This is a genomic window from Citrobacter sp. RHBSTW-00859 (assembly GCF_013729795.1).
GTDB classification, from domain to species: domain Bacteria; phylum Pseudomonadota; class Gammaproteobacteria; order Enterobacterales; family Enterobacteriaceae; genus Citrobacter; species Citrobacter braakii.
Genome location: NZ_CP056284.1, coordinates 3,377,462 through 3,434,557, shown reverse-complemented (window position 1 = coordinate 3,434,557; position 57,096 = coordinate 3,377,462). Strand labels below are relative to the sequence as shown.

General features: G+C 52.5%; 56 protein-coding genes, 5 tRNA genes and 1 pseudogene (2 of these 62 only partly in view). 38 read left to right on the top strand and 24 right to left on the bottom strand.

Annotated features, from left to right (window positions below):
* Together phrB and HV302_RS17185 are read left to right on the top strand one after the other, a co-directional pair.
* A protein-coding gene (phrB, locus tag HV302_RS17190) for a deoxyribodipyrimidine photo-lyase (protein ID WP_181626336.1) crosses the window boundary here: on the top strand, positions 1–350 show its final stretch. The gene continues 1,069 nt to the left of window position 1, outside the view; only the last 350 of its 1,419 coding nucleotides appear in the window; its start codon lies beyond the left edge, outside the window; the stop codon is at positions 348–350.
* A gap of 159 nt (positions 351–509) precedes the next feature.
* Positions 510–1,436 (top strand): Rpn family recombination-promoting nuclease/putative transposase, encoded by a 927-nt coding sequence (locus tag HV302_RS17185; protein ID WP_181626335.1) that lies wholly within the window; start codon positions 510–512, stop codon positions 1,434–1,436.
* A gap of 49 nt (positions 1,437–1,485) precedes the next feature.
* Here HV302_RS17185 and dtpD read toward each other — a convergent pair whose 3' ends face one another.
* Positions 1,486–2,967, bottom strand: a complete 1,482-nt coding sequence (gene dtpD / locus HV302_RS17180; RefSeq protein WP_181626334.1) for a dipeptide permease DtpD — start codon at positions 2,965–2,967, stop codon at positions 1,486–1,488.
* Positions 2,968–3,256: 289 nt separating this feature from the next.
* Here dtpD and ybgI point away from each other — a divergent pair, with 289 nt between their 5' ends.
* Genes ybgI through nei form a run of 8 tightly spaced genes read left to right on the top strand, consistent with a single transcriptional unit; the run spans position 3,257 to position 9,552 of the window.
* Positions 3,257–4,000, top strand: a complete 744-nt coding sequence (gene ybgI, locus HV302_RS17175) for a radiation resistance protein YbgI (RefSeq protein WP_016152273.1) — start codon at positions 3,257–3,259, stop codon at positions 3,998–4,000.
* Positions 4,001–4,015: 15 nt separating this feature from the next.
* On the top strand, positions 4,016–4,672 hold the full coding sequence (gene pxpB / locus HV302_RS17170; RefSeq protein ID WP_046274709.1) for a 5-oxoprolinase subunit PxpB: 657 nt from the start codon (positions 4,016–4,018) through the stop codon (positions 4,670–4,672).
* Positions 4,666–5,598: a 5-oxoprolinase subunit PxpC gene (gene pxpC, locus HV302_RS17165; protein ID WP_109017814.1), complete on the top strand. Its 933-nt coding sequence runs from the start codon at positions 4,666–4,668 to the stop codon at positions 5,596–5,598. The genes pxpB and pxpC overlap by 7 nt, the downstream gene beginning before the upstream one ends.
* Positions 5,588–6,322: a 5-oxoprolinase subunit PxpA gene (pxpA, locus tag HV302_RS17160; protein WP_181626333.1), complete on the top strand. Its 735-nt coding sequence runs from the start codon at positions 5,588–5,590 to the stop codon at positions 6,320–6,322. Before pxpC ends, pxpA begins: the two co-directional genes overlap by 11 nt.
* A 55-nt stretch (positions 6,323–6,377) precedes the next feature.
* On the top strand, positions 6,378–7,100 hold the full coding sequence (locus tag HV302_RS17155; RefSeq protein ID WP_049269259.1) for a DUF969 domain-containing protein: 723 nt from the start codon (positions 6,378–6,380) through the stop codon (positions 7,098–7,100).
* Positions 7,097–8,092: a DUF979 domain-containing protein gene (locus tag HV302_RS17150; protein ID WP_181626332.1), complete on the top strand. Its 996-nt coding sequence runs from the start codon at positions 7,097–7,099 to the stop codon at positions 8,090–8,092. Before HV302_RS17155 ends, HV302_RS17150 begins: the two co-directional genes overlap by 4 nt.
* A 9-nt stretch (positions 8,093–8,101) precedes the next feature.
* Complete coding sequence (gene pcp, locus HV302_RS17145) at positions 8,102–8,746, top strand: pyroglutamyl-peptidase I (protein WP_016155998.1); 645 nt, start codon at positions 8,102–8,104, stop codon at positions 8,744–8,746.
* Positions 8,747–8,760: 14 nt separating this feature from the next.
* Positions 8,761–9,552 (top strand): endonuclease VIII, encoded by a 792-nt coding sequence (nei, locus tag HV302_RS17140; protein ID WP_104651689.1) that lies wholly within the window; start codon positions 8,761–8,763, stop codon positions 9,550–9,552.
* On the opposite strand, the gene HV302_RS17135 is transcribed toward nei, so the two are convergent.
* From HV302_RS17135 to HV302_RS28625, 3 genes are all read right to left on the bottom strand, one after another.
* A complete protein-coding gene (locus tag HV302_RS17135; RefSeq protein ID WP_047359477.1) occupies positions 9,549–10,595 on the bottom strand; it encodes an AbrB family transcriptional regulator in 1,047 nt (348 codons plus the stop codon). The genes nei and HV302_RS17135 overlap by 4 nt on opposite strands.
* Before the next feature lie 173 nt (positions 10,596–10,768).
* Positions 10,769–12,052 carry a citrate synthase gene (locus tag HV302_RS17130; RefSeq protein WP_181626331.1) on the bottom strand — a complete coding sequence of 428 codons (1,284 nt, stop codon included), beginning with the start codon at positions 12,050–12,052 and terminating at the stop codon, positions 10,769–10,771.
* Between the two features lie 206 nt (positions 12,053–12,258).
* Complete coding sequence (locus HV302_RS28625) at positions 12,259–12,312, bottom strand: hypothetical protein (RefSeq protein ID WP_418135082.1); 54 nt, start codon at positions 12,310–12,312, stop codon at positions 12,259–12,261.
* A 437-nt stretch (positions 12,313–12,749) separates the two neighbouring features.
* Here HV302_RS28625 and sdhC point away from each other — a divergent pair, with 437 nt between their 5' ends.
* The 8 genes from sdhC to sucD all read left to right on the top strand — a co-directional run bounded on the left by sdhC (position 12,750) and on the right by sucD (position 22,394).
* Positions 12,750–13,154, top strand: a complete 405-nt coding sequence (gene sdhC, locus HV302_RS17125) for a succinate dehydrogenase cytochrome b556 subunit (protein WP_016152282.1) — start codon at positions 12,750–12,752, stop codon at positions 13,152–13,154.
* A complete protein-coding gene (gene sdhD, locus HV302_RS17120; protein ID WP_005122550.1) occupies positions 13,148–13,495 on the top strand; it encodes a succinate dehydrogenase membrane anchor subunit in 348 nt (115 codons plus the stop codon). The genes sdhC and sdhD overlap by 7 nt, the downstream gene beginning before the upstream one ends.
* Positions 13,495–15,261, top strand: coding sequence for a succinate dehydrogenase flavoprotein subunit (gene sdhA / locus HV302_RS17115; RefSeq protein ID WP_003022919.1), 1,767 nt, complete (start codon positions 13,495–13,497; stop codon positions 15,259–15,261). The genes sdhD and sdhA overlap by 1 nt, the downstream gene beginning before the upstream one ends.
* 15 nt (positions 15,262–15,276) lie before the next feature.
* Complete coding sequence (gene sdhB, locus HV302_RS17110) at positions 15,277–15,993, top strand: succinate dehydrogenase iron-sulfur subunit SdhB (protein ID WP_003022921.1); 717 nt, start codon at positions 15,277–15,279, stop codon at positions 15,991–15,993.
* A 235-nt stretch (positions 15,994–16,228) separates the two neighbouring features.
* The gene (gene sucA / locus HV302_RS17105) at positions 16,229–19,030 is read left to right on the top strand and encodes a 2-oxoglutarate dehydrogenase E1 component (protein WP_181626330.1); all 2,802 of its coding nucleotides are present in this window, start codon (positions 16,229–16,231) and stop codon (positions 19,028–19,030) included.
* Positions 19,031–19,044: 14 nt separating this feature from the next.
* A complete protein-coding gene (gene odhB / locus HV302_RS17100; RefSeq protein WP_016156001.1) occupies positions 19,045–20,268 on the top strand; it encodes a 2-oxoglutarate dehydrogenase complex dihydrolipoyllysine-residue succinyltransferase in 1,224 nt (407 codons plus the stop codon).
* Between the two features lie 90 nt (positions 20,269–20,358).
* Positions 20,359–21,525: an ADP-forming succinate--CoA ligase subunit beta gene (gene sucC, locus HV302_RS17095; RefSeq protein WP_003022927.1), complete on the top strand. Its 1,167-nt coding sequence runs from the start codon at positions 20,359–20,361 to the stop codon at positions 21,523–21,525.
* Positions 21,525–22,394: a succinate--CoA ligase subunit alpha gene (sucD, locus tag HV302_RS17090; RefSeq protein ID WP_003022929.1), complete on the top strand. Its 870-nt coding sequence runs from the start codon at positions 21,525–21,527 to the stop codon at positions 22,392–22,394. Before sucC ends, sucD begins: the two co-directional genes overlap by 1 nt.
* Before the next feature lie 94 nt (positions 22,395–22,488).
* On the opposite strand, the gene HV302_RS17085 is transcribed toward sucD, so the two are convergent.
* From HV302_RS17085 to otnK, 8 genes are read right to left on the bottom strand one after another with little or no spacing between them, the layout of a single operon-like run.
* Positions 22,489–23,142, bottom strand: coding sequence for an aspartate/glutamate racemase family protein (locus tag HV302_RS17085; RefSeq protein ID WP_046274716.1), 654 nt, complete (start codon positions 23,140–23,142; stop codon positions 22,489–22,491).
* Complete coding sequence (locus HV302_RS17080; protein ID WP_016152289.1) at positions 23,139–23,558, bottom strand: GlcG/HbpS family heme-binding protein; 420 nt, start codon at positions 23,556–23,558, stop codon at positions 23,139–23,141. The genes HV302_RS17085 and HV302_RS17080 overlap by 4 nt, the downstream gene beginning before the upstream one ends.
* A gap of 5 nt (positions 23,559–23,563) precedes the next feature.
* Positions 23,564–24,910: a bile acid:sodium symporter family protein gene (locus HV302_RS17075; protein WP_053388609.1), complete on the bottom strand. Its 1,347-nt coding sequence runs from the start codon at positions 24,908–24,910 to the stop codon at positions 23,564–23,566.
* A gap of 21 nt (positions 24,911–24,931) precedes the next feature.
* Entirely contained in the window at positions 24,932–25,744 is an 813-nt protein-coding gene (locus HV302_RS17070; protein ID WP_049269273.1) for a 3-keto-5-aminohexanoate cleavage protein, read from the bottom strand.
* Positions 25,745–25,772: 28 nt separating this feature from the next.
* The gene (locus HV302_RS17065) at positions 25,773–26,549 is read right to left on the bottom strand and encodes a hydroxypyruvate isomerase family protein (protein WP_016156007.1); all 777 of its coding nucleotides are present in this window, start codon (positions 26,547–26,549) and stop codon (positions 25,773–25,775) included.
* Positions 26,530–27,336 carry a DeoR/GlpR family DNA-binding transcription regulator gene (locus HV302_RS17060; RefSeq protein WP_046274719.1) on the bottom strand — a complete coding sequence of 269 codons (807 nt, stop codon included), beginning with the start codon at positions 27,334–27,336 and terminating at the stop codon, positions 26,530–26,532. The genes HV302_RS17065 and HV302_RS17060 overlap by 20 nt, the downstream gene beginning before the upstream one ends.
* A gap of 9 nt (positions 27,337–27,345) precedes the next feature.
* A complete protein-coding gene (gene otnC, locus HV302_RS17055) occupies positions 27,346–27,990 on the bottom strand; it encodes a 3-oxo-tetronate 4-phosphate decarboxylase (RefSeq protein ID WP_016152294.1) in 645 nt (214 codons plus the stop codon).
* Positions 27,987–29,243 carry a 3-oxo-tetronate kinase gene (otnK, locus tag HV302_RS17050; protein ID WP_181626329.1) on the bottom strand — a complete coding sequence of 419 codons (1,257 nt, stop codon included), beginning with the start codon at positions 29,241–29,243 and terminating at the stop codon, positions 27,987–27,989. Before otnK ends, otnC begins: the two co-directional genes overlap by 4 nt.
* A 371-nt stretch (positions 29,244–29,614) precedes the next feature.
* Between otnK and HV302_RS17045 the strand changes: the two genes are divergently transcribed.
* Positions 29,615–30,508, top strand: coding sequence for a PocR ligand-binding domain-containing protein (locus HV302_RS17045; protein ID WP_181626328.1), 894 nt, complete (start codon positions 29,615–29,617; stop codon positions 30,506–30,508).
* On the opposite strand, the gene cobA is transcribed toward HV302_RS17045, so the two are convergent.
* On the bottom strand, positions 30,487–31,275 hold the full coding sequence (cobA, locus tag HV302_RS17040; RefSeq protein ID WP_181626327.1) for a uroporphyrinogen-III C-methyltransferase: 789 nt from the start codon (positions 31,273–31,275) through the stop codon (positions 30,487–30,489). The two genes, HV302_RS17045 and cobA, sit on opposite strands and share 22 nt — an antisense overlap.
* 405 nt (positions 31,276–31,680) lie before the next feature.
* Here cobA and HV302_RS17035 point away from each other — a divergent pair, with 405 nt between their 5' ends.
* Positions 31,681–32,583: a LysR substrate-binding domain-containing protein gene (locus HV302_RS17035; RefSeq protein WP_047359471.1), complete on the top strand. Its 903-nt coding sequence runs from the start codon at positions 31,681–31,683 to the stop codon at positions 32,581–32,583.
* 82 nt (positions 32,584–32,665) lie between these two features.
* Here the strand turns inward: HV302_RS17035 and cobO are convergent, their stop codons facing one another.
* From cobO to glmS, 10 genes and pseudogenes are all read right to left on the bottom strand, one after another.
* Positions 32,666–33,268: a cob(I)yrinic acid a,c-diamide adenosyltransferase gene (gene cobO / locus HV302_RS17030; protein WP_181626326.1), complete on the bottom strand. Its 603-nt coding sequence runs from the start codon at positions 33,266–33,268 to the stop codon at positions 32,666–32,668.
* Positions 33,269–33,277: 9 nt separating this feature from the next.
* The gene (locus tag HV302_RS17025; protein WP_181626325.1) at positions 33,278–34,930 is read right to left on the bottom strand and encodes a class I fumarate hydratase; all 1,653 of its coding nucleotides are present in this window, start codon (positions 34,928–34,930) and stop codon (positions 33,278–33,280) included.
* A 58-nt stretch (positions 34,931–34,988) separates the two neighbouring features.
* Entirely contained in the window at positions 34,989–35,990 is a 1,002-nt protein-coding gene (gene glsA, locus HV302_RS17020; protein WP_181626324.1) for a glutaminase A, read from the bottom strand.
* Positions 35,991–36,138: 148 nt separating this feature from the next.
* Positions 36,139–37,420 (bottom strand): annotated as a pseudogene (locus HV302_RS17015) (dicarboxylate/amino acid:cation symporter); the annotation flags it as partial.
* A gap of 168 nt (positions 37,421–37,588) precedes the next feature.
* The gene (locus tag HV302_RS17010; protein WP_016152303.1) at positions 37,589–37,906 is read right to left on the bottom strand and encodes a DUF4387 domain-containing protein; all 318 of its coding nucleotides are present in this window, start codon (positions 37,904–37,906) and stop codon (positions 37,589–37,591) included.
* Positions 37,903–39,273 carry an acyclic terpene utilization AtuA family protein gene (locus HV302_RS17005; protein WP_016156013.1) on the bottom strand — a complete coding sequence of 457 codons (1,371 nt, stop codon included), beginning with the start codon at positions 39,271–39,273 and terminating at the stop codon, positions 37,903–37,905. The genes HV302_RS17010 and HV302_RS17005 overlap by 4 nt, the downstream gene beginning before the upstream one ends.
* 3 nt (positions 39,274–39,276) lie before the next feature.
* Positions 39,277–40,518 (bottom strand): methylaspartate ammonia-lyase, encoded by a 1,242-nt coding sequence (locus HV302_RS17000; RefSeq protein WP_016152305.1) that lies wholly within the window; start codon positions 40,516–40,518, stop codon positions 39,277–39,279.
* Positions 40,518–41,963: a methylaspartate mutase subunit E gene (locus HV302_RS16995; RefSeq protein WP_016152306.1), complete on the bottom strand. Its 1,446-nt coding sequence runs from the start codon at positions 41,961–41,963 to the stop codon at positions 40,518–40,520. Before HV302_RS16995 ends, HV302_RS17000 begins: the two co-directional genes overlap by 1 nt.
* Before the next feature lie 18 nt (positions 41,964–41,981).
* A complete protein-coding gene (gene glmL, locus HV302_RS16990) occupies positions 41,982–43,370 on the bottom strand; it encodes a methylaspartate mutase accessory protein GlmL (protein ID WP_047497777.1) in 1,389 nt (462 codons plus the stop codon).
* The gene (gene glmS / locus HV302_RS16985) at positions 43,370–43,819 is read right to left on the bottom strand and encodes a methylaspartate mutase subunit S (protein WP_016152308.1); all 450 of its coding nucleotides are present in this window, start codon (positions 43,817–43,819) and stop codon (positions 43,370–43,372) included. The genes glmL and glmS overlap by 1 nt, the downstream gene beginning before the upstream one ends.
* A 1,218-nt stretch (positions 43,820–45,037) precedes the next feature.
* On the opposite strand from glmS, the gene cydA reads away from it, so the two are divergent.
* The 18 genes from cydA to pnuC all read left to right on the top strand — a co-directional run bounded on the left by cydA (position 45,038) and on the right by pnuC (position 56,948).
* Positions 45,038–46,606: a cytochrome ubiquinol oxidase subunit I gene (cydA, locus tag HV302_RS16980; RefSeq protein WP_016152309.1), complete on the top strand. Its 1,569-nt coding sequence runs from the start codon at positions 45,038–45,040 to the stop codon at positions 46,604–46,606.
* Positions 46,607–46,621: 15 nt separating this feature from the next.
* Positions 46,622–47,761: a cytochrome d ubiquinol oxidase subunit II gene (gene cydB, locus HV302_RS16975; RefSeq protein WP_181626323.1), complete on the top strand. Its 1,140-nt coding sequence runs from the start codon at positions 46,622–46,624 to the stop codon at positions 47,759–47,761.
* 14 nt (positions 47,762–47,775) lie between these two features.
* Entirely contained in the window at positions 47,776–47,889 is a 114-nt protein-coding gene (gene cydX, locus HV302_RS16970) for a cytochrome bd-I oxidase subunit CydX (RefSeq protein WP_003022970.1), read from the top strand.
* Entirely contained in the window at positions 47,889–48,182 is a 294-nt protein-coding gene (gene ybgE, locus HV302_RS16965; protein WP_016152311.1) for a cyd operon protein YbgE, read from the top strand. The genes cydX and ybgE overlap by 1 nt, the downstream gene beginning before the upstream one ends.
* 330 nt (positions 48,183–48,512) lie before the next feature.
* Positions 48,513–48,917 (top strand): tol-pal system-associated acyl-CoA thioesterase, encoded by a 405-nt coding sequence (ybgC, locus tag HV302_RS16960; protein WP_003831439.1) that lies wholly within the window; start codon positions 48,513–48,515, stop codon positions 48,915–48,917.
* Entirely contained in the window at positions 48,914–49,606 is a 693-nt protein-coding gene (gene tolQ, locus HV302_RS16955) for a Tol-Pal system protein TolQ (protein WP_016152312.1), read from the top strand. The genes ybgC and tolQ overlap by 4 nt, the downstream gene beginning before the upstream one ends.
* Positions 49,607–49,609: 3 nt before the next feature.
* The gene (gene tolR, locus HV302_RS16950; RefSeq protein ID WP_003022978.1) at positions 49,610–50,038 is read left to right on the top strand and encodes a colicin uptake protein TolR; all 429 of its coding nucleotides are present in this window, start codon (positions 49,610–49,612) and stop codon (positions 50,036–50,038) included.
* 64 nt (positions 50,039–50,102) lie between these two features.
* A complete protein-coding gene (tolA, locus tag HV302_RS16945) occupies positions 50,103–51,359 on the top strand; it encodes a cell envelope integrity protein TolA (RefSeq protein WP_016152313.1) in 1,257 nt (418 codons plus the stop codon).
* A gap of 127 nt (positions 51,360–51,486) precedes the next feature.
* On the top strand, positions 51,487–52,779 hold the full coding sequence (tolB, locus tag HV302_RS16940; protein WP_003022981.1) for a Tol-Pal system beta propeller repeat protein TolB: 1,293 nt from the start codon (positions 51,487–51,489) through the stop codon (positions 52,777–52,779).
* A 34-nt stretch (positions 52,780–52,813) separates the two neighbouring features.
* A complete protein-coding gene (pal, locus tag HV302_RS16935; protein WP_003022983.1) occupies positions 52,814–53,332 on the top strand; it encodes a peptidoglycan-associated lipoprotein Pal in 519 nt (172 codons plus the stop codon).
* A 9-nt stretch (positions 53,333–53,341) separates the two neighbouring features.
* On the top strand, positions 53,342–54,130 hold the full coding sequence (gene cpoB, locus HV302_RS16930; protein WP_181626322.1) for a cell division protein CpoB: 789 nt from the start codon (positions 53,342–53,344) through the stop codon (positions 54,128–54,130).
* Between the two features lie 165 nt (positions 54,131–54,295).
* A tRNA-Lys gene (locus HV302_RS16925) sits at positions 54,296–54,371 on the top strand.
* 26 nt (positions 54,372–54,397) lie between these two features.
* Positions 54,398–54,473 (top strand) — tRNA-Val (locus HV302_RS16920).
* Positions 54,474–54,476: 3 nt separating this feature from the next.
* A tRNA-Lys gene (locus tag HV302_RS16915) sits at positions 54,477–54,552 on the top strand.
* Positions 54,553–54,704: 152 nt separating this feature from the next.
* A tRNA-Lys gene (locus HV302_RS16910) sits at positions 54,705–54,780 on the top strand.
* Positions 54,781–54,812: 32 nt separating this feature from the next.
* A tRNA-Lys gene (locus tag HV302_RS16905) sits at positions 54,813–54,888 on the top strand.
* Positions 54,889–55,157: 269 nt separating this feature from the next.
* A complete protein-coding gene (gene nadA, locus HV302_RS16900) occupies positions 55,158–56,201 on the top strand; it encodes a quinolinate synthase NadA (RefSeq protein WP_181626321.1) in 1,044 nt (347 codons plus the stop codon).
* 27 nt (positions 56,202–56,228) lie between these two features.
* Positions 56,229–56,948, top strand: coding sequence for a nicotinamide riboside transporter PnuC (gene pnuC / locus HV302_RS16895; RefSeq protein WP_016152316.1), 720 nt, complete (start codon positions 56,229–56,231; stop codon positions 56,946–56,948).
* Here pnuC and zitB read toward each other — a convergent pair.
* A protein-coding gene (zitB, locus tag HV302_RS16890) for a CDF family zinc transporter ZitB (protein ID WP_103766042.1) crosses the window boundary here: on the bottom strand, positions 56,945–57,096 show its end. 790 nt of this gene lie beyond the right edge of the window; only the last 152 of its 942 coding nucleotides appear in the window; the start codon falls outside the window, past its right edge; it ends in the stop codon at positions 56,945–56,947. The two genes, pnuC and zitB, sit on opposite strands and share 4 nt — an antisense overlap.

The window sequence follows — 57,096 nt, the reverse complement described above, 5'->3', positions numbered from 1 at the left end:
TGCTGATCGACTGGCGTAAAGGCGAGCAATATTTTATGTCGCAACTGATCGATGGCGATCTGGCGGCCAATAACGGCGGCTGGCAGTGGGCGGCCTCAACCGGGACCGACGCTGCACCGTATTTCCGTATCTTTAACCCCACGACTCAGGGCGAAAAATTTGATCGCGACGGCGAGTTTATCCGCCAGTGGCTGCCGGAACTGCGCGATGTGCCGGGTAAAGCCATTCATGATCCGTGGACGTGGGCTGAAAAAGCGCAGGTTACGCTTAACTATCCTCGTCCGATTGTCGATCATAAACAGGCAAGACTGGCGACGCTGGCGGCCTATGAGGCGGCGCGTAAAGAGTAGGCATGGTGGATTTCAGCGTAATGCTTTCCAGCAGAATGAACATGTTGCAGTCGGGAGCTTTTAGCGCTGAAGCGTGCTCTCAGTACAGTGAATACCCTGCTGCATAAGTTTTCCCTCAGCAGTAAATTTCCGTCATCTTCATTCAGATGACGGAAATTAATGACAACGCCAACGACATCAACACCGCACGATGCGGTGTTTAAAACGTTTTTACATCATCCCGAAACTGCGCGGGATTTTCTCGACATTCACCTGCCAACTGAACTGCGGACGCTTTGCGATTTGAATTCGCTGAAGCTGGAGTCAGAAAGCTTTATTGAAGCGGATTTACGTTCGCGCTACTCAGACGTGCTCTGGTCTTTGCACACTCGCGACGGCGACGGTTATGTCTATGTGGTTTTAGAGCATCAAAGTTCAGCCGAGCCGCATATGGCTTTTCGTCTGTTGCGTTATGCGATGGCGGCGATGCAGCGCCATCTGGACGCAGGGCATAAGGAACTGCCGCTGGTGATACCGATGCTGTTTTATCATGGCTGCCGAAGCCCTTACCCGTACTCATTGTGCTGGCTGGATGCCTTTGCCGACTCCGTGGCGGCAAGACAACTTTATTCCAGCGCATTTCCGTTGGTGGACATAACGGTGGTACCCGATGATGAGATCATGGCTCACAGGCGAATGGCGCTGCTGGAATTAATGCAAAAACATATCCGTCGGCGGAATTTGATGGGACTGGTAGAGCAACTGACCACGCTGCTACTTACTGGATGCGCTAATGACACGCAATTACAAGCGATGTTTAATTACATTCTACAATCTGGCGATGAATCTCGCTTTAATGAGTTTATGCAAGAGATGGCACAACGGATCCCCCAACACAAGGAGAGGCTAATGACTATTGCAGAGCGGTTACGGTTAGATGGATTACAGGAAGGACTACAACAAGGACTACAACAAGGACTACAACAAGGAAAACAAGAAGCGGCATTGCGTATAGCGCAAACCATGTTGGAGCAGGGAATAGAACGCGAAATGGTAAAACTGGTGACCGGTGTTTCAGAAGCGGATTTGGCTGTAAACCATGCATAATCTCCAGAAAAACAGGCCCGAATCTTATTACATCTTCGGGCCTGTAAACTCAGGACTCTACCGCCAGCGGACGATTTCTGAACTTCAGCGACTGGTACAGCCAAATCAGCAGCACCAGCACCACACAGGCCAGCGCGCCCCAGGTTATTTCGCTAAAGACATCAATATATGCATTGATGGAATAGTTGATAGCGCCCGCTGAGTCAAACGAACCTTGTGAGGTCTGATCGGCGATAACGCCGGCCAGGTAGTTGGCGATGGCTCCGGAAAGCAGCATGTAAATACCCGTTAATACGCCGGTCACTCCTGGGATCTCGATACGTGTAATCTGAGACATAGCCACCGGATCGATAAACAGCTCGGCAAAGCCCATGACCGCCAGCCCCAATACCATCAGCGGCATGGAAGAGTGACCGTAAGCCGCAGACCAGCGGGCGCTCAAGGTCAGAATACAGAATCCGGCGCTCATTAAACCGAGGCCAAGGGCAAATTTACCCCAGATACGGACGGTACGATTACCGCTAACGCTTTCTTTGACCACCCAGGCCAGCACGATACCGCACAGCATAACGGCAAAGGCGTTAACCGACTGGAACATCGCGGTAGGGACGGAATATCCCAGAATATCGCGGTTAACGAAGCGGTCGATATACAGGCTAATCGAACTGCCGCCCTGTTGAGCAAAGGCCCAGAACAACAGACTGAAGAAGGTCAACGTAACGATAAGCCCCAGCTCTTTGCGCTGTTTCTGGGTCTGCGCCTGGCGGTAAATCTTCGCCAGAACCGCCAGACCAATAACAGTAGCAACGATCAGTCCGTAAACGGACCACTCTTTCCAGAACAGAACGGTAATCAGCAGCGGTGCTGCAACCAGCAGAACTAATAACCAGGCCCAGTTTGGCAGCATATATTTTTTCGCACACAAGACGGCCTTGTTGACGCCGGTGGTATGGGCGAAATGGCGATTACCGCATACGAAAATCACCAGCCCCGCCAGCATGCCAATCGCCGCCAGCGCAAAGCCCATCGCCCAACTGTACTCTTCCTGCACGTAGCCGCAGGCAATAGGCGCGATGATTGAACCAATATTACCGGCAGCGTAGAGCAGAGAGAATCCACCGTCACGGCGAGGGTCTTCAGGCTGATACAACTCGCCCAACAGGCAACTGATGTTGGATTTAAACAGACCGTAGCCACAGACAATAATCGCCAGCGACAAATAAAGGAACGTCGGGGCCATTTCGCTGGCGCCCAATACCAGATGCCCCACTGCCATTAAAAATGCGCCGATCATCACCGCCATTCGATTGCCGAGCACTTTATCGGCCAGGTATCCCCCAAGAATGGGCGTGACGTAGACCAGCGAGCAGTAGGCGCTGAACAGTTCATATGCGTGATTATCGTCGTACTTAAGCTGGTTAGTGAGATACAGGATCAGCAATGCACGCATGCCGTAAAAACTGAAGTATTCCCAAATTTGTAGCGCAACGACGTAATAAATCGCCCGTGGTTGAGATGCTTGTTTATTCATTCTTTTCTCGAAGTAAATGCCTCGCGACAGGCTGAACGTGCTGCGCGAGTGTGTTTCCTTAAAGTTTTAACTTTGATACAGATCTGATTATTTTTGCAATATGCTGTCTGATTGCATAAATATACATGAATTAGATTGCGTGGGGGTAAGCAAATTGCGTTCAAATCGGGTGTGATTGTTTCTTGATGTGTCAGTGAAATGTCTATCGACGAACGCAAGCGGGAACGCTATTTTAACCTAAGCTGTGTTGCTGATTGGGCAGGCAGAATTTATGACTACGAGGACGATGATGAAAAACACCGAACTGGAACAACTGATCAACGACAAACTGAACAGCGCCGCCATTAGCGACTATGCGCCGAATGGTTTGCAGGTTGAGGGCAAAGAGACGGTGCATAAGATCGTGACCGGCGTGACCGCAAGTCAGGCGTTACTGGACGAGGCGGTACGTCTGCAGGCGGATGCGGTCATCGTTCATCACGGTTATTTCTGGAAAGGCGAATCTCCGGTTATTCGCGGTATGAAGCGCCATCGTCTGAAAACGCTGTTGGAAAATGATATCAACCTGTATGGCTGGCACCTGCCGCTGGATGCTCACCCGGAACTGGGTAATAACGCGCAGCTGGCAGCGCTGTTGGGGATCACCGTCATGGGTGAAATCGAGCCGCTGGTGCCATGGGGAGAACTCTCCATGCCGGTTCCGGGGCTGGAGCTGGCATCGTGGATTGAAGCGCGTTTAGGCCGTAAACCGTTATGGTGCGGTGATACCGGGCCGGAAAAAGTTCAGCGCGTCGCCTGGTGTACAGGGGGCGGTCAGAGTTTCATTGATAGCGCAGCCCGGTTTGGTGTCGATGCCTTTATCACCGGTGAAGTTTCAGAGCAAACCATTCACTCAGCCCGCGAGCAGGGGTTGCATTTTTATGCTGCTGGTCACCATGCGACCGAACGCGGCGGCATTCGCGCATTGAGCGAATGGCTGAATGAAAATACCGATCTGGACGTAACCTTTATCGATATTCCTAATCCAGCGTAATAAAGAGGGACGAAAGTGCAGCGAGCGCGTTGTTATCTGTTAGGTGAGAGTGCGGTGGTTCTTGAGCTGGAACCTCCCATTACGCTGGCGACTCAGAAACGCATCTGGCGTCTGGCCCAGCGTTTGGTTGATGCCCCGAATGTGCTGGAAGCTATTCCGGGAATGAACAATATCACGGTTACCCTGCGCGACCCGAAAACGCTGGCGCTGGATGCGATTGAACGCCTGCAGCGCTGGTGGGAAGAAAGTGAGGCGCTGGAGCCGGACTCGCGCTTTATTGAAATTCCCGTGACCTATGGCGGTGAGTTCGGCCCCGATCTGGCAGAGGTCGCCCGGCACAGTGGATTAAGCGACAAGCAGGTCGTCGAACTTCATGCGTCGGTTGATTATGTGGTGTGGTTTATCGGTTTTCAGCCGGGATTTCCCTATCTCGGGAGCTTACCTGAACCGCTCCATACTCCGAGGCGTGCGGAACCGCGTCTGCTTGTTCCGGCAGGTTCTGTGGGTATTGGCGGATCCCAAACGGGGGTCTATCCGCTTTCCACGCCAGGCGGATGGCAATTGATTGGCCGTACCTCCGTTGCGTTATTTGATCCAAAACGGCAGGAGCCGATTCTGTTAAGGGCTGGCGATACCGTGCGTTTTGTCCCGCAGAAGGAGGGGATATGTTAAACATCATTCGCGCTGGCATGTACACCTCAGTACAGGACGGGGGACGCCATAGTTTTCGTCAATCCGGAATCAGTCACTGTGGCGCGCTGGATAAACCGGCGCTGAACGTTGCTAACCTGCTGGTGGGTAATGATGCGAATGCCGCTGCGCTGGAAATCACACTGGGGCAACTGGTGGTGGAATTTGAAAACGATGGCTGGTTTGCCCTGACCGGTGCGGGATGTGAAGCGCACCTGGATCGTACTCCCGTATGGAGCGGATGGCGGCTGCCGGTGAAAGCCGGCCAGCGTCTGACGCTAAAACGTCCACACCACGGCATGCGCAGCTATCTGGCGGTAGCGGGCGGTTTTGATGTACCCGAAGTAATGGGCTCGCGCAGTACCGATCTCAAAGTCGGAATTGGCGGGTTGGAAGGGCGTCTGCTGCGTGATGGCGATCGGCTGGCAATTGGCGCATCGACCCGGCAATTCAGCGGGCCGCAGGGCGTAAAACAGCTGATGTGGGGCAACCACATTCGTGCGCTGCCCGGGCCTGAATACCAGGAGTTTGACGAAGTATCGCAGGCTTCTTTCTGGCGCTCCCCGTGGCAACTGAGTCCGCAAAGCAACCGTATGGGGTATCGTCTGCAGGGGCAGTCGCTGACGCGCACGACCGATCGCGAGCTATTGTCGCATGGTTTGCTCCCTGGCGTAGTGCAGGTTCCGCATAATGGTCAGCCCATCGTGCTGATGAACGATGCTCAGACGACGGGCGGCTATCCGCGTATCGCCTGTATCATCGAAGCGGATATGTATCATCTGGCGCAGATCCCGCTCGGCCAGCCGATTCATTTTGTGCAGTGTTCGCTGGAGGAAGCGCTTAAGGCGCGCCAGGATCGGCAGCGTTATCTGGAACAGTTAACATGGCGACTTAACAATGAAAATTGATCTCAACGCAGACCTCGGTGAGGGATGCCCTAACGATGCAGCGCTGCTGCAACTGGTGTCATCAGCCAACATCGCCTGTGGGTTTCACGCCGGTGATGCGCAGACGATGCTTTTAAGCGTGCGCGAAGCGCTAAAAAATGGCGTAGCGATAGGCGCGCATCCGAGTTTTCCGGATCGGGAAAATTTTGGCCGTAGCGCCATGACCCTGCCTGTGGAAACGGTGTATGCGCAGACGCTGTATCAAATTGGTGCGCTGGCTGCCATCACGCGTGCGCAGGGCGGCGTAATGCGTCATGTTAAACCGCACGGTATGCTTTATAACCAGGCGGCGAAAGATCCTCAGTTGGCGGATGCTATTGCTAAAGCGGTTTATGCCTGCGATTCGTCGCTGGTTCTGGTAGGACTGGCGGGAAGCGAACTGATTCGTGCCGGAGAACGCTATGGTCTGGTAACACGTCAGGAGTTTTTTGCCGATCGGGGTTATCAGGCGGATGGCAGTCTGGTGCCGCGCAGCCAGCCGGACGCATTGATTGAGGATGAAGAGCAGGCGCTGGCGCAAACGCTAGAAATGGTGCAATCCGGCAGAGTAAAAAGCCAGAGTGGAACGTGGGCGAGCGTGACAGCCCAGACGGTATGCATTCACGGGGATGGTGAGCACGCACTCGCTTTTGCCCGTCGCTTGCGAGCCGCATTCAATGCATGCAATATTCAAATTAGCGCATAAATTTATTCATACAAAACAATAATATATTACACAATAACATATACAGGACTGAATTATGGGAGAGGTAATTTCTCTCTGGCCATTGACGGGGATCGCCGTCATCGTGGTCGGATTTCTTTTACGTTTTAACCCGGTATTGGTGGTCATTATTGCCGGGATCGTCACGGGGCTGGCGGCGCATATGCCGGTAGCCACTATCCTTGAGAAGCTGGGTGAAGGTTTTCTTAACACCCGCAACCTGCCATTTATCCTGCTGATCCCGCTGGCGGTTATTGGCCTGCTGGAACGCCACGGACTCAAAGAGCGTGCTCAGGCGTGGATTGCAAAAATCCGCAGCGCCACCAGTGGTCGTCTGCTTATTGTCTATCTGTTCATTCGCGAAGCGACCGCTGCGTTAGGGTTGACCAGTCTGGGGGGGCATCCGCAGATGGTGCGTCCGCTGCTGGCGCCGATGGCGGAAGGAGCCGCAGAGAAAAATCACGGCGAGATACCTGGGGTGGTACGTTATCGTCTGCGCGCCATGTCAGCTGCGACCGATAACGTCGGACTGTTCTTCGGTGAAGATATCTTTGTTGCCTTCGGCGCCATCATTTTTATGCACAACTTTATGCTGGAGTCTGGTGGGATCCAGACCGAACCGCTGCATATTGCCTTGTGGGGGATCCCAACGGCAATTTGTGCATTCCTGATCCACGGTACGCGTCTGTGGCGTCTGGATAGCTATTTGCAACGTGAGGTGGCGAAAGCGAATGCCGCAGCGAAAGGGGGAGCGAAATGAATTTTCAACAAAGCTATCTCTACTGGCTGGCGGGAGCGGTATTACTGATTGTGGCGCTGATGTCCTGGCAGGACAAAGCGAACCCGCGTCGCTTCACCACCGGCCTGTTTTGGGGCATATACGGCGTACTGTTTCTGCTTGGCGACTGGACATATTCGCTGTTTGGCGACAAACGCACGGTGCATATTGCCGTTGGCGTTGCGGTGGTCGTGCTGGCCCTGATCGCCGGTTTTGGCGGCGTGAAGCTGGGAAGCTACCATCAACGAACGCAGCAACAGCGCGAAGTAAGCGCCAGTCGTCTGGGTAACCGCCTTTTTTTCCCGGCGCTGGCAATTCCGGTGGTAACGGTTATTGGCGTGCTGATGTTCAACCATATTCCGGGCTTACAGAATGCGCTGTTTGGGCCGGGTAATCACGCCACGCTGGTGACGCTCTTTTCTATGACCGCAGGCTCGTTGATTGGTCTGGCGATGGCAATAAAAATGACCCATGAGCGGGTTCATCAACCGATTCAGGAGGCGCGCCGTCTGCTGGACTCCATCGGCTGGGCGTTCATCCTGCCGCAGATTTTGGCCACGCTCGGGCTGTTGTTTACGGCAGCGGGCGTAGGCAGCGGTATTTCCTGGCTAACGCAAGAATACCTGGCGGTGGATAGCCGCTTTATCGCAGTGGCGGTGTACACCCTCGGCATGGCATTGCTGACGATGGTCATGGGCAATGCGTTTGCCGCTTTCCCGATCGTGACCGCTGGAATTGGGATTCCGATCCTCGTGCTGCAGCACGGCGGCAATCCGGCAGTAATGGCGGCAATTGGTATGTTCTCTGGCTATTGCGGGACGTTAATGACGCCGATGGCGGCAAACTTTAACATTGTTCCTGCAGCGCTGCTGGAGCTGCCGGATAAAAACGCGGTGATTAAAGCGCAGGTGCCAACCGGCATACTGCTGTTGCTGGTCAACGTGTTCCTGATGTATTTCCTGATGTTCTTGTAAGGAGACAGGATGAAAACAGTACTCATCACGGGATTTGAACCCTTTGGCGGCGAGTCAGTTAACCCTTCCTGGGAAGTGGTCTCGGGCCTCGACAATGCTATCATCGGCGGATGCCGCGTCGTTGCCCGCCAACTGCCGTGCGTCTTTGGCGAGTCTCTTGCCGTACTCAATGGTGCGATTGACGCGCTGTCGCCATCACTGGTGCTGGCGGTGGGGCAGGCGGGTGGGCGCACGGATGTCACCGTGGAGCGCGTGGCGATCAACGTTGACGATGCGCGTATTGCGGATAATCAGGGTCAACAGCCGGTAGATGTGCCGATTGTGGCCGATGGTCCGGCGGCGTGGTTTAGTTCGTTGCCGATCAAAGCGATGGTTGTTGCCATGCGCAACGCGGGAATTCCGGCTTCGGTTTCCCAGACCGCGGGCACTTTCGTGTGTAACCACGTGATGTATGGCCTGCTGCATAAACTACGTGATGTTCCGGCGGTAAAGGGAGGATTTATTCATATCCCTTATTTGCCGCAACAGGCTGCACAGCACCCCGGGGCGCCAAGTATGGCAGCGGACACGGTGCGCCGGGCGCTGGAAGTTGCGATTGCCACCGCGTTGCAGGTGGAGAGTGATATCGCAGTGACGGGCGGTGCAACACATTAAAAAAGGACAGTATTATGCCTGAAGGCCCGGAGATCCGCCGCGCGGCGGATAACCTGGAGGCGGCAGTCAAAGGCAAACCCCTGACCGATGTCTGGTTTGCCTTTGAGCAGCTAAAACCGTATCAATCTCAACTGATTGGGCAGAGTGTTACCCAGCTTGAAACGCGGGGTAAAGCATTGCTGACCCATTTTTCTAATGGATTGACGCTGTACAGTCACAATCAGCTCTATGGCGTGTGGCGAGTGGTGGATACCGGCAAAATACCGCAGACTTCGCGGGTTCTGCGTGTCAGGTTGCAAACACACGACAAAACTATTCTGCTCTATAGCGCCTCTGATATCGACATGCTGACGCCGGAACAGCTCGCTACCCATCCGTTCCTGCAACGGGTTGGGCCGGACGTTCTGGATTTACGTTTAACGCCCGATGACGTGAAAGCGCGTCTGTTATCCCCGCGTTTTCGCAATCGCCAGTTTTCTGGCCTGCTGTTGGACCAGACGTTTCTGGCGGGATTAGGTAACTACCTGCGAGTAGAGATTCTCTGGCAGGTAGGGCTGACCGGGCAGCATAAAGCGTCGATGCTCGGAGATGAGCAGTTGGATGCGCTGGCGCATGCGCTGCTTGATATTCCTCGTTTGTCCTATAACACCCGCGGGCTGGTGGATGAGAATAAACATCACGGCGCGCTGTTTCGCTTTAAGGTCTTTCACCGGGATGGTGAAGCCTGTGAGCGCTGTGGCGGAACCATCGAAAAAACGACGCTCTCTTCACGACCCTTTTACTGGTGTCCAGGATGTCAGCACTAAGCGGGATGCTTTGGCGCGTGTAGCGAAATAAACCGCGCCACCGCCGGGCCAGTCAATAAAATACTGAATAGCCGCAGGGTTTGCATCGCCATGATCAGCGCCATATCGGCGTGACTCCCCGCGGCAATCACCGCAACAGAATCCACGCCGCCTGGACTGGTCGCCAGATAGGCGGTAAGAAAATCTATCTGCATGTAATGCGCCAGTCCCCAGGCCATAGCGGCGCAGATCGCCATCAGGGAAAAAATGGACAAGAGGATTTGCGGTAAGGGGCGCAACGCCATTAAAAAGATCTGCTTGTCAAAGCCCAGGCCAATTTGCCAGCCGATGGCCATATAGGCAATCGCGAGCAACCATTCCGGTAGTTCGATCACCATCACGCCACCAGCATTCAGCAATGCGCCTGCCAACATCGGTAGCAACATGACGCCAGAGGGGATACGCAATACACGTCCGGCCGTACCGGCAACGGCGGCCAGCGCCAGGGTACTGAACAGATTGCTGCTCAGCGGCGGAAACCAGACAATTTGCTCACTGACCGTTTGGGCCTGGTCGCCCATCATCACTCGGGTGACCAGTGCCGCCGCACCAACCACCAACAGTACGCGCAGATACTGCATAAACGCCACCAGCCGGATGTCGGCACCATATTCCTGCGCCATCGCCACCATTGCCGCCGCACCGCCAGGTGATGAGCCCCATGCACCGGTGTTTCCCGGTAGGTTACTGTAGCGAACCAGCAGCCAGCCGATTACCGCGCTGCTGATAAGGGTCGCCAGCAGGATGATAATCACCATCGGCCAGTGGGCCGTAAGGGTCGTTAAGATTGAGCCCGTCAGGTTTTGGGCAATCATGCAGCCGAGAATCGCCTGTGCGCCAAGAAATGTGCAGCGGGGAGGGTGCAGTGAGATGCCGCGCATACTGAATATGATGCCGACGATCATCGAACCGAGCAGCAGCGGTCCTGGAAGGTGTATAAACAAAAAGAACAGGGAAAGAAGGAGCGATAGCAGAAACAACAGGCTCCACTGCAAAACAGGCATCCCATGCTCCTGAGTGAAATGACGGAAATCTCAGTAAATCATAGAGAAAGCATGATGAGAATAAAATAATATGCATCAAAAAAACAGGTCGGATTCTGGCTTCAATGCCTTGTCCGACCCGGGAGAATTAATGGCTGTAAGCCGGACAGGCGCCGGCGCCATCCGGCAGACAATTAACGCTTAATATCAGACTTAAAATCGCGCTTGTCGTAGCCGGTGTACAGCTGACGCGGACGAGCGATTTTCATGCCGTCGGTGTGCATTTCGTTCCAGTGTGCAATCCAGCCCACGGTACGCGCCATGGCGAAGATAACGGTGAACATGGAGGACGGAATACCCATCGCTTTCAGGATGATGCCGGAGTAGAAATCTACGTTCGGGTAGAGTTTCTTCTCGATGAAGTACGGGTCGTTGAGCGCAATGTGTTCAAGTTCCATCGCCACTTCCAGCAGATCATCTTTGGTGCCCAGTTCTTTCAGTACTTCATGGCAGGTTTCACGCATGACGGTGGCGCGCGGGTCATAGTTTTTATAAACACGGTGACCAAAGCCCATCAGGCGGAAGGAATCATTCTTGTCTTTCGCGCGGCGAACAAATTCCGGAATGTGTTTAACAGAGCTGATTTCTTCCAGCATTTTCAGCGCAGCTTCGTTTGCGCCGCCGTGTGCTGGTCCCCACAGGGAAGCAATACCGGCCGCGATGCAGGCAAACGGGTTAGCGCCAGAAGAACCGGCGGTACGAACGGTAGAGGTTGAGGCGTTCTGTTCGTGGTCAGCGTGCAGGATCAAGATACGGTCCATTGCACGTTCCAGAATCGGACTCACTTCGTATTTTTCGCACGGCGTGGAGAACATCATGTTCAGGAAGTTACCGGCGTAGGAGAGGTCATTACGCGGGTACACGAACGGCTGTCCGATGGAATATTTGTAGCACATCGCTGCCATGGTCGGCATTTTGGACAGCAGACGGAAGGCGGCGATTTCACGGTGACGCGGATTATTCACATCCAGCGAGTCGTGGTAGAACGCAGCCAGCGCCCCGGTAACACCACACATAACGGCCATCGGGTGAGAGTCGCGGCGGAAACCGTGGAACAGGCGGGTGATCTGTTCGTGGATCATGGTATGGCGAGTGACTGTGGTTTTGAACTCGTCGTACTCCTCCTGCGTCGGTTTTTCGCCGTACAGCAGGATATAACACACTTCCAGATAGTTCGACTCGGTCGCCAACTGATCAATCGGGAAGCCGCGATGCAGCAAAATACCTTCGTCACCGTCGATGAAAGTAATTTTGGATTCGCAGGATGCGGTAGAGGTGAAACCTGGGTCAAAAGTAAACATCCCTTTTGAGCCAAGACTACGAATATCAATAACATCTTGACCGAGCGTACCTTTCAGCACATCCAGTTCAATAGCAGAGTCACCATTTAGAGTGATTTTTGCTTTAGTATCAGCCATTTACGGTCTCCTTAGCGCCTTATTGCTTAAGACTGCTGGAACTCACATTTGCCTTCGTACATCAATGAACCGTTACCAGTTTGTTATTTGGCTCGCCGCTCTGCGAAAGAGGGGATAACCTGGGTACAGAGCTATGGGCGCTTGCAGGTAAAACGGTCTTTTCATGGCGAATAAACTGCAAATCAAGAACTTAGCAATCCGAATTATTAAACCTGTCTATCACTAATAACTGTCCTGACTGTATTGGTCAATACTTCCACACTGTTACATAACTAAATGTCCGGTGAAAGAGTGACCCCATAACTTTTACGCATTATATGCTTTTTCTGGTGTCGTTTGTAACAACTTTGTTTAATGATTGTCAAATTAGATGGTTAAAAATTAAAATAATGTTGTTATCGTGACCTATGTCACTGTTCGGGATAAAACCCGACAAACTATATGTAGGTTAATTGTAATGATTTTGTGAACGTCCTATACTGCCGCCAGGTCTCCGGAATACCCTGCAATCCCGAGCCAACCAGCGTTGTAACGTGTCGTTTTAGCATCTGGAAGCAGTGTTTTATATGACGCGTAGTTATAGTAAGGACGCTGTCTGACCCGCACGCAGACCGGAGGAAGGAAATCCCGTCGTCTTTCAGGCTACAGGTGTCTTCATCTTCTGTACCCGAAGTCCAAAGGGAATAATAAGAACAGCATGTGGGCGTTATTCATGATAAGAAATGTGAAAAAACAAAGACCTGTCAATCTGGATCTACAAACGATCCGGTTCCCAATCACGGCGATAGCGTCCATTCTCCATCGCGTATCCGGAGTGATCACCTTCGTGGCGGTCGGGATTCTGTTGTGGTTATTGGGTACCAGCCTTTCCTCCCCTGAAGGTTTCCTCGCGGCGTCATCCATTATGAATAACTTCTTTGTGGAGTTAATTCTGTGGGGGATCCTGATTGCGCTGGCATATCACGCCGTAATGGGCATTCGCCATCTGTTGATGGATTTTGGCTATATCGAAGAAACCCTCGAAGCAGGGACACGTTCCGCCAAAATTTGTTTCGTTATCATTGTCGTGCTTTCACTTCTCGCAGGAGTCCTCGTATGGTAAGCAACGCCTCCGCATTAGGACGCAACGGCGTACATGACTTCATTCTGGTCCGTGCTACCGCTATCGTTCTGACGTTATACATCATCTATATGGTCGGCTTCTTCGCCACCAGCGGCGAACTGACGTTTGAAGTCTGGACCGGTTTCTTCTCATCGGCATTCACCAAAGTCTTCACCCTGCTGGCTCTTTTCTCCATCTTGATTCATGCCTGGATCGGCATGTGGCAGGTGTTGACCGACTACGTTAAACCGCTGGCCGTGCGCCTGATTCTGCAACTGGCTATCGTCGTTGCGCTGGTGGTTTACGTCATTTATGGATTTGTTGTGGTGTGGGGTGTGTAATGAAACTGCCAGTCAGAGAATTTGATGCTGTTGTGATTGGTGCCGGCGGCGCAGGTATGCGCGCGGCGCTGCAAATTTCCCAGAGCGGTCAGACCTGTGCGCTGCTCTCCAAAGTGTTCCCAACCCGTTCCCATACCGTATCTGCGCAAGGTGGCATCACCGTTGCGCTCGGTAATACCCATGAAGATAACTGGGAATGGCACATGTACGACACCGTCAAAGGGTCGGACTACATTGGTGACCAGGACGCTATTGAATATATGTGTAAAACCGGTCCGGAAGCGATTCTGGAGCTGGACCACATGGGGCTGCCGTTCTCTCGCCTCGATAATGGCACAATTTATCAACGTCCGTTTGGCGGCCAGTCGAAGAATTTCGGCGGCGAGCAGGCGGCACGTACCGCGGCAGCGGCAGACCGTACCGGCCATGCGCTGTTGCACACGCTGTATCAGCAGAACCTGAAAAACCATACCACCATCTTCTCCGAATGGTATGCGCTGGATCTGGTGAAAAATGCCGATGGCGCGATTGTTGGTTGTACCGCGCTGTGTATCGAAACCGGTGAAGTCGTTTACTTCAAAGCTCGCGCAACCGTGCTGGCGACCGGCGGTGCTGGCCGTATTTATCAGTCCACCACCAACGCCCACATCAACACCGGTGACGGCGTCGGTATGGCTATCCGCGCTGGCGTGCCGGTGCAGGATATGGAGATGTGGCAGTTCCACCCAACCGGTATCGCTGGCGCGGGTGTTTTGGTAACAGAAGGCTGTCGTGGTGAAGGTGGCTACCTGCTGAACAAACACGGTGAGCGCTTCATGGAGCGTTATGCCCCGAATGCGAAAGACCTGGCGGGTCGTGACGTGGTGGCGCGTTCCATCATGATCGAAATCCGCGAAGGTCGCGGCTGCGACGGTCCGTGGGGGCCGCACGCCAAACTGAAACTCGACCACCTGGGTAAAGAAGTTCTGGAGTCCCGTCTGCCGGGTATTCTCGAACTGTCCCGTACCTTTGCTCACGTTGACCCGGTGAAAGAGCCGATCCCGGTTATTCCAACCTGCCACTATATGATGGGCGGTATTCCGACCAAAGTCACCGGCCAGGCGCTGACCGTGAATGAGCAGGGCGAAGATGTGGTGATCCCAGGGCTGTTTGCCGTCGGTGAAATCGCCTGCGTATCGGTTCACGGTGCTAACCGTTTGGGCGGCAACTCACTGCTTGACCTGGTGGTATTTGGTCGTGCTGTGGGTCTGCATCTGCAGGAATCTATCGCAGAGCAGGGTGACCTGCTGGATGCAACCGAAGATGAAATCGACGCTTCTCTGGCGCGTCTGAATCGCTGGAACGGTAACCGTAACGGTGAAGATCCGGTGGCAATTCGTAAAGCGCTGCAGGAATGTATGCAGCATAACTTCTCGGTATTCCGCGAAGGCGATGCGATGGCGAAGGGCCTGGAAGAGCTGAAAGCGATTCGCGAACGCCTGAAAAATGCCCGTCTGGACGATACCTCCAGCGAGTTCAACACCCAGCGCGTTGAGTGTCTGGAGCTGGATAACCTGATGGAGACCGCGTACGCCACTGCAGTATCTGCAAACTTCCGTACCGAAAGCCGTGGCGCGCATAGCCGCTTCGACTTCCCGGAACGTGATGACGAAAACTGGCTGTGCCATTCCCTGTACCTGCCAGAGTCGGAATCCATGACACGACGTCAAGTCAATATGGAACCGAAGCTGCGCCCGGCATTCCCGCCGAAGATTCGTACTTATTAATGCGGAGACAGGACAATGAAACTCGAGTTTTCAGTTTATCGCTATAACCCGGATGTTGATGACGCTCCGCGCATGCAGGATTACACCCTGGAGGCGGAAGAAGGGCGCGACATGATGCTGCTGGATGCGTTGATGCAGCTGAAAGAAAAAGATCCGTCGCTGTCGTTTCGTCGCTCCTGCCGCGAAGGGGTCTGCGGCTCCGACGGTCTGAACATGAACGGCAAAAATGGACTGGCCTGTATCACACCTATTTCTGCGCTGAATCAGCCGGGCAAGAAAATTGTCATTCGCCCGCTGCCAGGTTTACCGGTTGTGCGCGATTTGGTGGTAGACATGGGACAATTCTACGCACAGTATGAGAAGATTAAGCCTTACTTGTTGAATAATGGGAAAAATCCTCCGGCTCGTGAGCATTTACAAATGCCAGAGCAGCGTGAGAAGCTCGATGGGCTGTATGAATGTATTTTGTGTGCATGCTGCTCAACGTCCTGCCCATCATTCTGGTGGAACCCGGACAAGTTTATTGGCCCGGCAGGCCTGTTAGCCGCGTATCGCTTCTTAATTGATAGCCGCGATACCGAGACCGACAGCCGTCTGGAAGGTTTAAGTGACGCTTTCAGCGTTTTCCGCTGTCATAGCATCATGAACTGCGTCAGCGTATGTCCTAAAGGGCTGAACCCGACGCGCGCCATCGGTCATATTAAGTCGATGCTGCTCAAACGTAGTGCATAAGTAGTTGTAGTTGCCGGGGAAGAGATTCCCCGGCCGTGCAGGGAAACCTCTAAAAACTGCCACATTGATAGCAATAATCGCAGCCTGAACGACGACGATTATTAGACAGTTTTTAAAGGTTCCTTAGCGGACGCAGATGACACGACAGTCCGCAACAAGTGAACCCCGGCACGCACATCGGTGTGCGTGGTAGTATCCACGGCGAAATAAGCATACAAATGCTTAAGGGATCACGATGCAGAACAGCGCTTTGAAAGCCTGGTTGGACTCTTCTTACCTCTCTGGTTCTAACCAGAGCTGGATAGAACAGCTCTATGAAGACTTCTTAACCGACCCTGACTCGGTAGATGCTAACTGGCGTTCGACGTTCCAGCAGTTACCTGGTACCGGAGTCAAACCGGATCAACTCCACTCAAAAACACGTGATTATTTCCGTCGACAGGCGTTGATTACCCCACGTTACTCTTCTTCTATTTCCGACCCTGATGCCAATGTGAAGCAGGTTAAAGTCCTGCAGCTCATTAACGCCTATCGTTTCCGCGGTCATCAGCATGCGAATCTCGATCCGCTGGGACTGTGGCAGCAAGAAAATGTGGCCGATCTGGATCCCTCCTTCCACGATCTGACCGATGCGGATTTCCAGGAAAGCTTTAACGTGGGTTCTTTTGCCGGTGGCAAAGACACGATGAAGCTGAGCGACCTGGTTGTCGCGCTGAAACAAACCTACTGCGGCCCGATTGGCGCCGAGTATATGCACATCACCAGCACCGAAGAAAAACGCTGGCTTCAGCAGCGTATCGAGTCTGGTCGTACTGCGTTCAGTAGTGAAGAGAAGAAACGCTTCCTCAGCGAACTGACCGCAGCGGAAGGTCTGGAACGCTACCTGGGTGCAAAATTCCCGGGCGCGAAACGCTTCTCGCTGGAAGGCGGTGATGCGTTAATCCCAATGCTCAAAGAGATGATCCGCCACGCCGGTAACAGCGGTACCCGTGAAGTGGTACTGGGTATGGCGCACCGTGGTCGTCTGAACGTCCTGGTTAACGTGCTGGGTAAAAAGCCGCAGGATCTATTCGACGAATTTGCGGGCAAACATAAAGAACACCTCGGCACCGGTGACGTGAAGTACCACATGGGCTTCTCATCGGATATCGAAACCGAAGGCGGTCTGGTGCATCTGGCGCTGGCGTTTAACCCGTCGCACCTGGAAATCGTTAGCCCGGTGGTTATCGGTTCCGTACGTGCACGCTTGGATCGTCTGGACGAGCCGAGCAGCAATAAAGTGCTGCCAATCACCATTCATGGTGATGCGGCAGTAACCGGGCAAGGCGTGGTTCAGGAAACCCTGAACATGTCGAAAGCGCGTGGTTACGAAGTGGGCGGTACCGTTCGCATCGTTATCAACAACCAGGTGGGCTTCACCACCTCTAACCCGCTAGATGCACGTTCTACACCGTACTGCACCGACATCGGTAAGATGGTTCAGGCGCCGATTTTCCACGTGAACGCGGATGACCCGGAAGCGGTCGCTTTCGTAACGCGTCTGGCACTGGATTTCCGTAATACCTTTAAACGCGATGTCTTCATCGATCTGGTGTGCTACCGCCGTCACGGCCACAACGAAGCCGACGAGCCAAGCGCAACCCAGCCGCTGATGTATCAGAAAATCAAAAAGCATCCAACTCCGCGCAAAATCTACGCTGACAAGCTGGAAGCGGACAACGTCGCTACGCTGGAAGATGCGACCGAAATGGTCAATCTGTATCGTGACGCGCTGGACGCAGGCGAATGCGTGGTGAAAGAGTGGCGTCCAATGAATATGCACTCCTTCACCTGGTCTCCGTACCTCAACCACGAATGGGATGAAAACTACCCGAACAAAGTTGAGATGAAGCGTTTGCAGGAGCTGGCAAAACGCATCAGCACCGTGCCTGAAGCGGTGGAAATGCAGTCGCGTGTTGCCAAAATTTACGGCGACCGTCAGGCCATGGCCGCAGGCGAGAAGCTGTTCGACTGGGGTGGCGCAGAGAATCTGGCTTACGCCACGCTGGTTGATGAAGGCATTCCGGTACGTCTGTCGGGTGAAGACTCTGGCCGTGGAACCTTCTTCCACCGTCATGCGGTGATTCATAACCAGGCGAATGGTTCAACGTACACTCCGCTGCAGCATGTGCATAACGGGCAGGGCACGTTCCGCGTATGGGACTCCGTGCTGTCTGAAGAAGCGGTGCTGGCATTCGAGTACGGTTATGCCACGGCAGAACCGCGCACCTTGACTATCTGGGAAGCGCAGTTCGGTGACTTCGCCAACGGTGCGCAGGTGGTTATCGACCAGTTCATCTCTTCCGGCGAGCAGAAATGGGGCCGTATGTGCGGTCTGGTTATGCTGCTGCCACACGGCTATGAAGGTCAGGGTCCGGAGCACTCTTCCGCGCGTCTGGAACGTTATCTGCAACTTTGCGCTGAGCAAAACATGCAGGTTTGCGTCCCGTCTACCCCGGCACAGGTTTACCACATGCTGCGTCGTCAGGCGCTGCGCGGAATGCGTCGTCCGCTGGTAGTGATGTCACCGAAGTCGCTGCTGCGTCATCCGCTGGCGGTGTCCACGCTGGACGAACTGGCAAATGGTACCTTCCTGCCAGCCATTGGCGAAGTAGATGAACTTGATCCTAAAGGCGTGAAGCGTGTCATGATGTGTTCTGGTAAGGTTTATTACGACCTGTTGGAGCAACGCCGCAAGAACGACCAAAAAGATGTCGCCATTGTGCGTATCGAACAGCTCTATCCATTCCCGCATAAAGCGGTGCAGGAAGCGCTGAAACCGTTTGCTCATGTACATGATTTTGTCTGGTGCCAGGAAGAGCCGCTCAACCAGGGCGCATGGTACTGCAGCCAGCATCATTTCCGTGAAGTAATTCCATTTGGGTCAGCTCTGCGTTATGCAGGTCGCCCGGCCTCTGCCTCTCCGGCAGTAGGATATATGTCCGTTCACCAGAAGCAGCAACAAGATCTGGTTAATGACGCGCTGAACGTCGATTAAATAAAGGATAAATAATGAGTAGCGTAGATATTCTTGTTCCCGACCTGCCTGAATCCGTAGCGGATGCAACGGTTGCAACCTGGCACAAAAAACCGGGCGATGCAGTACGTCGTGATGAAGTACTGGTAGAAATCGAAACTGACAAAGTGGTACTGGAAGTACCGGCATCAGCGGACGGTATTCTTGATGCGGTTCTGGAAGATGAAGGGACAACCGTCACTTCTCGCCAGATCCTCGGTCGCCTGCGTGAAGGCAACAGCTCTGGCAAAGAGACCAGCGCCAAGTCTGAAGAGAAAGATTCTACTCCGGCACAACGCCAGCAGGCGTCTCTTGCTGAACAGAACAACGATGCCCTGAGCCCGGCGATCCGTCGCCTGCTGGGTGAGCATAATCTCGAAGCCAGCGCCATCAATGGCACCGGCGTCGGTGGTCGTATCACGCGTGAAGATGTTGAAAAGCATCTGGCCAAAGCACCGGCTGCGAAAGCAGAAGCCAAAGCGCCGGCCGCCGCGCCTGCGCCACAGGCTCAGTTGGGCGCTCGTGGCGAAAAACGTGTTCCGATGACCCGTCTGCGCAAACGCGTAGCTGAGCGTCTGCTGGAAGCGAAAAACTCCACCGCCATGCTGACCACGTTCAACGAAGTCAACATGAAGCCAATCATGGATCTGCGTAAGCAGTACGGTGACGCGTTCGAGAAACGTCACGGTATCCGTCTGGGCTTTATGTCTTTCTACGTGAAAGCGGTTGTTGAAGCGCTGAAACGCTATCCGGAAGTGAACGCGTCCATCGACGGCGATGACGTGGTGTACCACAACTACTTTGATGTCAGCATGGCGGTCTCCACGCCGCGTGGCCTGGTCACGCCGGTCCTGCGTGATGTGGATCTGCTGGGCATGGCTGACATTGAGAAAAATATTAAAGAACTGGCAGTTAAAGGTCGCGACGGCAAGCTGACGGTCGACGATCTGACGGGCGGTAACTTCACCATCACTAACGGTGGCGTGTTCGGTTCCCTGATGTCTACCCCGATCATCAACCCACCGCAGAGCGCCATCCTGGGTATGCATGCCATCAAAGATCGTCCGATGGCCGTAGACGGCAAGGTTGAAATCCTGCCGATGATGTATCTGGCGCTGTCTTATGACCACCGTTTGATCGATGGTCGTGAGTCAGTAGGCTTCCTGGTAACCATTAAAGAGTTGCTGGAAGATCCGACGCGTCTGCTGCTGGACGTGTAGTAAATAAGAGTATCACCTGCCCCGTAGGTCTGGAGGCTTATCAGGCCTACGGGTAAAAGATAACGATTACCTGAAGGATGGACAGAACACATGAACTTACATGAATATCAGGCAAAACAACTTTTTGCCCGCTATGGCTTACCGGCACCGGTGGGTTATGCCTGTACTACTCCGCGTGAAGCTGAAGAAGCTGCATCTAAAATCGGCGCAGGCCCGTGGGTAGTGAAATGTCAGGTTCACGCTGGTGGCCGTGGTAAAGCGGGCGGTGTGAAGGTTGTGAACAGCAAAGAAGACATTCGCGCTTTTGCTGAACACTGGCTGGGTAAACGTCTGGTCACTTACCAGACAGACGCCCATGGTCAACCGGTAAATCAGATTCTGGTTGAAGCAGCGACCGACATTGGTAAAGAACTTTACCTCGGCGCAGTTGTTGACCGTAGTTCCCGTCGCGTGGTCTTCATGGCCTCTACCGAAGGCGGCGTGGAAATTGAAAAAGTGGCGGAAGAAACGCCGCACCTGATCCACAAAGTAGCGCTCGATCCGCTGGCCGGTCCGATGCCTTATCAGGGTCGTGAACTGGCGTTCAAACTGGGTCTGGAAGGAAAACAGGTTCAGCAGTTCACCAAGATCTTCATGGGTCTGGCGACTATCTTCCTTGAGCGCGATCTGGCGCTGATCGAAATCAACCCGCTGGTGGTGACCAAGCAGGGTGATCTGATCTGCCTCGACGGCAAACTGGGCGCTGACGGCAACGCGCTGTTCCGCCAGGCTGACCTGCGTGAAATGCGCGATCAGTCTCAGGAAGATCCGCGTGAAGCACAGGCCGCACAGTGGGAACTGAACTACGTCGCTCTGGACGGCAACATCGGTTGTATGGTTAACGGCGCGGGCCTGGCAATGGGCACCATGGACATCGTTAAACTGCACGGCGGCGAACCGGCTAACTTCCTCGACGTTGGCGGCGGTGCGACCAAAGAGCGTGTAACCGAAGCGTTCAAAATTATCCTCTCCGACGACAATGTTAAAGCCGTACTGGTTAACATCTTCGGCGGTATCGTACGCTGCGACCTGATCGCGGACGGTATCATCGGCGCGGTAGCAGAAGTGGGCGTTAACGTTCCGGTCGTGGTACGTCTTGAAGGTAACAACGCTGAACTCGGCGCGAAAAAATTGGCTGATAGCGGCCTGAATATTATTGCAGCGAAAAGTCTGACGGATGCAGCTCAGCAGGTTGTTGCCGCAGTGGAGGGGAAATAATGTCAGTTTTAATTAATAAAGATACCAAGGTTATCTGCCAGGGCTTCACCGGTAGCCAGGGGACATTCCACTCTGAACAAGCGATTGCTTACGGTACGCAAATGGTCGGCGGTGTTACGCCGGGCAAAGGCGGCACCACGCATCTGGGTCTGCCGGTGTTCAACACCGTACGTGAAGCGGTAGAAGCGACCGGCGCAACCGCCACCGTTATCTACGTTCCGGCTCCGTTCTGCAAAGACTCCATCCTGGAAGCTATCGATGCAGGCATCAAGCTTATCATCACCATCACTGAAGGTATCCCAACGCTGGATATGCTGACCGTGAAAGTGAAACTGGATGAAGCTGGCGTACGCATGATCGGCCCGAACTGCCCAGGTGTTATCACCCCAGGCGAATGTAAAATCGGCATCATGCCGGGCCATATTCACAAGCCTGGTAAAGTCGGTATCGTTTCTCGTTCCGGTACGCTGACCTATGAAGCGGTTAAGCAGACCACCGACTACGGTTTTGGTCAGTCTACCTGTGTGGGTATCGGCGGCGACCCGATCCCAGGCTCTAACTTCATCGATATCCTGAAGCTGTTCCAGGAAGATCCGCAGACCGAAGCGATCGTCATGATCGGTGAGATCGGCGGTAGCGCGGAAGAAGAAGCGGCGGCGTACATTAAAGATCATGTGACCAAGCCGGTTGTGGGTTACATCGCGGGTGTGACTGCGCCGAAAGGTAAACGTATGGGGCATGCTGGTGCGATCATCGCAGGTGGTAAAGGTACGGCGGATGAGAAATTCGCTGCGCTGGAAGCCGCTGGCGTGAAAACCGTTCGTAGCCTGGCCGATATCGGCGAAGCGTTGAAAACAGTGATTAAGTAAGAAAAAAAACAGCCCTGACTCTCTGCATAGTCAAGGGCTGGTCCCGTTTCGACATGGTTGGCCATCTGATGATGGCCTTTTTTTGGCCTGTAATTCAGCTTTCAGCCAGTGTTTTCAACCAGCGAATTCCGCTTTCCGGCGAGGTCATTACCGGCACCGGCGGGGAAGGGAGCTGCTGTAAAACGCGCGCCATCGAGGCCTGCGCCAGCATCACAACATCCGCCTGGGTAAAGGCGCTCTGTAACCCTTCACTGACGATACGGTCATGGGTATCCATATCTCCCGCCAGCAGCGCGTGGAATGCCTCCTCCATTAATATAGGCGTGATGGTTCGCGATTTACCGCTCTGCTGCACTTTGCGCTGTACGTAATCCAGCGTTGGCTTCAGCGTGGTTGCCACGGTCGCCAGTACGGCGATCCGCTCACCTTTTTCAATCGCCTCTTCCACCATTGCGCAGTCAATGCGCGCGAGCTGCAGTGGGGTCATAAACTGGCATTGCTCCACCGCAGTACCAATTGAGGAGCAGGCGGTAATAAAGATATCGCAGTCCGCCTTTTCGGCAATATGTACATAATCGGCGATGCGGGCGGCAATATTGGGCGTCACGCCCTGGGCCTTCATTACCTGCTTGATCATGGATTCTTCCACCAGGTGCATGACTTCAACATCCGGCATGATGTCGGCAATCAGCTGTTGCATCATCGTAAGCGTGGCGGCACTGGTATGCAGCATGGCGACCTTTTTCATTGGGCAATCTCCTTAAGTAACGTTTCCGCGACGGCCAGCGCCGCATCATGATCTTCCTGCGCGGATAAACCGCCTACCGCGACGGCCCCAAGGCATTTTCCTTGGTGCAGAATCGGGATCCCGCCCGGCAGCGCCGTAAACAGCGGGTCGGCAAAATAACCAATATCCAGTTGCTCTTTCTGCAGTCGCTGTAAAAATGCCTGCGTGGTACAGCCCAGGCGGCTACTGGTGCGTGCTTTGCGCTGGGTTAACTCGATGGTTAACAGTTTGGCGTTATCCATCCGCGCAAAGCTGAGTAGTTCGCCATTGGCATCGCATACGGCCACGCTTAACGGGCGTTTTGCGTAACATGTTTCGGCAAGGTCGAGCGCAGAGGCCACGGCGCGCAGGGCATGCCCCAGAGTGAGAGTTGTCATCGTGATTATCCTTTTGACAGATTTTCGCAAGCGGGTTGAACGGGATCTTTGGCTGCGGCGGCCTGCGCCTGTTTGGCGTCTTTCTTGCGCCAGTAGTTCGCGAGCAGCGAGCCGCTGACGTTGCCAAGCGGAGTCATCACCGCCGAGGCCAGGCCAACCGTTGCCAGTTTGCCCATCGCTGCGGCAAGCCCGGACGCCATGCCGCCGTTTTGCAGGCCGACTTCAAAGGCTACGGTGCGGGCAGACTGTACGTCCATGCGGAAGATCCAGCGGCTCATCAGATAGCCAATCAGGAAGCCGCCGAGGTTATGCATCAACATGGCGAAGCAGAGCAGGAAGCCGACCTGCACCAGGTTCTCGCGCCCGGCTGCGGCTGCGGTGGTCGTAAAGAAAATGATCCCCATCATTGAGATGGTCGGCATGATTTTCTTCACGCCCGCCACGCGGCCATACAGCCAGTTGTAGAACAATGCCCAGACGAGACCGCCTGCCACGAAGTTGAGCACCACTGCGTACATTTGCGCGTCGGCGCTGGCGTGACCAAACAGCGCGTCCCAGCCGCCAGCAATCATATACAGCAGCCAAAGAGCGCCGATCCCGGCCAGCATCTGGACGACACGGCGTCCGCGCACGCCCGCATAGGTTTTCAGATAGTCATGCAGAATTGCCGCGCCGATGGGGATCAATACGATTTTCACCACATCCATTACCATTGCGGTGAGCTGGATATCGATCATCGACCCCGCCAGCAGATTGACCCACAGCGGCGTCATCACCGTCGCCGCCAGCGTTGAGACTGCAGCGATCGAGACCGCCAGCGCCAGGTTGGCGTTCGCGATATAGACCATGACGGTAGAGGAGAGTCCGCTTGGGCAGGCGCCAATCAGCAGAATCCCGACCGCCACCTCAGGCGGAAAGTTAAAGATAAGCGTAATGCTCAGGCCGAGCAGAGGCATGATGACGAAGTGGCAGAAGGTGCCAATAAACACCGCCCACGGCATTTTGGCGACGTCAATAAAATCCTGGATCGTTAGCTTAGTGCCCATGCTAAACATGGTGGCCTGAATGACGAGGAACACGATCCATTTATGGGTGATATTGAAACCGCCCCAGACGATCAGATCCGTTGACCAGGTCATGGCGGCGACAAACCCGGCGATGATCCATAGCGTAAACTGATAGCTGCGTAGACCCGGCCAGTAGCCTGCACCGGCGGCGAATCCTGCGGTGAACATCACCAGCCCTGGCTGCCAGAGCGCCGCGGACTGGATTAGCGCGCCGATAATCGCCAGCGCCGCGCCCGCAACGCTGATGCCGAGTCCGGTTTTGTGAATAACAGTGGTCATAGTCATGTTGAAATGTCCTTGCTGTTGTTATTGCTGCCGGGATGGAATAGATAACATGTGCCGCGCAATTTCTGGCGTGGCGACTTTTTTATCCATGCTGCGAATGAGCGTGGCGAGTTTGGCAACCTGCTGGTAATTATGCTGTGCTTTTTCTTCAGCGCTTAAATAATAGCTATCCTCAAAGCCGATTCGTACTTCACTGGCCCCCATGCCGACGGCGGCGGCAATAATATCGAAGTTCTTTCTGCCAAAATGAGTAATACCCCATAAGGCATCACGCGGGATCATGCTACGCAGAGCAATTAAAGCGTCAATGGTTGCTGGCGTACTGCCGCGATGGCCGAGGACGATATTAAAGAGCATGGGTTTTTGGAATTTTATTTTATCTTCAAGGTTCAGGATGTTATTAATCATGCCAATTTCAAAAACTTCAAATTCTGGAATAATATTGCGCTCTACTATTTGCCGGGAGCAATATTCCACGTCCGGACCGGGATTAAAGTACACCGCATCTCCGAGGTTGACGGAACCGACGTTCAGCGAAGCCATCTCTACGCCGGGGCAGGAGAGTGGCGCGCAGCGTTCGGCGATGGACATTGAAGAGACGCCGCCGGTAGACGCCTGAATAATCAGGTCTGAATGGCGCATGACGCTATCAATGGTCGCCTGAAAATCGGTGGTATCCGGCGTCAGGCGACCCTGTTTATCGCGAACATGTAAATGCACGATGGACGCGCCATGCTCTACGCTGGCGAGTATTTCCTGCGCCAGTTCTGCGGGTATAACTCTGGGGCAATCCGCGGCAACGGGTGCCAGCGAAATAATAACAGTATCCGACATATTTTCCTCCGGTACAGAGATATTTAAATTATAGGTAAGGCGTTATCCAGTTTAATGAGTCGGGCCCTGATGTTGATGGTTGATATTCACAGCCAATCCAGCCCTGGTAATTCATTTTTCTAATAAAATCGAATAGCCATGTTTCATTTAATTCACCTGTTCCCGGTTCATGGCGATAGGGGACAGAAGCAATTTGAAAATGTTTAATTAAGGTGAAGTAGCGTTCAATATTTTTTGCCACATTGCCATGAATTTTCTGACAGTGGTAAATATCAAACTGTAAACCGATATTTTTCTTGCCAACCTCTTGAATAATAGATTCGGCCAACGGAAAGCTGTCAATAAAATAACCGGGCATATCCTGAGAATTTAACGGTTCAATCAGCACATCGATTTCCGCTTCAGCCATCATATCGCAGGCGATACGCAGCCGGTTGGTCAGGAGAGTGCGCTGAGCGTGAAGCGTCAGATCGTCGCAGCGCGAACCGGCCATAACGTGAACCCGACGACAGCCCAGCGCCGTGGCGTAATCACGCGCCACGTTGAGGCTATGGTGAAATTCCGGGTCTCGACCGGGCTGCGCGGCCAGTCCCCGCTCACCTTGTGCCCAGTTACCTGCCGGTGCGTTCATCAGCACCACCGGCAGGGATGTTTCCCGCTGTGCAGCGTGCAAATGCGCCAGCGGGTGCTGCCAGAGAAATAGCCCTTCAACGCCGCGAAAACCAGCCGCCTGCGCCGCCGCAAATCGCGCCGCTATTGGTAAATCTGTAAACAACCAGTCGAGGTTAGCCGCTAACTTCAGCATGGCGCGCACCCTCCCGGTTATCAACCAGATGCAGCTTAACGCCCTGGCTGGCAAGAGTTTGCTGGGCGTTTTCCGGTAACCGGTTATCAGAAATAATGTCGGTTAACTGTTCCAGCCCACAGATATGGAACATGCCGTATTTGCCAAACTTACTGCTGTCGCAGACCAGCACCCGACGCCGGGAAACGGTGAGTACCGCTTCTTTAACCGAGGCTTTCCCTTCGCTCGGCGTCGACATGCCGCGTTCGGTATCCCACGATGAGGAGCTCAGAAACGCCACGTCAATATTAATGGTGCGCAGAAAACTGGCGGCGCTTTTTCCAAGGCATGAGCGGTTACGCTGATCCACCAGACCACCGGTGTGATAGAGCGTGATGTGCGGCATATCCATCAGATAGTGGCTGATGGAAAAATCGTTGGTTACTACCGTCAGATTGAAACAATGGCTGGCGGCGACCGCTTTCGCCACTTCAAACAACGACGTTCCGGCATCCAGATACAGCGTTTGTCCGGGCTCAATGAGCATGGCGGCGAGCTGGCCCATTTTACGTTTCACGTCATGATTCAACTCGGCTTTTTCCCGCCATGGCAGCTCGGATTTCAGCAGGTTATTGAGCTTCACTCCGCCGTTAATGGCGATAACTTTGCCTTCTTCTTCCAGCAACTGGATGTCGCGACGCACGGTCATATGCGATACGCTCATCAAATCTGCCAGTTCATTAAATGAGGCGGCATTTTTTTCGTGCACGTAGCGGTAGATAAAATCACGTCGTTGCTCGGGGATCATTATGTCACCTCACGCTTGCCGGGAATGTTCAAGTTCGGCCACCGCTTCTTCTGAGAGCGGAACATAGCCAAGCGGTTTTAACGTAAGCCAGATGCGGGCGCTGTCTTCCAGTTCTTCAGCGTTAAACACCGCCTCACGCAGCGAGCGACCGCTTACTACCGGCCCGTGATTGGCCAGCAGCGCGGCCGTATGGTCTGCCGCGATTTCACTCAGTGCGCTGGCAATGCCTTCATGGCCAGGCTTGAAATAGGGCAGCAGCGGTAACTGCCCGACGCGCATCACATAGTACGGCGTTAACGGCGGCAGGCAGTTTTTCGGCGTGGTGCACGGCAGGCAGGAGAGCGCGGTCAGCCATGGAGAATGCAGGTGCACGACCGCGCCGCAGGATGGCCGATGTCGATACCACGCCAGATGCATGGGCACCTCTTTTGAGGGTTTGTCGCCGCTAAGATGAACGCCGTTGGCATCCAGCCGACTTAGCGTGGCAGGATCAAGCTCGCCCAGACAAGAGTTGGTCGGGGTCACCAGATAGCCGCCATCCGGCATTTTGACGCTAAGATTGCCGGAACCGCCGCTGCTGTAACCGCGCATAAACAGGGAACGGCCATAGTGGACGAGTAGTTCGCGCAGTTGGTGTTCACTCACCGAATTCATAATGCGTACTCCTGGGCAGTAAAAAAGAAATCGTCGTCACCAAAGTTGCCTGACTTCAGCGCCAGCGCCAGACCGGAGGAAAATACCCACGGCACGCCTGGCGCAATGGCTTTGCCGACGGACAGACGCTTCACCTGCAAGGCTTCCACAACGGTGCCGGAGGTTTCTCCGCCCGCGACGATAAAGGTGTTTACACCCGCAGTTCGTAGCTTTGTGCTCAGCCGGGCAAAAGCGTGTTCGATTGCCTGGCTGGCGACCTGTTCGCCGTGCTCCTGTTGAATACGTTTGAGTACGTCTGGCGGCTGGGTGGCGTATATCAGTGGCGCTAATGGGTCGCTGATATGCGTCATCGCCCAGGCGCTCAGTTCATCGGTGTAGCGTTCGGCATCAGACAGGCAGCGGGACACATCAAGCAAACGAGACGCTGCCGCGGCCTTATAGCGATTAACCTGACGATTGCTCATTGCCGAACAGCTACCGGAGAACACCACCGTTTTGGCAGGCAGTGGAAAAGAGTCCGGCGGCATGGATTGCTGGCCTCCGCTGTAGGCGGCCAGCGCGCCGCCGAGCCCGGAGCCCCCGGCTAACAGAGGGCTGGCATGGAGAGCTTGCGCCAGCGTGTTGAGATCTGCTTCATCCAGCGTATCGACGATAACGTGACGCGTACCTTCAGCCTGAAGTTGGGCCAGGGCGTAAGTGACCGCTTCCACACCTTGACGCAGGGTCGTGAGGTTGATGCAACCAACCGCGCCTGGCGTTTGCGCGCTCAGCAGGCGCGGCAGGCTGGCATCGTTCATTGGATTGAGAGGATGCTTTTCCATTCCGGATTCGTTAAGCAGTACACCGTGTACAAAAAGATGACCATGCACCACCGTGCGTCCGTTTTGCGGCAGAGCGGGGCAGTGGACGATCAGCGGAACCTGCAGGTCGTTCATCAATGCATCGCTGACCGGGCCAATATTGCCTGTTGGCGTGGAGTCAAACGTCGAACAATATTTAAAATAAATCTGGCGGACACCTGCATTTTGTTTCAGCCAGCGGGCACAGGACAGGGATTGGGTGACGGCCTGTTCTGCGGGTAATGAGCGGCTTTTCAGCGAGATGACGATAGCGTCAACCTCTTCATTCCAGCATTGCGCGGTATCGGGCATACCGGGCAGAAGCGCGACGCGCCACCCCTGCTGCGCCATAAAGCTTGCAATGTCCGTTGCGCCGGTAAAATCGTCGGCGATAACGCCTGTGGTGACGGCCATGGATCAACTCCGTTCAGATTGTTTGCTAATTGAACATATTATTCAGGAGGGCCTTTCACATTCACATGATGATTATCACAAATAAGCACATCATCGATTCAGATTAAAAACGGGTAATTTATTGAAAATAATGAAGTTAGGTGTTGAGTGTTGCGAAAAGAGTTTCACAAGAGAGTGTGAAGATTCGTTAATCTTTGAGAAAGCGAAGTCGCGGTGTGCTGCAGAGTATTATCGTGGTCGCTATAATTTTCTTGCCAATTGATCATAATCATCTGCACAAATGAGATTATTTTTTGCGGTGAGCATCATTCTTTCCTGAGGCTAATTTTTGCATATTAGCGGCCTTAATATTATTAATGCCGGAGGATAACGTGCCGCTGAAAATCCAGGATGACTATTTACAACGTTTTTTCTCTATCGCAGAACTCTTCTCCCGAGCCACTGGGTTAGCCACAGTCGTCGTTGATATTAACGGTATAGCGTTGTCTAAATGTCATAATTTTAATTCGTTTTGCACATTAATGCGTGCGGATGAGCGCTATCGAGCAGGTTGCCAAAAGTGCGACAAGTACTGTGCTTTTGAGGCATTAAAACAGCTTAAACCCAGAATACTCACCTGTCATGCAGGGCTAAGCCTGTTCTCGATGCCATTAATCCATGAGGGACACCTTTACGGTTTTATTATCTGCGGGCAGGTGCGGGTAAAATATCAGGAATATAAAACTATCGCTATTGATAACAAAAACTCATGGATTAATAACCCCGAAATTAAAGCTGAGTGGGGCCAGTCTGCGGTGGTGGATAATAATGTGCTGGTGGCGTCGGCAAATTTGTTAAGTTTTATTGTTGATAATTTTGAGAAAGAACAATTGATCTCTGAGAAGATTGAGGTTCCGGCAACCCGATACGCTCATCATTATTTCACTGAGCCTTCACGTCACGAGAAAAAACTTATGGCGGCGCTGCGTTATATTGACGAGAATTTGTATGGTGAATTGTCTTTGGAATCTGTCGCGGCTCATGTGTGCTTAAGCGCGAACTATTTCAGCCGGTTTTTCAAGAAACGCCAGGGTGTTAATTTTAAAACCTGGGTGAGTCAGAAAAAAATGCAAAAAGCAGGGGAGTTATTACACGATCCGGTTCATTCCATAGACAGTATTGCCAGGAAACTGCAATACGCGCAAACCAGTTACTTTTGCCGCGTTTTCCGGGCGGCGCATCAAACGTCGCCCCAGTCTTTTCGTCACGCCAGACTTTCGCAGTAAAGATTGTCTGGCAGCGTGATGGCTTCAGGTATAAAAGAGAGCCGATCGCTCAGGGTCACCACATCTCCGATTACAATCAGCGCTGGTGGAACAATATTAGCTTCCTGCGCCTTGCTCAATAATGAACCGAGCGTGCAGGTCAGGCGGCGTTGATTTTCCCGGGTCGCGGACATAATTAGCGCGGCGGGCGTGTCTGCTGATTTCCCGCCCATCAACAGCTCTTCACAGATAAACGCCAGATTGGCGATACCCATGACGATGACCAACGTGCCGTTAAGTTTCGCCAGTTGACGCCAGTCCTGCTGCTGATTGCCTTCCCGCGTGTGGCCAGTCACCACGTGAAAGCCGGAGGCAAAATCGCGATGCGTCACCGGGATACCGGCATAGGTCAGGCCGCCAATCGTAGAACTAATACCCGGTACAACTTCAAAAGGGATGCCCATTTCAACCAGATCCTCAACTTCTTCAGCCCCACGGCCAAATACATACGGATCGCCACCTTTGAGGCGCACAATGTTGTGGTGTGTTTGGGCATACTGGACCAGCAGTGCGTTGATTTCACCCTGGGGAACGCAATGGAAGCCTGGATTTTTGCCGACATTGATAAGCAGGCAGTCAGGTAATGCCCATTCCAAAATTTTAGGATTGACCAGCCGATCGTAAATAATGACGTCGGCCTGTTTAATGCACATCATTGCTTTGAGGGTCAGTAATGAAATATCACCAGGACCTGCTCCAACGAGCCAGACCTTTCCGAAAGTTTTCACAATGTGTCCTTTATCACGTCTGTCAAAAAATGGCACAAACGACATCAATAAATGATTAAAAGCAGTCGTTTGCCCGTAAGTTATAAAGTGAAATTATCCAGGATTAGCGCATGGATAATATTGATTAATCTCGCAAAGTTTTTTCTGCAATAAACAAGAAGACTTGAAAAATTATTAAGAACTTATTGGCACTATTTACTTAGGTTTAACCTTATTTAAATTGTGTTTATTGTTGTGCTTGAGTATTATTGGTTAATATTTATCCGCCATCAGTGTGAGCAAATCATGGATTGGATCAATGACATCAATGGAGAAAATAAAATATAACTCTCGGTGCTTATCTGGGTGCCTTGAATTATTTTTTATAAATTAAACTATTTTTGTACGCTGCATATGGAAGAGGTTATGAGAGGAAAAATACCCAAGACGGAGTTGCTGGTAACTTTTGAAGTGGTTGCGCGTCACGAAAGTTATACCCGGGCAGCTGAAGAGTTGGCGTTAACACAAAGTGCTGTTTTCCGCCAGGTGAATGCACTGGAGGATTTTCTTAATACCGCGCTATTTAATCATGCCAAAAAACGTATTTTTTTAAATGCGGCCGGCAAACACTATTTAAGTATCGTTAAAGAAACGTTAAATAAACTCGAGCGCGATACGACCACAATAATGACCTGGCAACCGACCGTACAGGTTATTGAGCTGGCGGTAAATCCGACGTTCAGTACGCATTGGTTGATCCCCAACCTGCGCGAGTTTAACAAACTCAATCCTGATATTATCGTGAACATCCATTCGCTGGCGAATATCGGTGATTTTCTTAATCGTGAGTATGATGCGGCAATTATGCGCGAAGATTTCTACTCACCGTGGTCAGAGGTTGAGTACCTGTTTGAAGAGGAAATTCTGCCAGTTTGCAGCCGCTGTTTGCTGGCCGAACCGGAACGGAAACTGTCAGTCCACGAACTGCTGAACGAATACCCGCTGTTGCACCAGAGTACGCGAATCAAAGGCTGGCAGGAATGGTTTGCGCTGTCCAACGTCAGCAGCCCGCTGGTAAATAAAGGCCCGAGATTTGATCTGTTGTCGATGTTGATTGCGGCGGTTCGTTCTAATCTGGGGGTTGCGCTGCTTCCTCGTTTTGCCATTCAGCACGATCTGGACAATGGAGATATGGTCATTCCTTGCGATGTTCCGATGCGCACCGGGAACCGTTTCATTATGACGTGGCGTGAAGAGAAATCGGAGTCTGCGCATTTACAGACATTTCGTAACTGGTTGCTCAGTAAGTCCGTGGTGTCGGCTGCCTGATGGTGGTTTGCGCTTTATCAGGCCTACAACGATTGGTAGGCCGGATAAGACGCGTTAGCATCGTTATCCGGCAAAAGAACGGCTACCAGTCGATTCCAATCTGTGCCTGAATCCCGCGGTCAAACGCGTGCTTGACCGGGCGAATTTCACTGACCGTATCGGCCAGTTCCAGTAACAGTGCATGGCATCCGCGCCCGGTCACGATGACGCTTTGTTCCGCAGGGCGATTTTCGATGGCGCTGATAACCTCCTGGGTGTCCAGATAGTGGTAAGCCAGCATGTAGGTAAGCTCATCCAACACCACCAGATCGTACTGCGGATCAGCCAGCATGCGCTTACTTTCCTGCCAGACTACCGTTGCCGCCTCGATATCCGCTTGCCGATTTTGGGTTTCCCAGGTAAATCCGGTGCCCATAATATGAAATTCGACACCGAGCGGTTGCAGCGTGTTGTACTCGCCATTATCCCACTGGCCTTTAATAAACTGCGCGATGCCAACGGTTTTTCCGTGACCAACCGCGCGCGTTGCCGTACCAAAGGCTGCGGTGGATTTTCCTTTACCGTTGCCGGTGAAGACAATCAGGATCCCTTTCTTCTCCGTTGCCGCCGCCATGCGGGTATCAACCTGTTCTTTCAGTTTCTGCTGACGCTGGCGGTGTCTGTCATTATTGGCTCGCGCTTCCATGGTGACTCCTTAATGTCCTGCCGGACAGGTTGCGCAGCGATGCTGCTGCTCAAACTGGCTAAAGAAGTTATTGCCTTTATCATCCACTAATACGAAGGCCGGCATATTTTTAACTTCCATCATCCACACCGCTTCCATTCCCAGCTCGGGATATTCAAGGCAGTGCAGGCTCTTCACGTACTGCTGCGCCAACAAGGCTGCGGCGCCGCCAATGCTGCCAAGGTTAAAACCACCATGTTTGCGACACGCATCCGTGACTTGCGCGCTGCGGTTGCCTTTCGACAACATGATCAGACTGCCGCCCGCGGCCTGGAAAGCATCGACGTAACCGTCCATGCGCCCGCCGGTTGTGGGACCGAGCGAACCGCAGGCCAGATTACTGGGGGTTTTAGCCGGGCCCGCGTAATAGACGATATGGTTTTTCATGTAATCTGGCATCGGTTCGCCGTTATCCAGGCGCTCTTTGATTTTGGCATGCGCGATATCGCGAGCCACAACAATCGGGCCGTTTAACGATAAACGCGTCCCAATTGGCAGAGTGGTGAGATCCTGCAGGATCTTGCGCAACGGACGATTCAGATCCAGTTGTACGGTCTGGGCGCCATTTTCTACCCGCTGTGAATCGGGAATAAATTTGCCCGGATTATGCTCGAGTTTTTCCAGCCAGATTCCGTGTTTGTTGATTTTGGCCTTGATGTTGCGGTCGGCTGAGCAGGAGAGAGCCATGGCGATAGGGCAGGAGCCGCCGTGGCGTGGCAGGCGGATCACCCGGATATCGTGGGCAAAGTATTTGCCGCCAAACTGCGCGCCGATGCCAAACTCGCGACTGGCGTTGAGCAGCTCGGCTTCCAGCGCCGTATCGCGGAATGCCTGACCCAATTCGTTCCCGCTGGTGGGCAGGTTATCGTAATATTTAGTTGAAGCCAGTTTAGCAACTTTCAGCGTCTGGTCGGCGGACAAGCCTCCAACGACGAAAGCGATGTGATACGGCGGGCAGGCGGCTGTACCCAGTGATTTCATTTTTTCGATCAGAAACGCGGTGAGCTTTTCCGGCTGCAGAATAGATTTGGTTTCCTGGAACAGCGCCGCTTTGTTAGCAGAGCCGCCGCCTTTGTTGACGAACAGGAAACGGTATTCGTTACCCGGCGTGGCGCTGATGTCGATTTGCGCCGGCAGGTTAGTCTGGGTATTGACCTCGGTATACATGTCCAGCGGGGCATTTTGCGAGTAACGCAGGTTGTTTTCGGTGAAGGTGGTGTACACGCCTTTGCTTAATGCTTCTGCATCATCGCCGCCGGTCCAGACATGCTGTCCTTTGCAGGCCACAATGGTTGCCGTCCCGGTATCCTGGCAGTTGGGCAGGACGCCTTTGGCCGAAACCTCAGCATTGCGTAGCAGTTGCAATGCGACGTACTTATCGTTACTGCTGGCCTGCGGATCGTGCAGAATGCTGGCTATCTGTTTTAAATGTCCGGCGCGCAGGAAAAATGAAGCCTCATAAAATGCCTGCTGGGCTAATAAGGTTAGCGCTTCTGGCGCAACCTTAATCACTTCCTCTCCGTCTAACTCCGTTACCGCAACGTGCTGGTTACTCAGTAATTCATATTCGGTATTATCTTTACTCTGAACAAAGAGTTCCTGCCAGACAAATGGTTTAGACATGTTTACATCTCACCTTTTAGTTAATATGTCGGATGGCGCTCACGCCATCCGTAATTGCTTAATGCGCTAAAAAGACATTGGCTTTTGTCGCTTCGGCGACATATTCGATCGTTTTCTGGGCGCGAACGCTGTTACCGGCTTCATCCAGCGGCGGAGAATAGACGGCAATCGCATATTCGCCCGGGACAACGGCGACCATGCCGCCGCCGACGCCGCTTTTTGCCGGGATACCCACGGTGTAGAGCCATTTACCGCTGCCGTCGTATAGTCCGGCAATCGCCATTTCTGCCAGCACCTGCGGAACATATTTTTCATTCAGCAACTGCTTGCCGTTGAATGGAGATTTGCCTTTGTTCGCCAGTACTGCCCCCATTTTGGCCAGTTGCTCAACGGTGATATCCACCGAGCACTGACGGGTATAAATTTCGACAGCTTCGTCGGTATTGCCATAGAAGCTGTTATAGGATTCCATCAGCTTCGCCAGCGCCTGATTGTGCTGGTTGGTTTCCATCTCGGATTTAAAGACCGGCTCATTAACCGTGAGCGTGGCGTCGGCCCAGACGTTCAGGTTGTCGAGGATTTTGTTCCAGCGATCGGTTTTGTCTTTGGCTTCAATCAGGCTAACGGTGCTCATCGCCCCGGCGTTTACCAGCGGGTTCTCAGGCGCGCCTTTGGTCAGCTCAACCGCTAAACCGGAGTTGAAGGGCATGCCGGTGGCATTGGCCCCGAGTTTATCTAGCACCACCTGAGGGCCGTGCTGTTCCATGGCGAGCGCCATGGTGAAGATTTTGCTCAGGGATTCCATGGGGAAGGGTTTGTTAACATCGCCAACCTGGTAGATCTTGCCGTCCACCGTGGCAATGGTGATGGCAAAGTTATTCGGGCTGTAGGTCGCCAGGGCAGGGATGTAGTCGGCGACTTTTCCATCGTGGTTACTTTTATATTTTTGATGTGCCTGGTCGATAAGCTTTGCGTAATCCGGCGTGGTTTGCGCGAGAGTCGTTGCGCTAAACAAAACGCTGAAGGAAAAAATACTCACGCCGAGAAGAGTTTTAGTCATGGTGCAATCCTGTTGGTGTGCTCATCATGGTGCCGGATGGCGGCTTACCGCCTTATCCGGCCAACGGATAGTTAAACGTTATGCAGGCCGGATAAGCGCAAGCTTCATCCGGCAATAACGTCGTATCAGGACAACGCGACTTCTGTTTCGGTAACCGGACGTTCCTGTTCCGGGGTCTTCACTGGTGCAGTGCCACGACAACCCTGGCCGAAGTGTTCACCTTCCCAGCGACCTACAATGGCAGCACCCATTGCGTTACTCATGACGTTGGTAGCAGAACGACCCATATCGAGGAACGGATCGACGCCCATCAACAGGATCAGACCAGCTTCAGGAATGTTGAACTGGTTCAGGGTTGCGGCGATAACCACCATTGATGCACGCGGTACGCCCGCCATCCCTTTAGAGGTCAGCATCAGGATTAACAGCATGGTAATTTGCTCGCCCATGCTCAGCTCAATGTTGCACGCCTGAGCAATAAAGACGGTGGCAAATGAGCAGTACGCCATGGAGCCGACCAGGTTAAAGGAGTAACCGATAGGCAGAACGAAGCTGGCGATTTTTGAAGAAACGCCGAATTTTTCCAGCTTGTCCAGGGTGCCAGGGAAGGCGGCTTCTGAGCTGGAGGTAGTAAAGGCCAGCAGTGCAGGCTCGAGGATTGATTTGGTCAAACGCGCGATGCAAGGCCCGACTATCATGGTTGACAGGCCAATCAGGATTGCCCACAGCATACCCAGGGTCAGATAGAATTCACCCATGAAGATCCCGGCGCTGACCATTACACCCAGACCACGTTCGGCAATCAGACCAGAAATAGCGGCAAAAACGGTCAATGGTGCAAACAGCATGACGTAGCCCGTCAGCTTCAGCATCACGTGTACCAGTGAATCCAGAACCTTCACGATAGGCTCGGCTTTTTCACCAATCGCGGCCAGGCTGCAACCGAGGAAAATTGAGAACACCACGATCTGCAGAATTTCGTTACGCGCCATCGCATCGACAATACTGGTCGGTACCGCGTGCGAGATAAACACTTTCAGCGTGAATGGCTCTGACTTAACGGCGGCAACAGCCCCGACGTCATGTGGCACGAAGTTGATCCCCGCGCCTGGCTGGAAGATGTTAACGATAACCAGACCCAGTGCAATTGACACCAGAGAGGCGCAAATAAACAGGAAGAAGGTTTTCGAAAATATACGTCCCAGCGTTTTGGCATCGCCCATTTTGGCAATACCAACAACCAGAGTTGAAATAACCAATGGCGCGATAATCATTTTTACCATGCGTAAGAATATAGTGGTAAAAATAGAAATATCTGCTGCATAGGATTTTGCGGTTTCAGCCGCGGCCATATTATTTATGGCCACCCCGGCAATCATGCCGAGTATCAGGCCTAATATGATCATCTTCGTTAAACTTATTTTCTTCATGTGTACTCCATCGGATAAAGGCTGGTAATTGGAATTGTGTAGGGTGGCGTGCGCCTGAGCCTGGACAGCAGCTCAGACGCACGCCTGTTGTGACCAACCGCATGAATAATTCGAAGCACTGTGATACCGCTGAATTCTGTGCTCCAATGGTTGTTATTGTGTTTTTTGTTACAAGTCGAACTCAATACTTAATAATGGAGCGTGTTGCTGCGCACCATAAACATCATTGTCACCGACGTTGCCGGAAATAATATCGCGCGGCATGACGATTTTTACGGCATTCGCCGGATCGAACCACACGATATTGTGAATAAAATCAGGTTCAACATTATATAAACTGGCAATAAGCTGCGGCGTCAATTGCTCGCAGGCTTTTACCCGCTGATAGTCTTCCCTGGTTTTAAATAAAATATCTAAAACCAGTTCGTACGGTCCGGCGTTTTTGGAGCGAATAACCTGCGCCAGTGAACAAATTGAGTGTTTCATGCCTGAACTCCTTCTGGCGTCACCTGTTCAATGTGAAAATCAAATCGCAGCGCATCGCTCGCTTCAATCAGGTGATAGATCGAGAACTCATACACCGGTCCACTTTGAATATCAGATGGCGAGAACGGGAAGGCGAGGTTGCCCGCAGTCGCAATGCGATTTTCATAGCCGTAGTGCAGCAGGGTAGAGCGTACCAGCGAGCAAACGCTGTTGGCGATATCCTGCGTCGGCGCAACGACATCCAGTAAAATCCCCAGCTCATGACCGGCGGTTTTCATCGGTTCATGGTTGCCCATCACACCGTTCTTACCATACAGGTGGAACGTCATGCGGATACTGTCGTCATTCAGTGAGAGGTTACGCGCCACGCTTGCCTGTACCTCTTCGAGAATGGTGTCAATCCCGGCAATCATAATTGGGTCGCGCGTTCCGGCGATGGTCAGGCAACGGAAGCCAACCTGACGCGCGCCTTCCAGTTTCAACGCATACGGTGTTTCTTCATGACGTGAACCACTGACATACACTTCGCCCTCGTTAACCTGGGTAAAGGTGCACGCTTTCAGGTTCAGCACGCCGCCTGGTCCTGGCAGGAAGTACGGATCGGACTTCTCATACAGGGTGTGCGCCGCAGCGGAAGTTTCAGTGAACTTACGCTTGGGATTGAACGCCTTCAGCGTAAAGCCGTTGTCATCAATGATCCCCATCGCACAATCTGAGCCGGAGCCAGGGGTGGCAGCAATGGCAGCACACTCAAGGATCTTCCCGCAATGAAGTGCCAGACCTTCATCAAAGCCCTGCATTATTGGCAGCGCGGCGAAGCAGGCCGGATCGTAGGCACGTCCGCCCAGCACCACCTGCGCGCCAGCTTCGAGCGCACGCTGAAAAGGCTCGACGCCCATCTGCGCGACAATGTAGGTGCTCTCTTCAATTGCATCGTGAGTCAGTTCAGGCACAAAATCGAGCGCGGTGATTTTGCCGTTATCCAGCGCCTGATGAACGATTTCTTTGTCGACATCAGACGGGATTAACGCCATTGAGAAGGACAGTTTTTCTTCCTGTGCGATCTCATGGATTATCTGGCGACACCACTCCAGATGCGGAGCTGCGCCAGAACCACCGGCCGTGCCGATCACTACCGGGATGTTGTTCTTCACGCCTGCCACGATCATATAGCGCAGATCGCGTTTCACACCGGCCCGGTCGGTAAAGGGTTTACCCGCCCCCAGATAGTGGGGGCCTGGATCGGAGGAACCTGCGTCAACAGCAATAAGATCCGGTGACTCTTCCATGGCTTTACGAAAACTTTCTTCCGGGAAGCCATAACCCAGGATAGCCGTAGGCGATAAGATCTTAAATGTGCGTGCCATCTCTTAATCCTTAGTTTGCAACAGCGCGATGGTGCGGTTCATTTCGTTAAACACGATGTTGAGACCTTCATCGAAACCCATACCCGGCTTGATCAGCATGCGCATTGGACGCGCAGCCAGCGCGACGTGTACGCAGGTACGCGCACTGATTTCCGTTTCGTTACAGGTACCGCCCTGATAGGCTTCCATTCCGTGTTTGTTGCAATACAGCACCGCATCGACGATGTTGTGAATACCGCCCAGATCCGGGGTCTTGATCTGCACCATGTGGCAACTGCCCGCGTCGGTGAAGTCCACGATATCCTGATAGGTGTTACACCATTCATCCGCAACAATTTTCACGCCGGAACCCAGACGGGTAAGCTCCTGAGTGATCTCGGTGAGCATGCGGATCTGATCCGGCTTGTTACCGGCATCTACCGGGCCTTCAATGTACAGCGGCAGGCCTTGAGCTTCGGCTTCCAGGCTGGCGATGTATTCGGCGCAACGCACCGGATCCATATCGAAGATCAGACCGATGGTGCCGTAGACATCAATATGCAGCGTCGGGTGATAGGTTTCGTTGGTGCGCAGGCTCAGGATGCGGTTAGACAACCAGCGGACGTACTCACGCAGTTTTTCGCCTTTGAAGCCCAGCTTCTCTTCTACGTTATTGATCAGCGCATGCGGCAGGACGTCCACACCTTTGAGGATCATCTTGTCGACGGCGATATAACGGTCGTCGCCGCTCTGGCCAAATAATGGAATGGCTTCCGGGACGCACGGCAGTTGCCATTCATCACAAACCACTTCTGCTTTCAGACGACCGGTAGCCAGTGCCGCCGCGTCGAGCAGCGCCTGAGACAGACCATAACGTACGGCGGTATGCAGTAGATGGCCGTCAATACGCAGTTCGTCAAAGAAACGGGCGTTGGTCAGGAACGAATCAACGTCACGGCCTTCCAGCAGCGGTTTGATGTGATCGTTAAGGAACGGAATGAAGTTTTCAGCCAGGAACAGCGGATCGCGTCCACCTGCACCTGAATATTGCACCGCTGCACAATCGCCCACCGCTACCGCGCCGTTTTCCAGAATCAGCTGTACGGATACGCATTCACCCGCCTGACGAACAGACGTAAATCCAGGCGTTACCGGAGCGCCGGTATAGATAAACCCGTCATGACCGGCGCCGTTTTTGATGGCCTGCTGATCGTCAAAATAAAATGAGGAGTAGCCAGCTGTGAAAAGGGCCTGTTTAATTTTCATTATGGTCTTCCTATTAATTTACTGTGGGATACGGCGTTGATGTCATCAATGACCATCTGGAAAGAAGGCTTGCGGCCTTCGAAATGCGCGCGCTCTGCGACGTAGTCGTGGTGCAGGGCGAGAATGTCTTTCGGCAGCGGAACGGAGCCGGCTTCGAGAATACGGATGGCGCCTGTGTTATCGCGAACAGGCAGGATCTTACCGGCGTTACAGGCGGCAGGCGCGAAAGGTACATCCAGTACGCCTGCTTCAAAGGCCAGCACCGTACCGCGCGCAATGTCGCCATTGCCCAGTTCGAAGACTTTCTTCAGCACCGCGCGGACTTCGCTCTTAATCAGATCAACTTCCTGCTCCACGGCAGCGCACTGCGGGAATTTCTGGTCGCTGACCATGTTGAGCATCTGGCGCGAAGCTTTCAGACCCTGGGCGTTCGCTGCCGCCGTTGGGATACCGAACGCTTCGTGCGGGCTTTTGGTGATCACTTTGGTGGCACCTGACATACCGGCAACCGCTGCGCCCCAGGCAATAACGGAGAAGGCTTTTGCTTCATCTTCCGGGAATCCGCCCATCCACTGGTGGAAAACGGTACTCAGTTCGTAATCGTCAAAACCGTGGTTATGGAAATATTCGTGGGAAAGTTCGCGCAGCGCCTGAATCGCTGCAATATCCTGCGTTAGGCTACCGACCTGGCCGTAGCCAACGGTAATTGACTTGACGCCTTGTTCCAGAGCCAACAGACCTTCGATAATCGCCACCGAGTGGGACATAAACGGTGGGATCAGGGTGCCGGTCAGTGGGCCAAACGGTTCACGGTTGATACGAATACCGTTCTCTTCGTACAGGCCCATCAGGCGGTCGCAGTACTGCCAGTCGCGGATGGATTTTTCCAGAGTGACACGTTTAGCGTAAGGAATGTTGTAGGAGATGCCGCCGCCTTCGTAGCTGGTAAAGCCACTGGCCATGGCGATTTCTGCCAGCAGGCGCGCATCAGGCGTGCCGTGACGAACCTGGATCGGTTTTTCCAGCGCTTCAGTCATACGACGGCAGGCAGCAACCCCGTGATTGACGACCGGTAAACCATTCAGCTTGGAAGTACCTGCTTCGATAGATTTCTGGATCCCGACAGCGGCTTCTTCATAGCGGTTCAGACGGGTATAGGCATCGATAGTACTCGGCAGGAGGTCGCACTCTTCCTGCAATGTTTTGAGCAGCGCAATATGCTCATCCATTAATGCTACGCCTGCGCGCGGCTGGCTCAGGGTTTTCCCTTCCTGATCGGCCTTCAGCAGAGCAAGGGAGAAGCGCTTTTTATCCGGAATTGATTGCTGGTACTTCACGCCATCTTCGAAGTTCTCAACGTCTTTGCCGGTTTCCCAGGTTTGTAATACCTGATGCCTTTCGGTCATGAATTCGTCATGGGTCAATTTTTTATTTCGAAGTTCCATTCGTAGCTGCCTTAAGTTTTATAGGGTTAAACACTGAATGCTGGTGCGAGCAGCGGCTTGCGGGTACAGCCTGGCGACGTTTGCCAGTAGCGGGAGCAGGCCATTTGAATCGCGGTAATACTCAAACTGATTCGGTAACAAAATTCTTTTACCCTGGTCGTCCAGCTCCCGGTATTTGAGCCAGCTATGGATATCGAACTGGCTGGCGCGAGAGAGCCATCCCCCTGAACCGACGACTTTGCGTACGGTGGTGAGATCGCGACCCATCTGTAAATCCACGTTACCCACGCAGGTGCAAACCTGCTTTTTAGTGCCCGCGTGGCGCTCAGCGGCATAGCCCACGCACAAACCTGCCAGCAGGGTGTCGAAATATTTCTCCTCCTCGCTGAGCGGCAGGTAATCCGGTTGCCCAACCAGATGACGCAGGTAGCGGTAAAACGCTTCCTCGCGCTGCGGTTGTTGGGCGAAGATGACTTTCACCATATCCTGCGTGCTTTCTCCCACCACGACGGCGGAAACGCGCATTCCCAGGTCGCCTTCAACGGTACGTTTGACGAACGGTTCAGGAACACCATGCAGGACGGTATCGGGGGAGAGGGTATTCGCGCTGGCCGAATAGACATCCGTGGTGGCTCCGCCCATATCAATCAGCATGAATTCCTTCCATGCGCTGTCGTAATCGCTAATGGCTTTGACTAACTCATATACCGTCCATGGCGTCGGCATTGGCTCTTCGCCGGTTTCGCCGACGATGACGTCCAGACCTTTACCTTTGACAATGCGTGACAAGAACACATCGCAAATCGCCTGGCGCGCGGCAAACGGATTCGGGTGATCGAGATCAGGCAGAATGTTGTCTACCGTGGTCAGATCTTTATGTCCCAGAATCGTTTGTATTTCGTCCTGAATGTCCCGGTTTCCGGCGTAGATAATGGCGCAATCAAGCGTTGAGCCTGCCAGCGCATGCGCATTCGCCAGGCCGTAGCTTTCTTCGCCACCGTCTGTACCACCGGTAAACAACAGAATGTCTGGCGGTGATGATTCCAGCTCCTGGATGTCATGCCGGTTCAGTTTGTACGAATAATATTGCGCGATTTTCGCTCCTGCCGAATGGGCGGTAACTTTTGCTGATTCCAGCGTAATGGAAGGCACCAGCCCCATTGCTGCAACGGCAAGTCCACCCTTGGCCGAGGAGGAGTATTTCAACTGCACTTCACCACTTTTCAGTAACGGGCGAGCATCGGCAACGTTCAGCACCTGATTCAGGCTGGCAAAAAAACCGTCTGCCAGATGATGTGTGGTGGTTGGGGTCAGGACATGGTTTACCAGGGTTAATTCCTCGCCTTCATGGGCGAAGAGGGCAGCCTTGGTCCATGTCGAGCCGATATCGACAGAAACTGTTTGCATCAGATAGCCTCTTCCAGGCAACGCTGCTCGAGGCCATTGTGTTGGCGAATATCATTGGTGATAAGCGCGCAGACATCTTCCAGGTCGTGGCTCGGTGCGAAGACGCGGTTAAAACCCATCTCCTTAAACTTCACTTCCACATCGCCGAAGTCATGTTTACCAACTACCAGGTTGCCACCGACGTACAGCAGAATGTCGCCGAGGCCGCGTTCGATGCAGCGCTCACGTAACCCGAGGCAGTCAATGTCGCCATGACCGTAGATAGAGGACACCACGATGGCATCGGCGCCTGTTTCAATCGCGGCATCAATATATTCATCCTGGCTCACCATCACCCCGAGGTTGATTACGTGAAAATCATGAGCAGTAAAAACGCGATCCAGAACTTTATTACCTACTGCATGGCAGTCAGCACCGATGACGCCAATAACAAGTGTAGATTTCTTCATGGGTAATCCTCTGTAGGGCTGATGGTCAATAAGTGAAAATTATTTTCTAATATTTAGAACATGGCTTGTGACAACCTCTTAATAGGGTCGGAGTTTCTGTGTAAGCGGAAAAGGAAGCAATTGATCTATTTTCAAAATATCCTGCGCAAAATGATTGTTATATTTTTTATTTGTAAAAAACCTTGTTTATCAGGTGGTTGGGTTTTGTTTTTTGCGGCTTTTTTTAATTTACCAGGAAAATGACAAATAAATGACTTGCCATGTTTGTGATCGAAATCTTATTTTGTTGTGCGTCTCATTCATGTGTCATTTTTTATAATTTAAAAAATTATCTTTACTAAATAACTTGTGAACGGGATAACGGTTTTTTATTTTTTAATCTTATATGACATAATTATATTTTGTTAAATTTAAGATAAAAATGATAATGAATTGTTTGTGGCATATTTAAACGTTGCCACATAAGAGAAAAAGAGAAGTGAGTGATAACTTTCAGTGATGCTTTAAGCGAAACGCCTGCGCTGTGCTGAGGACGTCAAACCCAATGCGTCTGTCAATGAGGTACGCTTTCGCTTCCATTTGAGATAGTTACATCTTGGTGTTAATTATAAGTAAAATTTAAATGAATAATTTGTATGAAATAACAATTCCATGACTTGCTAAACAAAAAACTGTGAGCTACCCGGCAATAGTGACTCTTTATCTGCTGGCAATTTTGTCAGTCGGGCGGGTTAAAAGATCGTGTAGATTTAAATAAATATCCTATCATTTGTAGTAACGGCAATTACTCATTGAAAAACATACCGTTAACATGGCGTTCACTAGTCGCCTGACTGTTAAACACTATTAACATTAAATTTGAAAATTGATTTAAATCAATGTTTAAAACTTGGTAAACAGCCTCAAAAGAGGTTAAATTGCTGCAGATCAAATTGGTCTGAAAGTGATAAATTAGCTATAAATTGATCACTATCGAAAAATGCAAATTTACCTCGATAAAAACCTGTTTATTGTAAGGATTTTACGGCGTAATATAATTGCGGGATCAATTTGAGTGTTTTATTAACATGTTTGTAACCTTTCATCATTGTCCTTTCTTCAAATGAGAAGAAAGAGCAGCGGCGGAGGGAAGCAGATAAATTTGTATTGGGGCATGCGTGTGACCCTTTCTAACGGGGTTCACTCTCGGAGTCTTCATGCGATGAGCAAGGAGTCATGATGTTAGATATAGTCGAACTGTCGCGCTTACAGTTTGCCTTGACCGCGATGTACCACTTCCTGTTTGTGCCACTGACGCTAGGTATGGCGTTCTTGCTGGCCATCATGGAAACGGTCTACGTCCTTTCCGGCAAACAGATTTATAAAGATATGACCAAGTTCTGGGGCAAGTTGTTTGGTATCAACTTCGCTCTGGGTGTGGCAACCGGTCTGACCATGGAGTTCCAGTTCGGGACTAACTGGTCTTACTACTCCCACTATGTAGGGGATATTTTCGGTGCGCCGCTGGCGATCGAAGGTTTGATGGCCTTCTTCCTCGAATCCACCTTTGTAGGTCTGTTCTTCTTCGGCTGGGACCGTTTGGGTAAAGTCCAGCATATGTGCGTCACCTGGCTGGTGGCCCTGGGTTCTAACCTGTCCGCACTGTGGATTCTGGTTGCGAACGGCTGGATGCAAAACCCAATCGCCGCGGATTTCAACTTTGAAACCATGCGCATGGAGATGCTGAGCTTCTCTGAACTGGTGCTCAACCCGGTAGCACAGGTGAAATTTGTTCACACTGTGGCATCTGGTTATGTTTGTGGCGCGATGTTCGTTCTGGGGATCAGCTCCTACTATATGCTGCGCGGTCGTGACTTCGCGTTTGCTAAACGTTCTTTTGCAATCGCCGCCAGCTTTGGTATGGCTGCTATTCTGTCTGTTATCGTTCTGGGTGATGAATCCGGTTACGAAATGGGCGACGTGCAGAAAACCAAACTCGCTGCTATTGAAGCAGAATGGGAAACGCAGCCTGCACCGGCTTCCTTTACCCTGTTCGGTATTCCGGACCAGGATGCGCAGGAAAACCATTTTGCGATTCAAATTCCTTATGCGCTGGGCATCATTGCCACCCGCTCTGTTGATACACCGGTCATTGGTCTGAAAGACCTGATGGTGCAGCACGAAGAGCGCATCCGTAACGGGATGAAGGCGTATCAACTGCTGGAAGAACTGCGTGCGGGTACTACCGATCAGGCCGTTCGCGACCAGTTCAACAGCATGAAGAAAGACCTGGGTTATGGTCTGCTGCTGAAACGCTATACGGATAACGTCACCGACGCGACCGAAGCGCAAATTCAGCAGGCAACGAAAGATTCTATTCCTCGCGTTGCGCCGCTCTACTTCGCTTTCCGTATTATGGTGGCGTGCGGCATTCTGATGCTGGCAATCATCGCAGTGTCCTTCTGGACCGTGATTCGTAACCGTATCGGTGAGAAAAAATGGCTGCTGCGCACCGCGCTGTATGCGATTCCTCTACCGTGGATTGCCATTGAATCCGGTTGGTTTGTTGCAGAGTACGGCCGCCAACCGTGGGCGATTGGTGAAGTGTTACCAACAGCCGTAGCGAACTCTTCGCTGACCGCTGGCGACCTCATCTTCTCGATGCTGTTGATTTGCGGCCTGTATACCCTGTTCCTGGTGGCTGAACTGTATCTGATGTTCAAGTTCGCACGCCTTGGGCCGAGTAGCCTGAAAACCGGTCGTTATCACTACGAGCAGTCCACTGTGACTTCTCAGCCGGCACGCTAAGACAGGAGTCGTCAAATGATCGATTATGAAGTATTGCGTTTTATCTGGTGGCTGCTGGTTGGCATTCTGCTGATTGGTTTCGCGGTCACTGATGGCTTCGACATGGGGGTGGGCATGCTCACCCGTTTCCTCGGTCGTAATGATACCGAGCGTCGAATTATGATTAACTCCATCGCCCCGCACTGGGACGGTAACCAGGTTTGGCTCATCACCGCGGGTGGCGCACTGTTCGCTGCCTGGCCGATGGTGTATGCCGCTGCGTTCTCCGGTTTCTATGTGGCGATGATCCTGGTACTGGCGTCTTTGTTCTTCCGTCCGGTCGGTTTTGATTACCGCTCCAAGATTGAAGACATGCGCTGGCGCAACATGTGGGACTGGGGCATCTTCATTGGTAGCTTCGTTCCACCGCTGGTTATTGGCGTGGCGTTCGGCAACCTGCTGCAAGGGGTTCCGTTCCACGTAGACGACTACATGCGTTTGTACTACACCGGTAACTTCTTCCAGTTGCTGAATCCGTTTGGTCTGCTGGCGGGTGTCGTGAGTGTTGGGATGATCATCACCCAGGGCGCGACCTATCTGCAGATGCGTACGGTAGGTGAACTGCATCTGCGTGCGCGTGCAACATCGCAGGTTGCGGCACTGGTCACTATGATCTGCTTCGCGCTGGCTGGTGTGTGGGTGATTTACGGTATTGACGGTTATGTTGTGACCTCAGCACTGGATCATCATGCCGCCTCTAACCCGCTGACCAAAGAAGTGGCTCGCGTGGCTGGCGCATGGATGGTGAACTTTAACAATGCACCTATCCTGTGGCTGGTTCCTGCACTGGGCGTAGTTCTGCCGCTGTTGACCATCCTGACTTCTCGTATGGAGAAAGGGGCATGGGCGTTCGTCTTCTCTTCACTGACGTTAGCCTGCATCATCCTGACGGCTGGTATCGCAATGTTCCCGTTTGTGATGCCATCCAGCACCATGATGAACGCAAGTCTGACCATGTGGGATGCAACGTCCAGCCAGCTGACGCTGAATCTGATGACGTATGTAGCTTGTGTGTTCGTTCCGATCATTCTGCTGTACACCGGCTGGTGTTACTGGAAGATGTTCGGTCGCATCACCAAAGAAGATATTGAAAGCAACACCCACTCTCTGTACTAAGTAAGGAGCTTAAAATGTGGTATTTCGCATGGATTTTGGGAACGCTTCTTGCCTGTGCATTTGGGATAATCACAGCGCTGGCGCTTGAGCACGTTGAATCAGGCAAAGCCGGACAAGAAGATAGCTGATGACCAACATTATCGCGATGCAGTATAACGCGATGGACAAGCGCCCCTTGCGGGCGCTTTCCTTTGTGCTGGCAATCGTGTTGGCTGGTTGCATATTCTGGGATCCGTCACGTTTCGCGGCCAAAACCAGTGAGCTGGAAATCTGGCATGGTCTCCTGCTGATGTGGGCGGTCTGCGCAGGCATCATTCACGGCGTTGGTTTTCGTCCTCGCGCCGTACACTGGCAGGGCATTTTCTGCCCGCTAATCGCAGATATCGTCCTGGTTGTTGGTCTGATTTTCTTCTTCTTTTGAATAAGAAACATCCTTAAATATTTATGGGCTTGCATAAGCCCATAAATTTTTACTCTCCGTTTACTTTCCCCCATTCCAAACCACCATTCCCGCGCGTATAGTAGCGAAGTTTGAAAGCATTAACCTAAGGTTGTGCCCTGGAGTTGTGTGCGGTGGCGACACTGGACCATCAGGACGCAACTTAATTGCATTACCGGGATGTAAAGTGAATACAGCGCGATATACAACGACATTCTTGAAGCATCGCGGCGGCAAGAACGCGAGTCACCAGGCGCTTACAAAGTTAAGCGACCGGTGTGAGTGGGCGAAGCCAACAAAGAGGCAGTAAGAATGAACAAGTATATGTTTCGATGGCCGGTTCGTGTCTACTATGAAGACACCGATGCCGGTGGGGTGGTATACCACGCCAGCTACGTCGCTTTTTACGAAAGAGCACGCACAGAAATGCTGCGTCATCATCACTTCAGTCAGCAGGTCCTGTTGGCCGAACGTGTAGCCTTTGTGGTGCGCAAGATGACGCTGGAGTATTTTGCGCCTGCCCGGCTCGACGATATGCTCGAAGTCCAAACCGAAATTACGTCAATGCGTGGCACCTCATTGGTTTTCACGCAACGCATTGTCAACGCAGAGAACACCGTGCTGAATGAAGCCGAAGTTCTGATTGTTTGCGTTGATCCACTCAAAATGAAGCCTCGTGCGCTTCCCAAGTCTATTGTCGCGGAGTTTAAGCAGTGACTGACATGAATATCCTTGATTTGTTCCTGAAGGCAAGCCTTCTGGTTAAACTTATCATGTTGATTTTGATTGGTTTCTCAATCGCATCCTGGGCCATTATTATCCAGCGGACCCGTATTCTTAATGCGGCTTCACGTGAAGCCGAAGCATTTGAAGACAAGTTCTGGTCCGGCATTGAATTGTCGCGCCTGTATCAGGAAAGCCAGGGGCGTCGTGATAACCTGGTGGGCTCGGAACAAATTTTCTACAGCGGATTCAAAGAGTTTGCGCGTCTGCATCGGGCGAATAGTCATGCGCCGGAAGCGGTCGTTGAGGGGGCATCCCGTGCGATGCGTATCTCGATGAACCGTGAACTGGAAACGCTGGAAACGCATATTCCATTCCTCGGCACCGTCGGCTCCATCAGCCCGTATATCGGTCTGTTCGGTACCGTTTGGGGGATCATGCACGCATTTATCGCGTTAGGCGCGGTAAAACAGGCAACGCTGCAAATGGTCGCACCGGGTATCGCGGAAGCATTGATTGCAACGGCTATCGGTCTGTTTGCGGCAATCCCGGCGGTTATGGCTTACAACCGACTGAATCAGCGCGTAAACAAGCTGGAACTGAATTACGACAACTTTATGGAAGAGTTCACCGCGATTCTGCACCGCCAGGCGTTTACCGTTAGCGAGAGCAACAAGGGGTAAGCCATGGCCAGAACGCGTGGACGAGGTCGTCGCGAACTCAAGTCCGAAATCAATATTGTACCGCTGCTCGACGTACTACTGGTGCTGTTGCTGATCTTTATGGCAACCGCGCCGATTATTACGCAGAGTGTGGAAGTCGACCTGCCGGATGCGACCGAATCGCAAGCTGTCAGTAGTAACGACGAACCGCCGGTCATTATTGAAGTTTCCGGGATAGGGCAATACAGCGTGGTCGTTGAGAAAGATCGTATGGATCAACTGCCGCCGGAGCAGGTTATCGCGGAAGCGAAAAGTCGCCTGCAGACCAATCCGAAAACGGTCTTTTTAATCGGTGGTGCGAAAGACGTGCCTTATGATGAAATAATTAAAGCGCTGAACTTGTTACACAGTGCAGGCGTAAAATCGGTTGGCTTGATGACGCAGCCAATCTGATGACTGCGTTTTGCTGGCTTGAAAGATAGCGCGTAACAGGCGAACAGTTTTTTGGGAACCGAGAGTGTCAAAGGCAACCGAACAAAACGACAAGCTCAAAAGGGCGATAATTATTTCAGCGGTGCTGCATGTCATTTTATTTGCAGCGCTGATCTGGAGTTCGTTCGATGAGCACATTGATGCTTCAGCCGGCGGCGGTGGCGGTTCGTCCATCGACGCCGTTATGGTCGATCCTGGCGCCGTTGTGCAACAGTACGACAGGCAGCAGCAACAGCAGGCAAGTGCTAAACGTGCAGAAGAGCAGCGTGAAAAACAGGCGCAGCAGCAAGCTGAGGAACTTCGCGAGAAGCAGGCGGCCGAGCAAGAGCGACTGAAGCAACTTGAAAAGGAACGTTTAGCCGCGCAGGAAAAAGTGCGCGAACAGGCGGAACAGCAGAAACAGGCCGAAGCCGCCGCCGCGAAAGCGCAAGAGCAACAGAAACAGGCTGAAGAAGCTGCGGCGAAGGCTGCTGCAGACGCGAAGGCCAAAGCTGATGCTCAGGCGAAACAAGCGGCAGATGCCGCGAAGAAAGCCGCTGCGGACGCACAGAAAAAAGCAGAGGCTGAAGCCGCTAAAGCCGCTGCTGATGCGAAGAAAATTGCCGAAGCACAAGCTGCTAAGGCTGCCGCAGACGCTGCGAAGAAAGCTCAGGCTGAAGCCGCTAAGCAAGCAGCAGCCGAGAAAGCTGCTGCGGAGAAAGCAGAAAAAGCCGCTGCCGCGAAAGCTGCCGCTGCTGAAAAGGCTGCGGCTGATAAGAAAGCCGCAGCGGAAAAAGCAGCAGCAGATAAAAAAGCTGCAGCCGAGAAAGCCGCTGCCGATAAGAAAGCTGCGGCAGATAAAGCGGCGGCTGCGAAAAAGGCTGCGGCCGAAAAAGCAGCTGCAGCCTCTGGCGTTGACGACTTGTTGGGTGACTTAAGCTCCGGTAAGAATGCACCGAAATCAGGTGGTGGAGCGAAAGGAAACGGTCAACCGGCGAAAGATAGTGGTACAAGTGGTGCAAATGGCGGTGCATCTGGCGCTGATATCAGTGCTTACGCATCTCAAATTCGTAATGCGATCCAGAGCCGTCTGTATGGTGCCGATTTGTATGCGGGTAAATCTTGCGTATTACATATCAAGTTAGCACCCGATGGTCTGTTACTGGATGTGACCGAAGAGGGCGGAGATCCGGCATTGTGCCAGGCTGCGCTGACGGCTGCGAAAACAGCCAGAATTCCTAAACCGCCTAGCCAGGCTGTTTATGAAAAAGTCAAAGATGCCAAGCTGGACTTTAAACTGTAATAACGTCCCTGAGAATTCAGGGGAAACGGTCTAAGGTTGAGACAGCGTTCTGGTAGTTTTGTGTATTTGAGTTTGTTAACATTCTGCTAAATTATCGTGGGCTTTCCGTCCAGATAAGGGAGATATGATGAAGCAGGCATTACGAGTAGCATTTGGTTTTCTGATGCTGTGGGCAGCGGTGCTGCACGCAGAAGTACGTATCGAGATCACCCAGGGGGTGGACTCGGCACGCCCGATTGGTGTTGTCCCCTTCCAGTGGGCAGGGCCGGGTGCTGCACCTGAAGATATCGGTGGTATCGTAGGTGCTGACCTGCGTAACAGCGGTAAATTTAATCCGTTAGACCGTTCTCGCCTGCCGCAGCAGCCGGGTACCGCTCAGGAAGTTCAACCTGCCGCATGGTCTGCGCTGGGTATTGATGCCGTGGTAGTAGGTCAGGTTACGCCAAATCCGGATGGTTCCTACAGCGTTGCTTATCAACTGGTAGATACCGGTGGCGCACCGGGTACCGTACTGGCACAGAACACCTATAAAGTGAACAAGCAGTGGTTGCGTTACGCGGGCCATACTGCAAGTGACGAAGTGTTTGAAAAACTGACCGGTATTAAAGGTGCATTCCGTACCCGTATCGCTTATGTTGTTCAGACGAACGGCGGCCAGTTCCCGTACGAATTACGTGTATCCGACTACGATGGCTACAACCAGTTCGTGGTACACCGTTCTCCGCAGCCGCTGATGTCTCCGGCATGGTCTCCGGACGGTTCAAAACTGGCATATGTCACTTTCGAAAGCGGTCGTTCTGCGCTGGTTATTCAGACGTTGTCTAATGGCGCGGTTCGTCAGGTAGCGTCGTTCCCACGTCACAACGGTGCACCTGCGTTTTCTCCGGATGGCAGCAAACTGGCGTTTGCCCTGTCTAAAACCGGTAGCCTGAACCTGTATGTCATGGACATTGGTTCCGGTCAGATCCGTCAGGTGACGGATGGTCGCAGCAACAACACGGAACCTACCTGGTTCCCGGACAGCCAAAACCTGGCCTTTACCTCTGACCAGGCCGGTCGTCCGCAGGTATATAAAGTTAACGTCAACGGCGGTGCTCCGCAGCGTATTACCTGGGAAGGTTCGCAAAACCAGGATGCGGATGTGAGCAGCGACGGTAAGTTTATGGTAATGGTAAGCTCAGCCAATGGTCAGCAGCACATTGCCAAACAAGATCTGGTAGCGGGTGGCGTACAAGTCCTGTCGTCAACGTTCCTGGATGAAACGCCAAGTCTGGCACCTAACGGCACTATGGTAATCTACAGCTCTTCTCAGGGGATGGGATCCGTGCTGAATTTGGTTTCTACAGATGGGCGTTTCAAAGCGCGTCTTCCGGCAACTGATGGTCAGGTTAAATTCCCTGCCTGGTCGCCGTATCTGTGATAATAAATAATTGATTAATAAAGGAATCATTGAAATGCAACTGAACAAAGTGCTGAAAGGGCTGATGATTGCTCTGCCTGTTATGGCTATTGCAGCGTGTTCTTCTAACAAGAACGCCAGCAATGACGGCAGCGAAGGCATGCTGGGTGCCGGCACTGGTATGGATGCAAACGGCAGCGGCAACATGTCTTCTGAAGAGCAAGCGCGTCTTCAGATGCAACAGCTGCAGCAGAACAACATCGTTTACTTCGATCTGGACAAGTACGATATCCGTTCTGACTTCGCTGCAATGCTGGATGCTCACGCTAACTTCCTGCGTAGCAACCCGTCTTACAAAGTCACCGTAGAAGGTCATGCGGACGAACGTGGTACTCCTGAGTACAACATCTCTCTGGGTGAGCGTCGTGCGAACGCCGTTAAGATGTACCTGCAGGGTAAAGGCGTTTCTGCTGACCAGATCTCCATCGTTTCTTACGGTAAAGAAAAACCTGCAGTACTGGGTCATGACGAAGCGGCTTACGCCAAAAACCGTCGCGCCGTACTGGTTTACTAAGAGAATTGCATGAGCAGTAACTTCAGACATCACCTGTTGAGTCTGTCGTTACTGGTTGGCATAGCGGCCCCCTGGGCCGCTTTTGCACAGGCGCCAATCAGTAGTGTCGGCTCAGGCTCGGTCGAAGACCGTGTCACTCAACTCGAGCGTATTTCTAACGCTCACAGTCAGCTTTTAACCCAACTCCAGCAACAACTCTCCGATAATCAGTCCGATATCGATTCCCTGCGTGGTCAAATTCAGGAAAATCAATATCAACTGAATCAGGTTGTTGAGCGACAGAAGCAGATATTGCTGCAGATGAATAATCTTGGCAGCGGTAGTGCGCCTGCGGCACAGTCTACAGGGGGCGATCAGAGTGGGGCGGCAACCCCTGCACCTGATACGGGAGCTGCAGCAACGTCAGGGGCTCCCGTGCAAACTGGCGATGCGAATACCGATTACAATGCAGCGATTGCTCTGGTGCAGGATAAATCCCGCCAGGATGATGCAATTGAAGCATTCCAGAACTTCATCAAAAAGTACCCGGAGTCTACTTACCTGCCCAATGCGAATTACTGGCTGGGTCAGTTGAATTACAACAAGGGTAAAAAAGATGATGCTGCGTTCTATTTTGCTTCGGTAGTTAAAAACTTCCCCAAATCACCTAAGGCTGCAGACGCGATGTATAAAGTCGGCGTCATCATGCAGGACAAAGGTGACACAGCAAAAGCTAAAGCGGTTTATCAGCAGGTTATCACTAAATATCCTGGCACTGATGGCGCGAAACAAGCGCAAAAACGCCTTGGCGCGATGTAATGACCACCATGCGACCAGAAATCGTGTTATTTCTGGTCGTGTCGTGTGATTCCTAAGCAGTTGAGTTATTTACATCGAAATTTTTGTTGCGCTAAAATCTGAAATCAGTAATATATGCCGCCGTTGCCAAGGGATATCAAACAGCCCGAAAGCGGCGATAAAAGTGGGGCGTTAGCTCAGTTGGTAGAGCAGTTGACTTTTAATCAATTGGTCGCAGGTTCGAATCCTGCACGCCCCACCACTTAATGCAGTATCCAGCGTAGTATCGGGTGATTAGCTCAGCTGGGAGAGCACCTCCCTTACAAGGAGGGGGTCGGCGGTTCGATCCCGTCATCACCCACCACTCGGGGCGTTAGCTCAGTTGGTAGAGCAGTTGACTTTTAATCAATTGGTCGCAGGTTCGAATCCTGCACGCCCCACCAACTTTAACATTGTACTCAGGTGTTAAACGTGAAGGATAACGTTGCTTTAGCAACGGCCCGTTAGGGCGAGACGAAGTCGAGTCATCCTGCACGCCGCCATATCAATTGTTATATTGGTGTCGAGTAAAGAATTTTTCAGGTGACATCCGAGCGGGTCGTTAGCTCAGTTGGTAGAGCAGTTGACTTTTAATCAATTGGTCGCAGGTTCGAATCCTGCACGACCCACCATCCTGAATAATTGAAGCAGTAAACCCCATACGGGGGCGTTAGCTCAGTTGGTAGAGCAGTTGACTTTTAATCAATTGGTCGCAGGTTCGAATCCTGCACGCCCCACCAGTGTAAAAAGGCGCCCTAAAGGCGCCTTTTTGCTATCTGCGATTTATAAGATTGCCTGATGTCCTTTGCTTATCAGTCTACAGACGACATTACTCGCGTTGGCCGGATAAGACGTCAGACGCCATCCGGCATTCATCACACGCAATTATTGTGACTTTTCTGCGCCAATCCGCTATCTTGTTTAGCATACAAAACAAATCAAACCGAATATGGCGTGCGTCACGCTTTTAATCGGTTATTTCGTTAAGCCAGTGAAACGAGAAAGCAAGATGAGCGTGATGTTTGATCCAGAAGCAGCAATTTATCCGTTTCCGCCGAAGCCAGTACCGCTAAGTGTGGATGAAAAGCAATTTTATCGTGAAAAAATCAAGCGCCTGCTGAAAGAGCGTGATGCCGTTATGGTCGCGCATTATTACACCGATCCTGAAATTCAGCAGTTAGCGGAAGCAACCGGGGGCTGTATTTCTGATTCTCTGGAGATGGCGCGGTTCGGTGCAAAGCATTCTGCCTCTACACTGCTGGTTGCGGGCGTGAGGTTTATGGGAGAAACTGCCAAAATTCTCAGCCCGGAAAAGACCATCCTGATGCCGACCTTACAGGCGGAATGTTCATTAGATCTGGGCTGTCCGATTGACGCTTTCAGCGCATTTTGCGACGCGCATCCGGATCGTACCGTGGTGGTTTACGCCAATACCTCTGCTGCCGTTAAAGCACGTGCGGATTGGGTCGTGACTTCCAGTATCGCGGTTGAACTTATTGAACATCTTGATAGTTTAGGTGAAAAAATCATCTGGGCTCCGGACAGACATCTGGGCAACTACGTGCAAAAACAGACCGGCGCAGACGTGCTCTGTTGGCAGGGGGCCTGTATCGTCCACGACGAGTTTAAAACCCAGGCTTTAACACGCATGAAAGGGCTTTACCCTGATGCCGCGGTGCTGGTGCACCCGGAGTCCCCTCAGTCTATCGTTGATATGGCAGATGTGGTTGGCTCAACCAGCCAGCTCATCAACGCGGCTAAATCGTTACCGCATAAGCAGTTGATTGTGGCGACTGACCGGGGCATTTTTTACAAAATGCAGCAGGCCGTTCCGGATAAAGAGCTGCTTGAAGCTCCGACGGCTGGCGAGGGGGCAACCTGTCGCAGCTGTGCGCATTGTCCGTGGATGGCGATGAATGGCCTGAAAGCGATTGCTGAGGGCCTGGAACATGGCGGCGCGGCTCATGAGATACATGTTGAGGACTCGCTGAGAGAAGGGGCGCTGTTGCCGTTAAACCGTATGTTGGAATTTGCGGCTACACTTCGAGCGTAATTATTTATTTTTGCTCTGGGGGAAAAGATGGACTTTTTTAGCACGCAGAACATTCTGGTACATATTCCGATTGGCGCGGGTGGTTACGATTTGTCGTGGATCGAAGCCGTGGGGACGATCGCCGGGTTGCTGTGTATTGGCCTGGCGAGCCTTGAGAAAATCAGCAATTACTTCTTCGGTCTGATAAACGTCACGCTGTTTGCAATTATTTTCTTTCAGATCCAGCTCTATGCCAGCTTGTTGCTGCAAGTTTTCTTCTTTGCCGCAAATATCTACGGCTGGTATGCCTGGTCCCGGCAAACCAACCAGCATGAAGCGGAACTGAAAATTCGCTGGCTACCGCTTCCAAAAGCGATCGGCTGGCTGGCGGCTTGCGTGGTGGCGATCGGCCTGATGTCGATCTATATCGATCCGGTCTTTGCGTTCCTGACAGGCATTGCAGTGAATATTATGCAGGCATTGGGATTACAGGTTGTTGTGCCTGAACTACAACCCGATGCATTCCCGTTCTGGGACTCCTGCATGATGGTGCTGTCGATTGCGGCGATGATCCTGATGACGCGCAAATACGTTGAAAACTGGCTGCTGTGGGTGATCATTAACGTTATTAGCGTTGTGATCTTTGCCCTGCAAGGCGTATATGCCATGTCGCTGGAATATATGATCCTGACGGTTATCGCCCTGAACGGTAGCAGGATGTGGATTAACAGCGCGCGTGAGCGGGGTTCCCACGCGCTTTCTCATTAATGGTGATGATGTGAATGGCCGGACACGCCCTGATACAGGTGACAGTCCGGCCCATTGCACGGCTGATACTCCATCTGGATTGTGGCGTGTTCAATCTGGTAGTGATGGATAAGGAAATGCTGAATACGCTCCAGCAACGCATCGTGAT

What these genes read in the sequence shown, in the direction of transcription:
- HV302_RS17035 (WP_047359471.1), top strand. Translation starts at nt 31,681, where the DNA reads ATGAGAGGAAAAATACCCAAGACGGAGTTGCTGGTAACTTTTGAAGTG.
- cobO (WP_181626326.1), bottom strand. Translation starts at nt 33,268, where the DNA reads ATGGAAGCGCGAGCCAATAATGACAGACACCGCCAGCGTCAGCAGAAA.
- HV302_RS17000 (WP_016152305.1), bottom strand. Translation starts at nt 40,518, where the DNA reads ATGAAAATTAAACAGGCCCTTTTCACAGCTGGCTACTCCTCATTTTAT.
- sucC (WP_003022927.1), top strand. Translation starts at nt 20,359, where the DNA reads ATGAACTTACATGAATATCAGGCAAAACAACTTTTTGCCCGCTATGGC.
- tolR (WP_003022978.1), top strand. Translation starts at nt 49,610, where the DNA reads ATGGCCAGAACGCGTGGACGAGGTCGTCGCGAACTCAAGTCCGAAATC.
- otnC (WP_016152294.1), bottom strand. Translation starts at nt 27,990, where the DNA reads ATGAATTCGGTGAGTGAACACCAACTGCGCGAACTACTCGTCCACTAT.
- HV302_RS17085 (WP_046274716.1), bottom strand. Translation starts at nt 23,142, where the DNA reads ATGAAAAAGGTCGCCATGCTGCATACCAGTGCCGCCACGCTTACGATG.
- HV302_RS17005 (WP_016156013.1), bottom strand. Translation starts at nt 39,273, where the DNA reads ATGGCACGCACATTTAAGATCTTATCGCCTACGGCTATCCTGGGTTAT.
- cydX (WP_003022970.1), top strand. Translation starts at nt 47,776, where the DNA reads ATGTGGTATTTCGCATGGATTTTGGGAACGCTTCTTGCCTGTGCATTT.
- pxpA (WP_181626333.1), top strand. Translation starts at nt 5,588, where the DNA reads ATGAAAATTGATCTCAACGCAGACCTCGGTGAGGGATGCCCTAACGAT.
- sucA (WP_181626330.1), top strand. Translation starts at nt 16,229, where the DNA reads ATGCAGAACAGCGCTTTGAAAGCCTGGTTGGACTCTTCTTACCTCTCT.
- HV302_RS17060 (WP_046274719.1), bottom strand. Translation starts at nt 27,336, where the DNA reads ATGATCCCCGAGCAACGACGTGATTTTATCTACCGCTACGTGCACGAA.
- sdhC (WP_016152282.1), top strand. Translation starts at nt 12,750, where the DNA reads ATGTGGGCGTTATTCATGATAAGAAATGTGAAAAAACAAAGACCTGTC.
- HV302_RS17075 (WP_053388609.1), bottom strand. Translation starts at nt 24,910, where the DNA reads ATGACTATGACCACTGTTATTCACAAAACCGGACTCGGCATCAGCGTT.
- HV302_RS17150 (WP_181626332.1), top strand. Translation starts at nt 7,097, where the DNA reads ATGAATTTTCAACAAAGCTATCTCTACTGGCTGGCGGGAGCGGTATTA.
- glmS (WP_016152308.1), bottom strand. Translation starts at nt 43,819, where the DNA reads ATGAAGAAATCTACACTTGTTATTGGCGTCATCGGTGCTGACTGCCAT.
- HV302_RS17010 (WP_016152303.1), bottom strand. Translation starts at nt 37,906, where the DNA reads ATGAAACACTCAATTTGTTCACTGGCGCAGGTTATTCGCTCCAAAAAC.
- glsA (WP_181626324.1), bottom strand. Translation starts at nt 35,990, where the DNA reads ATGACTAAAACTCTTCTCGGCGTGAGTATTTTTTCCTTCAGCGTTTTG.
- HV302_RS17155 (WP_049269259.1), top strand. Translation starts at nt 6,378, where the DNA reads ATGGGAGAGGTAATTTCTCTCTGGCCATTGACGGGGATCGCCGTCATC.
- nei (WP_104651689.1), top strand. Translation starts at nt 8,761, where the DNA reads ATGCCTGAAGGCCCGGAGATCCGCCGCGCGGCGGATAACCTGGAGGCG.
- HV302_RS17130 (WP_181626331.1), bottom strand. Translation starts at nt 12,052, where the DNA reads ATGGCTGATACTAAAGCAAAAATCACTCTAAATGGTGACTCTGCTATT.
- ybgI (WP_016152273.1), top strand. Translation starts at nt 3,257, where the DNA reads ATGAAAAACACCGAACTGGAACAACTGATCAACGACAAACTGAACAGC.
- pal (WP_003022983.1), top strand. Translation starts at nt 52,814, where the DNA reads ATGCAACTGAACAAAGTGCTGAAAGGGCTGATGATTGCTCTGCCTGTT.
- sucD (WP_003022929.1), top strand. Translation starts at nt 21,525, where the DNA reads ATGTCAGTTTTAATTAATAAAGATACCAAGGTTATCTGCCAGGGCTTC.
- otnK (WP_181626329.1), bottom strand. Translation starts at nt 29,243, where the DNA reads ATGGCCGTCACCACAGGCGTTATCGCCGACGATTTTACCGGCGCAACG.
- HV302_RS17080 (WP_016152289.1), bottom strand. Translation starts at nt 23,558, where the DNA reads ATGACAACTCTCACTCTGGGGCATGCCCTGCGCGCCGTGGCCTCTGCG.
- HV302_RS17135 (WP_047359477.1), bottom strand. Translation starts at nt 10,595, where the DNA reads ATGCCTGTTTTGCAGTGGAGCCTGTTGTTTCTGCTATCGCTCCTTCTT.
- pcp (WP_016155998.1), top strand. Translation starts at nt 8,102, where the DNA reads ATGAAAACAGTACTCATCACGGGATTTGAACCCTTTGGCGGCGAGTCA.
- sdhB (WP_003022921.1), top strand. Translation starts at nt 15,277, where the DNA reads ATGAAACTCGAGTTTTCAGTTTATCGCTATAACCCGGATGTTGATGAC.
- tolB (WP_003022981.1), top strand. Translation starts at nt 51,487, where the DNA reads ATGAAGCAGGCATTACGAGTAGCATTTGGTTTTCTGATGCTGTGGGCA.
- HV302_RS17070 (WP_049269273.1), bottom strand. Translation starts at nt 25,744, where the DNA reads ATGTCGGATACTGTTATTATTTCGCTGGCACCCGTTGCCGCGGATTGC.
- sdhD (WP_005122550.1), top strand. Translation starts at nt 13,148, where the DNA reads ATGGTAAGCAACGCCTCCGCATTAGGACGCAACGGCGTACATGACTTC.
- HV302_RS17185 (WP_181626335.1), top strand. Translation starts at nt 510, where the DNA reads ATGACAACGCCAACGACATCAACACCGCACGATGCGGTGTTTAAAACG.
- cpoB (WP_181626322.1), top strand. Translation starts at nt 53,342, where the DNA reads ATGAGCAGTAACTTCAGACATCACCTGTTGAGTCTGTCGTTACTGGTT.
- cydB (WP_181626323.1), top strand. Translation starts at nt 46,622, where the DNA reads ATGATCGATTATGAAGTATTGCGTTTTATCTGGTGGCTGCTGGTTGGC.
- cydA (WP_016152309.1), top strand. Translation starts at nt 45,038, where the DNA reads ATGTTAGATATAGTCGAACTGTCGCGCTTACAGTTTGCCTTGACCGCG.
- ybgE (WP_016152311.1), top strand. Translation starts at nt 47,889, where the DNA reads ATGACCAACATTATCGCGATGCAGTATAACGCGATGGACAAGCGCCCC.
- HV302_RS17065 (WP_016156007.1), bottom strand. Translation starts at nt 26,549, where the DNA reads ATGCTGAAGTTAGCGGCTAACCTCGACTGGTTGTTTACAGATTTACCA.
- odhB (WP_016156001.1), top strand. Translation starts at nt 19,045, where the DNA reads ATGAGTAGCGTAGATATTCTTGTTCCCGACCTGCCTGAATCCGTAGCG.
- HV302_RS17025 (WP_181626325.1), bottom strand. Translation starts at nt 34,930, where the DNA reads ATGTCTAAACCATTTGTCTGGCAGGAACTCTTTGTTCAGAGTAAAGAT.
- HV302_RS16995 (WP_016152306.1), bottom strand. Translation starts at nt 41,963, where the DNA reads ATGGAACTTCGAAATAAAAAATTGACCCATGACGAATTCATGACCGAA.
- glmL (WP_047497777.1), bottom strand. Translation starts at nt 43,370, where the DNA reads ATGCAAACAGTTTCTGTCGATATCGGCTCGACATGGACCAAGGCTGCC.
- pnuC (WP_016152316.1), top strand. Translation starts at nt 56,229, where the DNA reads ATGGACTTTTTTAGCACGCAGAACATTCTGGTACATATTCCGATTGGC.
- pxpC (WP_109017814.1), top strand. Translation starts at nt 4,666, where the DNA reads ATGTTAAACATCATTCGCGCTGGCATGTACACCTCAGTACAGGACGGG.
- dtpD (WP_181626334.1), bottom strand. Translation starts at nt 2,967, where the DNA reads ATGAATAAACAAGCATCTCAACCACGGGCGATTTATTACGTCGTTGCG.
- sdhA (WP_003022919.1), top strand. Translation starts at nt 13,495, where the DNA reads ATGAAACTGCCAGTCAGAGAATTTGATGCTGTTGTGATTGGTGCCGGC.
- nadA (WP_181626321.1), top strand. Translation starts at nt 55,158, where the DNA reads ATGAGCGTGATGTTTGATCCAGAAGCAGCAATTTATCCGTTTCCGCCG.
- ybgC (WP_003831439.1), top strand. Translation starts at nt 48,513, where the DNA reads ATGAACAAGTATATGTTTCGATGGCCGGTTCGTGTCTACTATGAAGAC.